The organism is Pseudomonas sp. XWY-1 (genome assembly GCF_002953115.1).
Lineage (GTDB): Bacteria > Pseudomonadota > Gammaproteobacteria > Pseudomonadales > Pseudomonadaceae > Aquipseudomonas > Aquipseudomonas alloputida.
Genome location: NZ_CP026332.1, coordinates 2,962,743 through 3,020,413, shown reverse-complemented (window position 1 = coordinate 3,020,413; position 57,671 = coordinate 2,962,743). Strand labels below are relative to the sequence as shown.

Genomic DNA, 57,671 nt, shown 5'->3' with positions numbered 1-57,671 from the left:
GCTGGACCCGATCGATGGCACCCGCGCCTTCATTACCGGCTTGCCATTGTGGGGCACCTTGATTGCCCTGAATGACGGTACCCGCCCCGTGCTGGGGGTGATGAACCAGCCGTTCACCGGCGAACGTTTCGTGGGTACCCCGGCAGGCGCCTGGCGCAGTGGCACGCCCCTGAAGACGCGTGCCTGCGTTGACCTGTCTGCCGCCACGCTGATGTGCACCACGCCGGACATGTTCGACACCGCCGAGCGCAAGGCGGCATTCGAAGCGGTCGCCGGCAAGGCGCGATTGATGCGGTACGGCGGTGACTGCTATGCCTACTGCATGCTGGCCTCGGGTTTTGTCGACGTGATTGTCGAAGCGAGCCTTCAGCCGTATGACGTACAGGCACTGATGCCGATCATCGAAGGGGCGGGTGGCGTGATCACGGCGTGGGATGGCAGTTCGGCGCAGGATGGCGGGTGCGTGGTGGCCTGTGGTGACCCTGCGCTGCATGCGCAGGTGCTGGAGATGCTGCGCCAGGCACAATGAAATTGCTGGCATGACCGCTGCATGTGACAAGCCACTGCGAGTCATGCAATGGCTTGTTCCTTGCTTCAATGGCGATCAGATCAACAGTTTCATGGCGCAGTAACCGGCATTTTCATCCAGTAGTGCAACGAACTGGAGGCCGTCGGGCCGTAACTGCGCCTCTTCTAATTTAGTCACTTTATCGGGAAATACGTAGCGGCCTCCCGACCCGAAGCTGACGTCCAGTTTTCCGTCGCGGGTGACTCTGTGAACGATGCCACGATCCGACATTGCAGGGCCATCATAGTAAAACAGGTTTCCGGCGATGTAGATGTCACCGGTTTGCCCAATGATCACATTTTGTGTACCAATCCCTTTTATCATCATGCCGAGATCAATTTTTATACTTAGCGTCCCGGTTTCGTTGAAGGTCGTATCCAGCGCCCCTGTGTGCTTATCATAGACTTGGAGCAACAGCTTCACGGGTTCGGTTATTAAAGGTGTGCTCACCGCGATAACGATTCTGTCTTCATCCGCGCCAAGCTGTATGGTGTGGGCACTCAGCCTTATGAACCCGACTTTGTTGAAATCGAGATCCAGTTGCCCATTGCTTTTGTATCTGGCGACAATGCTTTCGCCCGCTTCAGTGCCTACCAGGGCGAATCCGCCGTCCTCGAAGAAATGGCATCCTTCAGGTACGAATAGGCTATCACTGTCAAAAAAATTTTTAATCTGCCATTGGCTCCGACTTCCATCCGGCCCGAGCCCGGCGACTGGCACGCCTGTCTGTGCATCATGCAAAGCAAGCCAGACTGTCTGGTTCGGTTGCGAATCAAGCGAAGAAGCGTACAAGGTTTTGATCGTATTGCCGAACAGTACGCTACGGGTGGCTGGCGCCATTGCGCGACCTCTGTCTTCTCGTTGCAGCTGCTCTGGAGTACTGGCATCGCTGAGACAGTTTGCTTCCGAACGGCGATGTGCAATGGCAGTGCTGGGCGGAGTTGTCGAAGTGGGATGGCCGTCAGGTCGAACCACTATCATGCCTTTTGTGCCGAAGCCGTCAAGGGGGGTGAAGTTGTTTTGAAAGTGCCCGATAGCGGCGTAATAGAGCCGGTCGTCATTTTCCAATATATTACATTGGGAGCAGGTGATGAAGGTCGAATTCCCTTCGGCTGTCGCGGGCGTGAGGAAATAAATTTTTTGTTCATTGGAAAGCGCGGGATCTATAGGGGAGTCTTCGATTTCGACGAATCCGGGCTTGGGTTGCCAAACGCCCTTTGCATCCAGCGTTGTCCAATAGTAGAAGAGCTTGTTATCGATGGCGGTACCGGCGGTCCAGATCATTCGGCCCGCTGAGTCAATTGTCCAGGCATAGGACGAGGGCGTATGTAGGGCGTTGGGTGGTTCCGGTAGCTTGGCGTAACCCTCATCGCCGAACTCGAGATCCAGTTCACCCGCTTTATAAATACGTGTGCTCATGGGATTTCCTCCGTTTGAGCGCAGAGTATCGACTCATTCGGGCAGGCTGGAGTACTGTCAGATTTACCAGGTAACGGGAGTGACCTGCCGGGGCTGCTGAAGCCGGTCTATCGCCAAATGGGCCGGTTAAGGTCAGTGCAACAGTCATTTACGCGTCGTTGGTGCTGGATCGCGCCGCAGGGAGGAAAAGCCGTCGTGGCGTACCCCTGGCTGCATCAACACTGAAACCGAGACTTGCTATCAACGTCAGGTTCATTGTTCCCACCGCAGTGCACTTTTTCCATTTTCCGGGCTCTATGCTTGGCCGGGCCCTATTTATCTCCAATGTGGCCGCCGAATTTCGAACCTGTGCCGATGGCTTTAACCGACTCCAATTTCTTTCCCCGCCTGCTACTGACAGGTGCCCTCGCATGCCTGTGCGCCTGTACGCAGCAGCAGGGCCGTGACATGGTCAACCAGCTCGGCAACGGCAAACCCAGCGAGCTGTTCCAGACCAGCGTCGACCGCCTGGCCACGCTGTCGATGCGCGACAACCTGCAAAGCCTGTACCTGCTGATGAACAAGCTGTACCTGCGCAACCCCAGCCAGTGGAAGATGTCTGGCTACCTGGACGCCGCAACCGCCGAGCGACAGATCCGCATTGCCATCGAACAGCGCCGGCCGCTGCCACAACTGGGCAACCGCCGTGACCTGGCGGCATTGAGCTACGCCCTGAGCCCGGAGTTTCGCGGGGACCGGGTCGGCGCCTTCATCTACGCCATCGGCAGCATGCTGATCACCGCGCATGGGGGGCGTACCGAGTTCTACATGACCGATACCATCGACCCCCTGTTCGTCAACAACGCCGCGCGCAATATCGAAAAGGCAACATGGATGCTCAGCCAGCGGCAAGATGCCAATGGGGTGTTGCTGCTGTTCTCGAACGAGATCTCGGAGGAGGGCAGCAATCTGAGTTTTGCCGTTGAGTTCGGCAAGATCGTCGCGCGGCTGGATTTGCTGGCCGAGTTGCTGGATGAACGTTATCGGCGCATAGGCTTGAATTACGCGCAGAGCCTGTTGCTGATGAACTTCCTGCCGGTGCAGTGAATGACGGTCGTTGCAGGAGCGCCTGGTCCGCCGTCACGTGCAGGCCACGCGAGTACCGGAGGTACTGTTCGATAAACGAACACGCATGACGCCGGACCTGTCCGCTATCCGCCCGGCCAATCCCATCGTTGCATTGCCCAACACCCGCCTTTTTGCTGTAGTGTCCCTGTCCGCCGGCTGTCGCCTGCCACTGCGACGCGCTGCCAGCCCGATAGAATGACCGTGATGACCGCAACCACAGCCCACAAGGCGGTAGGGCGCGGCGACCAGAACAATAACGATACCGAGTGCCTTGCCTATGGAAAGCCGCCTGCTGAGCGAGCGCAGTAGCGTGTTTCACCACGCCGATCCTTACGCTGTGTCCGATTATGTGAACCAGCATGTAGGCCAGCATTGCATCGGTCTGTCCCGTACTACCCACCCCCAGGCCAGCCTCAGCCATCGCAAGTTTGCCGAGCTCGACCTGTGCCGTATCAGCTATGGCGGCAGTGTTCGCGTGACGTCGCCTGCGCTGCAAACCATCTACCACCTGCAAGTCTTGCTCAATGGCAACTGCCTGTGGCGCGGGCACAAGCGCGAGCAGCACCTGGTGCCGGGCGAATTGCTGCTGATCAACCCGGACGACCCGGTTGACCTGACTTACTCGGAAGACTGCGAGAAGTTCATCCTCAAGGTGCCAACCCGGCTGCTGGACTCGATCTGCGATGAACAGCGCTGGCAGCGGCCTGATGGGGGCGTGCGGTTCTTGCGCAATCATTACCGGCTGGATGAGCTGGATGGCTTCGTGAACCTGCTGGCCATGGTTTGTCATGAGGCGGAAGTGAGCGATTCGCTGCCCAGGGTGCAGGGCCATTACAGCCAGATTGTCGCCAGCAAGCTGCTGACCCTGATGAGCACCAATATCCGCCGCGAGAGCCTCAGTGCCCCGCAGGCCGGGCTAGAGCGCATTCTTGATTACATCGAACGCAACCTGAAACTGGAATTGTCGGCTGAAGTGCTGGCGGAGCAGGCTTGCATGAGTTTGCGCTCGTTATATGCCTTGTTTGATCAGCAGTTGGGCACCACGCCCAAGCATTACGTGCGCCAGCGGAAACTGGACCGGGTGCATGCCTGCCTGAGCGACCCTACTTGTGGCGTGCGCAGTGTGACGGAACTGGCCCTGGATTACGGTTTCCTTCATCTGGGGCGGTTTTCCGAGGTTTATCGGCAGCAGTTTGGCGAGTTGCCTTCACAGACATTCAAGCGGCGCGCGTGACGGCGTTTGGCTTGTAGACCTGGCATTTCTGCCAGTTGCGAGCGCTTTGCTCTTAAACCACCATTAGTTCTATGCCGGACGAATGGTGACAGCCATGCAGCAGTCGCAGAAACAAATTTATTTCTACGCTCCCGAAGGACTTTCGCTGGTCAAATATGTTGGCGCAGAAGCTTCGGCTTTGGTGCGCGCAGCAGGCCGGACGCTGGCGCAGCGTGATGATGTCCAGGCAGCGCTTTACGCAGCGGATCTACAAGGCTCGGTTCAGGGATGCATTGGGCGAAATGCAACGAACCGGATGCACTACACGGCGTATGGCTGGGACAGCCAAAATACTGATGCATCAGCGTTGTTGCGATTCACCGGCCAGCGGAAAGACACTCTCACGGGGCACTATTTGCTGGGCGATGGATATCGCGCATTCAGCCCGGTGCTGATGCGGTTCAATGCGCCAGACAGCTTGAGCCCGTTCGGTGATGGGGGGGCAATGCGTATTGTTATTGCAAGGGTGATCCAGTGAACAAAGTGGATCCAAGTGGTCACGTTCCAAGTGGTCCCGTTGTCTATCCGCCCAGTAGCTTCATTGCGGGCGGTTTATTTACCAAGCGATGGGGACTTCGCTCGGCTGCATCATATCAGTGGGGTCAAAAAGCTCCGGCCTTGAAAACCCTCGGTGTGCAGAAGGCAGTGGATGAATTCGACAGTACCCTCCCAGCCAGGATAAAACACGCCAAAAGAAACCAATCGTGGCACCCAAATGACGTACAGCGACTAAAGCGAGCTGCTGGCTGGCTCCAAAGCAGAGCAAATCGTTTTGATCTGGCAGTAAAGCACTTTGAAAAGGAACGTCTCCCGGTGGATACCCAAGCAGCCCGGGAGACATTGCAGGAGGTGTTAAGTATCAAACAATGGGTTGATCGACACCTGATAGCTGCAAAAGGATTTTTAGAAAAGCGCGAGTTGTTTGAAGCATTGCCATTTTCTCAAGCGACCGAAAAAGTACCGAACATCCGTAAATCTGGATAACGTTCTGCACAATCCGGATAGTCCCCCGCCAGCCGTCTCCCTAACCTGACCAGGTCTAAACAATAACAAGGGAGACCCTGGCCATGTCCCTGGGATTCGACTACCTCAATGCCATGCTCGAGGACGACCGTGAAAAGGGCATCTACCGCTGCAAGCGGGAGATGTTCACCGACCCACGGCTGTTCGACCTGGAGATGAAACACATCTTCGAGGGCAACTGGATCTACCTGGCCCACGAAAGCCAGATCCCCGAGAAGAATGACTTCCTCACCCTGACCATGGGGCGCCAGCCGATTTTCATCGCGCGCAACAAGGACGGTGAGCTCAATGCCTTCCTCAACGCCTGCAGCCACCGCGGTGCCATGCTGTGCCGGCACAAGCGCGGAAACCGTTCCAGCTATACCTGCCCGTTCCACGGCTGGACGTTCAACAACAGCGGCAAACTGCTGAAGGTGAAAGACCCCAGCAACGCCGGCTACCCCGACAGCTTCAACTGCGACGGCTCCCACGACCTGACCAAGGTGGCACGCTTCGAGTCGTACCGGGGCTTTTTGTTCGGTAGCCTGAACGCCGACGTGAAGCCGCTGGTCGAGCACCTGGGCGAGTCGGCGAAGATCATCGACATGATCGTCGATCAGTCGCCTGAAGGCCTGGAAGTGCTGCGCGGTGCCAGCTCGTATATCTACGAAGGCAACTGGAAGCTCACCGCCGAAAATGGCGCTGACGGCTACCACGTGAGCTCCGTGCACTGGAACTACGCCGCCACCCAGAACCAGCGCAAGCAGCGCGAGGCGGGTGACGAGATCAAGACCATGAGTGCTGGCGCCTGGGCCAAGCAGGGCGGCGGTTTCTATTCCTTCGACCACGGCCACCTGCTGCTGTGGACCCGCTGGGCCAACCCGGAAGACCGCCCGGCCTATGAGCGCCGCGACCAACTGGCCGCCGATTTCGGCCAGGCACGTGCCGACTGGATGATCGAAAACTCGCGCAACCTGTGCCTGTACCCCAACGTGTACCTGATGGACCAGTTCAGCTCGCAGATCCGCGTTGCCCGGCCGATTTCGGTGAACAAGACCGAAATCACCATCTACTGCATCGCGCCGAAAGGCGAGAGCGCCGATGCCCGCGCCAAGCGTATTCGCCAGTACGAAGACTTCTTCAACGTCAGCGGCATGGCCACCCCGGACGACCTGGAAGAATTCCGCTCGTGCCAGACTGGCTATGGCGGCGGCACCGGCTGGAACGACATGTCTCGCGGCGCGAAACACTGGGTCGAAGGCGCCGATGAGGCGGCCAAGGAGATTGAACTCGAACCCCTGCTGTCGGGCGTGCGCACCGAGGACGAAGGCCTGTTCGTGCTGCAGCACAAGTACTGGCAGGACACCATGATCCAGGCCCTCAAGGATGAACAGCAGCTGATCCCCGTGGAGGCCGTGCAATGAGCCTGTATGACACCGTGCGCGACTTCCTGTACCGCGAAGCGCGCTACCTGGACGATGCCCAGTGGGACCAGTGGCTGGAACTGTACGCCAGCGATGCCAGCTTCTGGATGCCGAGCTGGGACGATGACGACACCCTCACCGAAGACCCACAAAGCGAAATTTCGCTGATCTGGTACGGCAACCGTGGCGGCCTGGAAGACCGTGTGTTCCGCATCAAGACCGAGCGCTCCAGTGCGACCGTGCCCGACACCCGCACCTCGCACAACATCAGCAACATCGAGATCGTCGAGCAGGGCGAGGGCAGCTGCCAGGTGCGCTTCAACTGGCACACCCTGAGCTTCCGCTACAAGACCACCGACAGTTACTTCGGCACCAGCTTCTACACCCTCGACCTGCGCGGCGAGCAGCCGCTGATCAAGGCCAAGAAGGTGGTGCTGAAGAACGACTACGTCCGCCAGGTCATCGACATCTACCACATCTGATACAGGGTTTTTCGAGCATTGCCCGGTGCGTCTCGTGACGCGCCGTGGCCCGGCTCGCCCGCGAGGTGCAACATGAGCTACCAGATCGCACTGAATTTCGAAGACGGGGTTACCCGTTTCATTGAAGCCACCGGTCAGGAAACCGTGGCCGACGCCGCATACCGCCAAGGCATAAACATTCCGCTGGATTGCCGTGATGGCGCTTGCGGGACCTGCAAGTGCAAGGCTGAGTCCGGTCGTTATGACCTTGGCGACAACTTCATCGAAGACGCCTTGAGCGAAGACGAAATCGCCGAAGGCTACGTGCTGACGTGCCAGATGCGTGCCGAAAGCGACTGCGTCATCCGCATCCCGGCTTCGTCGCAGCTGTGCAAGACCGAGCAGGCCACTTTCGAGGCCGCCATCAGCGATGTTCGCCAGCTGTCAGTCAGCACCATTGCCCTGTCGATCAAGGGTGAGGCCCTGAGCCGTCTGGCCTTCCTGCCGGGGCAGTACGTCAACCTGAAGGTGCCGGGCAGCGAGCAGAGCCGGGCCTACTCGTTCAGCTCGCTGCAGAAGGACGGCGAAGTCAGCTTCCTGATCCGCAACGTACCGGGTGGGCTGATGAGCAGCTTCCTGACCAACCTTGCCAAAGCCGGCGACAGCCTGAGCCTGGCCGGGCCGTTGGGCAGCTTCTACCTGCGGCCGATCCAGCGCCCGCTGTTGCTGTTGGCCGGTGGTACCGGGCTGGCACCGTTCACCGCGATGCTGGAGAAAATCGCCGAGCAGGGCAGCGAGCACCCGCTGCACCTGATCTACGGCGTGACCAACGACTTTGACCTAGTCGAACTCGACCGCCTGCAAGCGCTGGCGGCACGTATCCCCAACTTCACCTACAGCGCCTGCGTCGCCAACCCGGACAGCCAGTACCCGCAGAAGGGCTATGTCACCCAGCACATCGAGCCACGCCACCTCAATGACGGCGATGTGGATGTGTACCTGTGCGGCCCGCCACCCATGGTGGAAGCGGTCAGCCAGTACGTGCGTGAGCAGGGCATTACCCCGGCCAACTTCTACTACGAGAAGTTTGCGGCTGCGGCCTGACGCCCCCTGATTCAAAGCAATACGCCGACCCTGTGGGAGCGGGCGAGCCCGCGAAGCAGGCAGCGCGGTGGATGGCGCGGGCTTCGCCCGTGTTCGCGGGCATGCCCGCTCCCACAGTGATCGCGCAGCCTTTCCGGCTTTGAGCAAGACAATTGCTGCCACAGGGTCTCTCGCGAACTGGAGATTTGCATATGAACAACAGATTCCAAGGCAAGGTCGCCCTGGTCACCGGTGCCGCCCAAGGCATCGGCCGGGGCGTGTGCTGGCGGCTGAAGGCTGAAGGCGCGCAAGTGGTGGCGGTAGACCGTTCCGAGCTGGTCCACGAACTGGCTGGCGAGGGCATGCTCACCCTCACCGCCGACCTGGAACAACACGCCGATTGCGCCCGGGTCATGGCCAGTGCGGTGGAAACCCATGGCCGCCTGGACATCCTGGTCAACAACGTGGGCGGCACCATCTGGGCCAAGCCCTTCGAACACTATGAAGTCGAGCAGATCGAGGCCGAGGTGCGCCGCTCGCTGTTCCCCACCCTGTGGTGCTGCCACGCCGCGCTGCCGTACATGCTCGAACGTGGCAGTGGCGCCATCGTCAATGTCTCGTCCATCGCTACCCGCGGCGTCAACCGTGTGCCTTACGGCGCAGCCAAGGGGGGCGTCAACGCGCTCACTGCCTGCCTGGCCTTCGAAACCGCCGGCCGGGGCATCCGCGTCAACGCCACTGCGCCCGGCGGCACCGAAGCGCCGCCCCGGCGCGTACCGCGCAACAGTGCAGAGCAAACCGAGCAGGAAAAGCACTGGTACCAGCAGATCGTCGACCAGACCCTCGACAGCAGCCTGATGCACCGCTACGGCAGCATCGACGAGCAGGTGGGGGCCATTCTGTTCCTCGCGTCCGACGAAGCCTCGTACATCACCGGTGTGACCCTGCCGGTAGGGGGCGGCGACCTCGGCTGAACCGCAACCTCAAGGCAAAAGCTTTCTTCCACAACAAAAACAAGAGCGACAGATGCCATGCGAACCCTTGATGTACACCCGATCATCGACAATGCGCGCTTTACCCCGTTTCACTGGATGGTCATGGCCTGGTGCGGCCTGCTGCTGATTTTCGACGGCTATGACCTGTTCATCTACGGTGTGGTACTGCCGGTCATCATGAAAGAGTGGGGCCTGACCCCGTTGCAGGCTGGTGCATTGGGCAGCTATGCGCTGTTCGGCATGATGTTCGGCGCCCTGGCCTTCGGCAGCCTGGCCGACCGCATCGGGCGCAAGAAGGGCATTGCCATCTGTTTCGCCTTGTTCTCGGGGGCGACCATCCTCAACGGCTTTGCCAGCAGCCCGAGCGAGTTTGGCATCTACCGCTTCATCGCCGGCCTGGGCTGTGGCGGCCTGATGCCCAACGCCGTGGCGCTGATGAACGAATACGCGCCCAAGCGCCTGCGCAGCACGCTGGTGGCGATCATGTTCAGTGGCTATTCGCTGGGCGGCATGCTGTCGGCAGGTGTCGGTATCTTCATGCTGCCGCGTTTTGGCTGGGAGTCGATGTTCTTCGCCGCAGCGGTGCCACTGCTGCTGTTACCGGTGATTCTCTACTACCTGCCTGAATCCATCGGCTTCCTGGTGCGCCAAGGCCGTATCGAGGAAGCACGCACATTGCTCAAACGGCTGGACCCGGACTGCGATGTCCAGGCCGATGATGTGCTTCAGGCGGCCGACCGCAAAGGCAGCGGCGCTTCGGTGCTGGAACTGTTCCGCAATGGCCTGGCGATTCGCACCCTGGCGCTGTGGGTTGCGTTCTTCTGCTGCCTGCTGATGGTCTACGCACTGAGTTCCTGGCTGCCAAAACTGATGGCCAACGCCGGCTACAGCCTGGGCTCAAGCCTGTCATTCCTGCTGGCACTGAACTTTGGCGGCATGGCCGGGGCGATCCTCGGCGGCTGGCTGGGTGACCGCTACAACCTGGTCAAGGTGAAGGTGGCGTTCTTCATTGCCGCCGCACTGTCGATCAGCCTGCTGGGGGTGAACAGCCCGATGCCGGTGCTGTACCTGCTGATCTTCATTGCCGGCGCCACCACCATTGGTACGCAGATTCTGCTGTATGCCGGCGCGGCGCAGATGTACGGCCTGTCGGTGCGCTCCACCGGCCTGGGCTGGGCCTCGGGCATCGGCCGTAATGGCGCCATCGTCGGCCCGCTGCTGGGCGGTGCGCTGATGGGCATCAACCTGCCACTGCAACTCAATTTCATCGCCTTCGCCATTCCTGGCGCCATCGCCGCGCTGGCCATGGCCGTGCACCTGGCCAGTGGTCGGCGCCACGCCCAGGCCCTGGCGGCGCAGGCCTGAACCGAACAGAACAAGACGAGGTAACCCCCATGACCGTGAACATTTCCCATACTGCCGAGGTACAGCAGTTCTTCGAGGAGGCCGCAGGTTTTGGTAATGCGGCCGGCAACCCCCGCCTCAAACGCATCGTGCAGCGCCTGCTGCAGGATACCGCGCGGCTGATCGAAGACCTGGACATCAGCGAAGACGAGTTCTGGCACGCCGTCGACTACCTCAACCGCCTGGGCGGTCGCGGCGAAGCCGGGTTGCTGGTGGCGGGGCTGGGCATCGAACACTTCCTCGACCTGCTGCAGGATGCCAAGGACCAGGAGGCAGGGCGCGTTGGCGGCACCCCACGCACCATCGAAGGCCCGTTGTACGTGGCTGGCGCACCGATTGCCCAAGGTGAAGTGCGCATGGACGACGGCAGCGAGGAGGGCGTGGCCACGGTGATGTTCCTGGAAGGCCAGGTGCTGGACCCGCACGGACACCCGCTGCCGGGTGCCACGGTCGACCTGTGGCATGCCAATACCCGTGGTACCTACTCGTTCTTCGACCGAAGCCAGTCGGCGTACAACCTGCGTCGGCGCATCGTTACCGATGCCCAGGGGCGCTACCGCGCGCGCTCCATCGTGCCATCGGGCTATGGCTGCGACCCGCAGGGGCCAACCCAGGAATGCCTGGACCTGCTGGGCCGTCATGGCCAGCGCCCGGCGCATGTGCACTTCTTTATCTCGGCGCCAGGGTACCGGCATCTGACCACGCAGATAAACCTGTCGGGGGACAAGTACCTGTGGGATGACTTTGCCTATGCCACACGGGATGGGCTGGTCGGGGAGGTGGTGTTCGTCGAAGGGCCGGAGGGTCGGCATGCCGAGCTGAAGTTCGACTTCCAGTTGCAGCAGGCCCAGGGCGGTGCTGATGAGCAGCGAAGCGGGCGGCCGCGGGCTTTGCAGGAGGCCTGATCCACCGAGTGGGCTGTTTCGCGGGCATGCCCGCTCCCACAGGTGAAGCCTGTGCAGTCGTTGTGGGAGCGGGCAAGCCCGCGAAGCAGCCAACACCCAAACAAGAGCCCGCCACAAAGGCCGGCCGCTGGCTTGCGAGAAGCTACATGAATACGCTGATCAAGGACTGCTCTGTGTCGGCCATCGTCGCCGGCAGCATTGCCACGACGATCTCCTACGCCGGCCCGTTGGTGATCATTTTCCACGCCGCCGAAGCGGCCGGCCTGTCGCACCAGCAGTTGTCATCCTGGGTCTGGGCCGTGTCCATGGGCAGTGCGGTGCTCGGTGCGCTGCTCAGCCTGCGCTACCGCGTGCCGGTAGTGATCGCCTGGTCGATCCCGGGGTCGGCGCTGTTGGTCACCGCCTTGCCGCAACTGGGCCTGGCGCAGGCCGTGGGCGCCTACCTGGTGGCCAACCTGGTCCTGCTGCTGATCGGCATCAGCGGGGCCTTCGACCGCATCATCGCGCGCCTGCCGGGTTCTATCGCTGCCGGTATGCAGGCCGGGATCCTGTTCAGCTTTGGCATCGAGGTGTTCCGCGCCTTGCCGGTGCAACCGCTGCTGGTACTGGCGATGTTCGTCACCTACGTGCTGATGCGTCGGGTGCAGCCGCGCTATGCCGTGGCTGCGGTGCTGGGCGTGGGCATGCTGGTGACCGTGGCCAGCGGTACGTTGCGCAGCGAGGCACTGGTGCTGGAACTGGCCTCACCTCAGTGGATCACCCCCCAGTTCAGCCTGGCGGCGGTATTCAGCCTGGCGCTGCCGATGGTGCTGGTGGCGCTGACCGGGCAATTCATGCCGGGTATGGCGGTACTGCGCAACGCTGGCTACCCCACGCCGGCCAGCCCGCTGATCAGCGCCAGTGCCCTGATCGGAGCGCTACTGGCGCCGTTCGGTTGCCACGGGCTGAACCTGGCGGCGGTTACCGCCAGCCTGTGCACCGGCCATGAGGCCCATGAAAACCCGCAACGGCGCTACGTAGCTGCGGTGGCTGGCAGTGCGTTGTACCTGCTACTGGGCATTGCCGGGGCCACCTTGATGTCGCTGTTCGCCGCCTTTCCCGCCGTACTGATCGCGGCCCTGGCCGGTTTGGCCCTGTATGGCGCCATCAGCGAAGCCCTGGTCCGCAGCCTGGCAGAACCGGCCGAGCGCGACGCCGGGCTGTTCACCTTCCTGGTCACCGCTTCGGGGGTGGCTTTTCTGGGCCTGTCGGCAGCGTTCTGGGGGCTGCTGTTCGGCCTGCTGGCGCACGCGCTGCTGAGGCTGCGCCAGCCACGTGCCCGGGAGGTGCTGCGCCGTACTCCATGAACTGCCGTGTTTCCAACGCTTTACCCATAAAAACAAGATCAAGAGAGCTTCGGAATGAACCACACCCCTTGCGTTGCCCTGGGCCTGACATTGCTCAGCCAGCCACTGCTGGCTGCCGAAGGCGGCTTCTTCGAGGACTCGAAGGCCACCCTGAGTGCCCGTAACTACTACTTCAGCCGCGATTTTTCCGACATTGTCGGGGCCAACAAACAGTCCAAGGCCGAGGAGTGGGCCCAGGGTTTCATCCTCGACTTCAAAAGTGGCTACACCCCGGGCCAGGTCGGCTTTGGCGTGGACGCCCTGGGCTTGCTGGGCATCAAGCTGGACAGCAGTCCAGACCGCACCAACACCGGCCTGTTGCCGGTGCACGGTGACGGCCGTGCTGCCGATGAGTACAGCCGCCTGGCGCCGACCTTCAAGGCGCGGATATCAAAAACCGAACTGCGTGCAGGTGAACTGCAACCGAACCTGCCGGTGCTGACCTTCAGTGATATTCGCCTGTTGCCACCCACCTATCAGGGCCTGAGTTTGAGTTCGTCGGAAATCGACGGGCTGACTATGCAGGCCGGGCACTTGAAAAGCACCCACCTGCGCAACGAAGGTGGCGACGGCAAGATGAACGCGATGCTCGGCCATGTGCCGATGCGACAGGCCGAAAGCGACGCGTTCAACTATGTGGGTGGGGATTATGCGTTCAATGCCAACCAGAGCAGCGTCAGCCTTTGGTACGGTCAGTTGGAGGACATCTACCAACAAGGCTTTGTTGGCCTGAAGCACAGCAAACCCGTCGGCGACTGGGTACTCAGCGCCAACCTGGGTTATTTCACCGCGCGTGAGCAAGGCGATGCGCTGCTGGGCAACATCGACAACCAGGCGTTCTTCTCGCTGTTCACTGCCCGGCATGGCGGGCACAGCTTCCATGCCGGCTACCAGGGCATTTATGGCGATAGCCCGTTCCCACGGGTATTCGCCAACATCTCGCCGTTGGGCAACGAGGTGCCGACCTATGAGTTTGCCTACACCGACGAACGTTCGTACCAGGTGCGTTACGACTACAACTTCGCCGCCATGGGCGTGCCGGGCCTGACAGCGACTGTGCGCTACATAACCGGCAACAATGTCGACACCGGGCTGGGTTACGAGGGGCGTGACCGCGAGCGTGACCTGGATATCGGCTATGCGGTGCAGAGCGGGGCACTGAAAGGGTTGGGGATTCGGGTGAGGAACGCCATGGCGCGCTCCAACTACCGCAGTGATATCGACGAGAACCGCCTGACGCTGGTGTACACCTGGCAGCTGTTCTGAGCCATCCAGGAGAATTGCGCATCAGGGGTGTATGGGGGTAGCGTGCGGAAACGACTCTTTCAGGAATCCCCACCTTGGACTCCATCACCCAAGCCGTACTTGGCGCGGCGCTGCAAGGGACCGTGCTCGGGCGCATCCAGGGCCGACGCTCGCTGCTGTATGGTGCAGCACTGGGCACGCTGCCGGACCTGGATGTGATCATTCGCTATGCCGACCCGGTGTCGCAGATGACCTACCACCGTGGTTTTTCCCACTCGCTGTTCGTGTTAACTGGGCTGGCCTTGCTGCTGGCCTGTCTGGTCAACAAATGCTGGCCTGGCAAAGGCTATACCTTGCCAAGGCTGTTCCTCGCATTCTGGCTGGTACTGGTTACCCACCCGTTGCTGGACGCCTTTACGGTCTACGGCACGCAGCTTTTCTGGCCACTGCAAGGCACCCCGCAAAGCTGGGCGGCGGTGTTTATCATCGACCCGGTCTATACCGTGCCACTGCTGCTGGCGGTCATCTATGCCATCGCCAAGGGCGTGACTGCCAGGGCTAAACGCCTATTGACCCTGGCGCTGGTATTCAGTACCGCATACCTAGGGTTTGGCCTTGCCGGGCGCATGGCGGCCGAGCAGCGCTTCGAGGCGGCACTGCACCAGCGCGGTATCGCTACCAACGAGGTCCGCGCCGTGCCGATCGCGTTCAACAGCCTGGTCTGGCGGGTGCTGGCCAAGACTGCGGAAGGGGATTACTACGAAGGCATCAGCAGTGCATTCGACCGGCAACCGCCAGAGATGCAGCGCTTGTCACGTAACCTGCAGCTTGCCCAAGCACTGAGCGATGACCCACTGCACCAGCGGTTGCGCTGGTTCACCGATGACTGGCTGCGATATGACCAGATCGGTGATGCGCTGGTGGTCACCGACCTGCGTATGGGTATTCCAGGCAACTACACCTTCCGTTTCAACATGGCCCACCGTGACAACCAGGGGCGCTGGATTGTCGATGTGCCTTCGATGTTCCAGGGCGCTGGCCCAGGTTCGATGTTCAGTGGTGCAGACCTGGCGTTGATCTGGCGACGCATTATCGAACAGCAACCACCCTTGCCTCTGGCAGTGTGGACCGAACGCTATCTGGGCGTCAGCCCCGTAGAGCGCGAGCGCGAGCGCTAGCGCTTGCGCTCGGCCGGGCTGGATCTGGTCAAATGGACGGCGATGATGACCATGGTCGTCGATCACTTGCGTTTTCTGTTGCCAGAGGCCGATAGCTTGTTCGTGTTGGGGCGGCTGGCGTTTCCGCTGTTCTGCCTGGCGATTGCAGTGAATGTGGGGCGAGCCCGTGCGGGGGCGCTGTATACCCGTGGCAACCTGCGCTACCTGGGGCTGATGCTGATGTTCGCGGTGCTGTCCGAGCCTGCGTATCGTTGGCTGGACAGTGGCTCGCAGACATTCAGCGTGATGCCGACCTTGTTATTGGGGTTGGTGGTAGCCTGGGGTGTGCATCACCCCTTGATATCGGCACGCGTGCTTGGCACCGCCGGCCTGCTGGCGGGTTGGTTGTTGCGTGAGCAACTGATGTATGGGGTGCCGGGGGTGTTGCTGCCGGGCGCCTGGTTGATGGCGCGCAAGCAAGGTGGGGTTGCCGGGTTGTTGCCTTGCCTGTTGGCTGTGGGCGGCAATCTGACCAATAGCTGGTTGCGCGAGCACCTGTTGGCGCCGTTCACGGTGCTGACATTGACTGCTGCAACTCTGGCGATTCCGCTCGGGGTGCTGTTGTTACGGCAAGATGAATGGCGGGTACCCGTGGTGGGACGCTGGGGTTACCTGTTCTATCCGGTGCATTTGCTGGTCATCAAGGTCCTGTCATGAGCCAGGCATCGGGCCGCGGTGAAAAGGGGATCGGGAGCCCGGCGTTGGGCCCCCATTGCCCGCGAAGAGGCCAGTACAGGAAGACGCTCAGCTGCGTGCCAACCGCCCACTCACATAATGCGCGACATCATTGAACCCTGGGGTCGATGCATGCCCCGGCGTCACCAGTGAGTCAATGAACGCCTCGTCCTCTGCGGTGATCTTCACCGCCAGCGCCCCCCCATAGGTCTCCCACTGTTCCTCGGTGCGAGGCCCTACGATTGCGGAACTCACCAGCTGGTTGTTCAATACCCAGGCAATGGCAAACTCGACGATCCCCACACCTTTGGCCTGGACATAGGTCTGGATCTGCCGGGCAATCGCCAGCGACTCCTGGCGCCACTCCACTTCCATGATGCGTTTGTCCTGCCGCCCTGCGCGGCTACCGGCATCCGGCACCGCGCCCGGCACATACTTGCCACTGAGCACGCCCCGGGCCAGCGGGCTGAAGGGTACGACGCCCAGACCATGGGCGGCGGCGGCCGTGAGCTGTTCGGGCTCGGCCTGGCGGTTGACGATGTTGTACAGCGGCTGGCTGACTACCGGCCTGGGCACACCGAGGCGCTCGGCAACATGGCAGACCTCGGCAATGCGCCAGCCACGGAAATTGGACACCCCCCAGTAGCGGATCTTGCCTTGGCGCAACAAGTCGCCAATGGCCTGCACGGTCTCTTCCAGCGGTACCTTGTGGTCTTCGCGGTGCAGGTAGTAGATGTCCAGGTAGTCCATGCCCATGCGGGTCAGCGTGGCATCCACGGCATTGAAGATGTGCTTGCGCGACAACCCGCTGCGGTTAGGCAGGCCGTCGGCCGGGCCGAAGCCGACCTTGCTGGCGACGACCCAGTCATGGCGATGGCGCGCCACGGCTTCACCGACGATTTCTTCCGAGCGCCCGGCGTTGTACACGTCGGCGGTGTCGATGAAGTTGATGCCTTGGTCCCAGGCCTTGTCGATGATGCGCAGGGCATCCTCGGTACTGGTCTGCTCGCCGAACATCATGCTGCCCAGGGTAAGGGCGGAAACCTGCAGGCCACTGTGGCCGAGGGGGCGGTAGATCATGCGCGTGGGTCCTTATGCAGTCGGCTGACCTACCTGTTTTACACACAACCGGGAAGCATTGAAAGGCACCCCCTCAGCCAATGAGCGCCAAAGCCTCCTGCAGGCTCAATGGGCGCTTCAGGCGTTGCGACAGCGTCGCCATGGCATCGGAGTAACCCTTGGCGATAACGGCTTCGACGCGTTCATCCACACACTGCAAGGCAACGAAATCGCCTTTTTCCGGCTCACCGACGAATTCGATGCGGTTCCAGTCCCTGGCATGGCCTAGCACTTCATAGGTACGGCCATGCTGGTAGGTCCAAAAGAACGGTACATCGGCATAACGGCGTTGTTCGCCAAGCATGTTGGCGGCGGCGATCACCCCGTGTTGCTGGGCCAGGCGCCAGTGCTCGATGCGCACCGGGCGCCCCGTGAGCGGGAACGTGGCGATGTCACCTGCGGCCCACAAACCGTCGGCTGCGCGCATTTCTGCGTCGACCCTCACCGATTTGTCTTCGCCAAGCGGCACGCCTTGAAGGAACGCGGTGGCGGGCCTTACCCCGGTGCCGAGCAGCACCAAGGGGGTCTGCAGCCGTTCACCATTGGCCAGTTGCACCGCTTCGACCTTGTCCAGGCCTTCGATCCGCTCGACCTCGGTGGGGCCGTGGAAGGTGATGCCTTTTCGTTCATGCAGCGCGCGAATGCAGCGCCCGATCCGCTCGCCCAACTGTCGGGCCAGAGGGACTTCGTGGCGCGAGACCACGTGCACCTGCAAGCCATACTTGCGCAATGCCGAGGCTGCCTCCAGGCCGATGAAGCCGTCGCCGACGATGACCACTGGTTGGCCAGGCTCGGCGGCATCGAGCAACTGTGCAGCATCTTCCAGTGAGCGGAGGGTGAACACCCCGGGCAGGTCGGCACCGGGAATGTCTGGGCGCAGTGCTTTACCGCCGGTTGCCAGCAGGCAGGCGTCGTAATCGATCTGCTGACCATCGGCGAGGGTGACCTGGCGCTTCTGGCTGTTCAGGGTGCGTACCTTGCCGTACTTGCGCTCCAGCTGGCCCTTGCGCAGGGCGTCGGCTTCGAGCAGCGCGGGAACCTCATCGGGCGGCATCTGCCCGGCAATCACGAATTTGCTCAGAGCTGTGCGATCGTAGGCCGGCTGGCGCTCCTGATCGATCCATACCAGCCGCCCAGCGAAGCCATGAGCCAGCAGGGTGGCGACGGCGGCGCTGCCGGCGGCACCGGCGCCGACCACCACAAAACAGCGGGCATCGCTGTGTCTGGGCGGTTCGGTTGCCGGCAGGGGCTGGTCATCGACCCAGACTTCATCGCCCTTGATCCACGCCTTGTAGCGGCGCAGGTCGGCGAGTGCAGGCGGCTCACAAACCACGCCGTCGTCAACGGCGAACGCAGCTTTGTGCCAAGGGCAGACCAGCAGGCCACCGCAGACTACACCTTCGTCGAGTGGGGCCCCGGCATGGGGGCAGTTGCCTTGATAAGCGTGTACCTGCTCCCCTTGGCGGACGAGGATGAGTTCTTCGCTACCGGCCTGCACGCGCAGGGGGCGGTGTTCGTCGAGCTGGGCCAAGCGGGCCACGGCGTACTGGGTCATGGGGCTTCTCCAAAGGGGCCTTTGGAACCATTTGACGCCTGGGGCGGGAAGGGGATGCGTTGAGCTGACGATCGGTGGAGGGTGTGGCTTGGGTGTGGCTTGGGTGGGCCTCTTTGCAGGCTTGCCCGCGCCCACAGGCTTGAAAACCTGTGGGTGTGGGCAAGCCGGCCAATGCCTCAACTCGCCCGTGCAGTACTCAGCGAACCCGCTCGCGTTACACGCAAGGCCACCAGGCTACCCAATACGATCAACGCCGCGAGCGAATACAGTGCGGCATCGGTTGAGCCGGTCTGGTCCTTGATGAACCCGACCAGGTACGGGCTGAGAAACCCCGCCATCTGGCCTACCGAGTTGATGATCGCCAGACCTGCCACGGCGGCTCCGGCACTGAGCAGCGCAGTCGGCATTGGCCAGAACATCGGCAAACCGGTAAGCGCGCCCATGGTGGCGATCGACAAGCCAAGAATGGCAATGCTCGGGTTGCCGGCGAAGTTCACCGCAATCAGCAGGCCGACGGCGCCCATCAGCATTGGTACCACCAGGTGCCAGCGGCGCTCGTTGCGCAGGTCGGCCGAGCGCCCGCAAAGGATCATGAACACACCCGCCAGCAGGTACGGGATGGCGCTGAGCCAGCCGATCAGCAGCGGGTTGTCGAAGCCCATGCTCTTGATGATCGAGGGTAGCCAGAAGTTGATCGCGTACACGCCGCTCTGGATGCAGAAGTAGACGAAGCCGAAGGTCCAGATCAGCGGGTTGGTCAACACGGCCAGCACGCTGTCGCTGGTGGTGTGCGGTTTGCTTGCGGCATCGGCCTGCAGGTCGGCAGCGATCAGCTGACGTTCAACCGGGCTCAGCCAGGCAGCTTTCTGGTAGCCGTCACTGAGCAGGAACACCGCCAGTACGCCCAAGGCCACGGTCGGCAGGCCCTGGATCAGGAACATCCACTGCCAGCCGGCCAGGCCGTGCTGGCCGGCGGCGAAATGTTCGAGGATCCAGCCGGAGAACGGCCCGCCAAGCAGGCCCGATACCGGGATCGCCGACATGAAAAGGGCCATGATTCGGCCGCGCCGGGCCGCCGGGAACCAGCGCGAGAGGTACAGCACCACACCCGGGAAGAAGCCGGCTTCGGCAGCGCCGGTGAGCAGGCGCAGGGTGTAGAACTCGGCAGGGGTGGTGACGAACAGCAGGCAGGTGGACAGGCTGCCCCAGGCGATCATCATCAGCGCGATCCAGCGCCGTGGGCCGAAGCGGTTGAGGGCCAGGTTGCTTGGCAGGCCACACAGTACGTAGCCGATGAAGAAGATGCCGGCGCCAAGGCCGTACACCGTTTCGCTGAATTTCAGGGCGTCGAGCATCTGCAGCTTGGCAAAGCCGACGTTGACGCGGTCCAGGTAGTTGAACAGGTAGCAGATGAAAATGAACGGAATCAGCCGCAAGGTGATACGCCGGTACAGCGCGTTGCGGGTGGTGTCCGTGCCTTGGTCAGGGGCGGGGCTGTGTGCCATGATCGGGTTCTCTGTTGTTATGGTTTTCGCCGCGTCGCCTGTTCCGGCGCTCGCCCTGACGAGTCTCGGGGACTGCGGCTAGCCTGTCTTTGTGCTTTTGCACAGCGCTTGGCCCAGGCTGCTGTGCCCGAGCCCAAAAGCCAAACACCTAAAGGACCCCGCAATGTTCGAACTCGACCATGACCTGGCGCAGGATATCGTTGACCGGGCAATGGCCATCTTGCCTTGCAACGTCAATGTCATGGACAGCCAGGGGTTGATCCTGGGCAGCGGTGAGCCGGAGCGTATCAACACCCGTCACGAGGGCGCGCAGCTGGTCTTGGCCAATGGCCGGATCGTCGAACTGGATACCGACGCGGCCAAGTGCCTGAAGGGCGTGCAGCCCGGCGTGAACCTGCCATTGATGCTCGATGGGCGGCTGATGGGCGTGTTGGGCCTGACTGGCGACCCGCAGCAGGTGCGCACCTATGGCGAGCTGGTGCGCATGACCGCCGAAATGCTGCTGGCCCAACGCAATTTACAGGCTGACCAGCAATGGCGAAGGCAGCGCTGTGACGACCTGCTGGCGCTACTGCTCGGCGGCAGCGGTAACTCCCCGCGCTTGCTGGACGAAGCCCGTCAGTTGGGCCTGAAACCTCAGCTACCGCGGATACCGTGCCTGTTCGAGATTACTTCCGGGCCACCTGCCGAGGCGCTGGCCGCATGGTTGATGAGCCGTTATCCGGATAGCTGGTGCGTCAGCCCGGCTCGCCAGTCGTTGCTGTGGTGCCGCCCGGCAGGCGTGGCACTGGATGAACTGCGCTTGCTGGAACGCCTGCAACGCCACGGCTGGGACATTGAGCGACTGGCCCTGGGTAGTGCAGCGCAGAGCCTGGAGCAGTTACGCCGTGGTTACCGCCGGGTACGTGACTTGCTGGCCTATGGCCGCGAGGTATTGCCCAGCGAACGATTGCTCAGCCTGCAGCGCTACCGGCTGCCGGCGCTGCTGTGGCGCCACCGTAACGACGACGCGCTGGACGAGCTGCTGGAGCCGTTGCAGCGCATCCGCGCCAAGGACAGCAGTGGCCAGTTACTCACCACCCTGCGCGCCTGGTGTGCACATGACGGCCAGAGCCAGTCCTGTGCCGATGCCCTGGGCATCCACCGCAACAGCCTGCGCTATCGACTGGAGCGAATAGCCGAGCTAAGTGAGGTCGACCCGTTGCGCCTGGAAGGGATGCTCAGCTTGTATCTGGGGTTGCAGCTGTTGCCAGCTGACTGAAGTGTTCCCTTGCCGGCGATTGGGCCAGAACAGGCAAAAAGGCATCTGCCCAAACAACCCGGCCGGCGTTTTGTGCATTTGACTGAGGCCACCTGGCCAGCCACCTGTCAGCATGCCGCTCATCAGGACAGGAGAAACCCCATGAAGATCGTCATTGCCCCCGACTCGTTCAAGGACAGCCTCGACGCTGCCGGTGTCGCCCGCGCCATCGCTGCGGGCCTGAGCGAAGCGTGGCCCGAGGCTGAACTGGTCGAGTGCCCAATGGCCGACGGTGGCGAAGGCACCATGGAGGCGATCCTGGCCGCCAGCCAGGGTGAACTGCGCCGCCAGGCCGTGCGCGGGCCATTGGGGCAGCACGTCGAGGCCGGCTGGGGCTGGTTGCCGCAAAGTCGCACCGCAATCATCGAAATGGCCCAGGCCAGTGGCCTGCAACAGGTGCCAACAGGCCAGCGCGATGCTTGCCGCAGCAGCACCTGGGGTACCGGCGAGCTGATTGCCGCAGCCCTCGACGCCGGCGCTCGGCGCATGGTGCTGGCCATCGGTGGCAGCGCCACCAACGATGCCGGCAGTGGCATGTTGCGAGCGCTTGGCCTGCGCCTGCTGGATGCTGACGGGCAAGCGCTGGAAGAGGGCGGCCTGGCCTTGGCCAAGCTGGCCCATATCGACGCCAGCGGCCTCGACCCGCGCCTGGCCGGGGTGCAGTTTGAAGTCGCAGCGGATGTCGACAACCCCTTGTGTGGCGCCAACGGCGCATCGGCGATCTTCGGCCCGCAGAAAGGTGCCAACCCGCAGCAAGTAGAGGCGCTGGACCACGCGCTGAATCATTTTGCCGACCATTGTGCGCTGCTGTTGGGCGCGGATGTGCGCGATTACCCTGGTTGTGGTGCGGCCGGTGGCATGGGCTTCGCTGCCCGGGCATTCATGGACGCGCAGTTCCGCCCTGGGGTGGAAGTCGTGGCTGAGCTGGCTGGCCTTGACGCCCTGGCACAAGGGGCAGATCTGGTGGTGACGGGCGAGGGGCGTTTCGATGCCCAGACACTGCGCGGCAAGACGCCGATGGGGGTGGCGCGGGTTGCCAAGCGCCATGGCGTGCCGGTGGTGGTACTGGCCGGGACCTTGGGGGAGGGGTATCAGCAGTTGTATGCCCATGGGGTCGATGCTGCATTTGCCCTGGCCAGCGGACCGATGAGCCTGGAGCAGGCGTGTGCAAATGCTGCCGAGCTGTTGCAGGCCAGGGCCTGTGATATCGGTCGGCTGTGGCGCTGCGCGAAGCGAGGCTGAACACCCTGTAGAAATGGCCTTATTGCTGCGTCTCGAACATGGCAATGAAGTTGGCCAGCGCTGGCGAAGCATTCTGGGCGCTCCATTTCATGTACAGCCCAAGCCCTGGGGCGGGCTGGTCACCGATAGGGCGGATCGGGCAAAACCGCACGCGTTCGCGCGGGGTCGAGCGGACGAACGACTCCGGCACCAGGGCCACGCCAAAGCCGCAAGCCACCAGACCCAGCAGGGTGTGGATCTGCGCCGCTTCCTGCACGACCTTGGGGTAGAACCCGGCCGACTCGCACAGCGCAACCAACTGTGCGTGGTAGCCCCCGCCCAGCGCTTGCGGGGTGAACACGAAGTCCTCATCGGCAAACTCGCGCAAGTCGACAGCCTCGTGCCGCGCCTTGGGATGGCTGGCGGGCAGCGCCATGACGATCTGCTCGTCAAGCAGCAAGCGTGCCTCCAGGGTGCCGGCCGGCAGCGGTAGCCTGCGCATGAAGCCGATGTCCGCCTCACCGGCCAGCAAGGCCTTGGCCTGAGAGGCAGATGGCATCTCGCGGATGGTCAGCTGTACGTTTGGATAAGTCTCCCGAAAGCGGCGCAAGCGGTTGAGCAGCGAATCGTAATAAGCGATGGAAATGGCCGTGATGGTCAGTTTGCCGCTGACGCCCGCAGAAACGTTGCGCGCGTACTCGATCCCTTGTTCAAGTTCAGCAAGCGTGCGGTAGGCGGTGTCGAGAAACGCTGCACCCGCTGCGGTCAGGCGCACCCCGCGCTTGTTGCGCAGAAGCAGGCCGAAACCGAGCTTTTCCTCGAGCCGGTTGATCGCCTGGCTCAGCGGTGGTTGCGCCATGTGCAGGCGCTGGGCGGCCTTGTGAAAGTGCAGCTCTTCGGCCACGGCGATGAACTGCCTGAGCAAGCGTGTTTCGATCATCCAGCAATCCTGCAGCGTGGCGACTCGGCGGTGATATCCATGGGATATCAAAGTTGCATGCTTTTAATATTAAGTCATTGATTTTTTTGTTGATATCGTAAGAAAGGAGAATTGAAGGTAGCCAGAAATGCCCGTTACTCACCTGGCCGGTGCGCTGTGCCGTCCCACTGATTGCACCTTGCGCACCAGCAATAGCCAGCACATCGCCACCCGCTTCAACGAACACAGCAGTGTCAGCCACCCTCGGGACCTTGGCCGTGTGCAGGTGGCCGAGCGCTGGAGCCGCATCAAGGAATGCAGTTACGTGCCGGTCAAAGTGGCCAACACGCGCGCGGACCTAGGTGAAAGCCTGGTCTGGGATGAACGCAGCGGCGTGCTGTACTTTGTCGATATCTCTGGCGGGCGCATCAACGGCCTGACACCCGATGGCGAAGTCGAGTGCCTTTACGAGTCTGCCGCGCGCATTGGCGCCCTGGCGCTGACCGACCGGGGTAACCTGATTTTCACCGAGGATGCCAGCGTGGCCCTCTTCGATGTGCCAACACGCAAGGTGAGCCAGCATTCGGCATCGGTCCATCCGCGCTCGACTTACCGCTTCAACGATGGCGCCTGCGACCCACAGGGACGCTTCGTCACTGGCCTGATGGACGAGGCCCTCAGTGGCAATACCGGGGCGCTTTTTCGCTTTGACTGGCAGTTGAGCGACCAGGTGATCCACGATGACATGGGTTTGCCCACCGGCCTTGCCTGGTCGCAGGACGGCCATACGGTGTACTTCGTCGATTCGGCGGCGCGTGCGATCTACCGCGCCGAGTACCTCATCGAAGGCCGGCTGGGCGCTGTCACGCTGTTTGCCGAAACCCCCGCCGAACTGGGGCGGCCGGATGGCCTGGCGCTGGACCGCGACGGCGGGCTGTGGGTGTGCCAGTACCATGGCAGCTGCCTGCTGCGCTACGACCGCCACGGGTACCTGACCGACCAGGTGTTGATGCCAGTACCGTGCCCCACCAGCTGCTGCTTTGGCGGGCCCGGGATGAACACCTTGTACATCAGCACCGCGCGTTACGACATGACGCCAGAAGACCTGCACCATTATCCGGACGCTGGCGACCTGTATGCCATCCGCCCGGAAACGGGCGGCGTCGCCAGGCACAGCTTCAAGGAATAAGCGGTTGCACCTGACTGGCCGGTAGCACGGCCAGATCGCCAAAACGCTGCGCCGAGTCGATGTAGCGCAGCGCCGACTTGGCGTCTTTCCAGCCCACATAGCTCATCAGCGACTTCAGTTCCCAACCATTGGCCGTGGCCCAGGTGGCGAAACCACGCCGTAGCGAGTGGCCGGTATACAGCGCCGCCGGCACCCCGGCACGTTCCAGCATGCGCCGCAGCAGGCCGACCAGGCTGTTGCTGTTGAGCGGGCTGTCGCCAAGGTTGCCCCAGCGGTCGAGTTTGCGGAACACCGGCCCATGGGCAATACCGGCGACTTCAAGCCATTGCAGGTAGGCAGTGACAGGGCACAAGGCCTTGAGGGCAGGGGTGCGGTGCTGGACGCCCAAGGCTTCGCGGTCGCCCTTGCTGCGCGGCAGGAAAAGCGTGATGCCGACACCGGCTTGTGCCTGGATGTGTTCGATGCGCAGGCGTGCCAGCTCATCGCCGCGAAAACCACGCCAGAAACCCAGCAACAGCAAGGCGCTGTCACGGCGGGCCCGGCGCAGGGCTGCCAAGTCATGGTGCTCGCGGGCTTGTCGGGCTTCTTCTTCAAAACACGCTACAGCGGTTTGCAGGTGTTGCAACAACAGCGGGGCAGCCTGCTTGGGCGGCGTCGGGTGCAGGGTGCGGATGCCGCGTAGCACCTGACGCACCAACGGCGCCTTGGTCGGGTCGGGGAAACCTTGGGCGACGTGCCATTGGCTGAGCGCGGCCAGGCGTTGGCGCAGGGTGCTGACTGCATGCTGGTCGGCATGATCGGCCAGGTAGCGGGCGATACTCTCGGCGGTGGCCGGGAGAAAGCCGCCCCAATGGCTCTCGAAGTGCTCGATGGCGGCCTGGTAGCTGCGCCGGGTGTTGTCACGGGTGGCGGCGCGAAGGTAGCGCTCGATATCGGTCATGGTGCGGGTGTCGGTGTGTGATCGGTACACGATAAACCGAAATGCGTTGCCTGTCCTTGCCCAACGCCCTCGGCAAGCCTGCCGTTGCGCTCAGTACACGCATGCCTTGTCCTCGATACCGTTGAAGGGCGGGTAAGCCCACAGCTGTGGCAGCGACAGTGGCCGGCTGAAGTGGTAGCCCTGGGCAATATCGCAGCCGGCAAGCTTCAGGTACACCACCTGTTCACGGGTTTCCACCCCCTCGGCCACCACTTCCAGGCCCAGGCGCTTGGCCAGGATGATGGTGGAGGACACGATCGGGCTGTCGTCATGGCTGTTGGACAGCGCCGCGATCAGCGAACGATCGATCTTCAGCTTGCTCAGGGGCAGTGAATGCAGATGGGCAAAGCCAGCGTAGCCACGGCCAAAATCGTCCAGACTGATACCCAAACCTGCGCCGCGCAACGTATGCAGGTGCGCCACCGCCGTGCCTTCGGGGTCGAGGATTGTGGTTTCGGTAATTTCCAGCTCCAGTTGCTGGGGGGCGATGCCATGATGCTGCAATTTGCTCAGCAGCCGGTCAGCAAAATCGGCTTGACGCAGCTGCAGGGCGGAGACATTGACGGCCAGCCGTGTCTTGCGGCCTTGGGCATTCCAGCTCGACAAGGCTTCACAGGCCAGCCGCAGCACCTCCCAACCCAGTTCGACAATGAAACCACTGCGCTCGGCCAGGCCGATGAAGCGGTCCGGGTACAGCAGGCCGAAATCAGGGTGGTCCCAGCGCACCAGCGCCTCATAGCCCAGCACCTGGTGGGTGTCCAGGCGCATCTGTGGCTGGTAGTGCAGCACGAACTGGCGTTCGGCCAAGGCACTGCCGAACGCCTGTTCAAGGGTAAACGCCTGGATATCGGCCAGATTCAGCGAGGGGTCGAAAAAGCGATACTGCGCGCGCCCTGCCTGCTTGGCCGAGTACATGGCCGCATCGGCACTGCGTATCAGGCTGTCGATGTCCTGGCCATCACGCGGGCAGATGCTCACCCCTACACTGGGGCTGGTGTTGACCTCTTGGCCATCCAGGGCGTAGGTGGCCGACAGTTTTTGCACCAGTTCGTGGACCCAGACGTTGATCTGCTCCTCGCTGCGCTCACCGGCCAGCAACACCACGAATTCGTCGCCGCCAAAGCGCGAAGCCTCGTCGCCGGGCTCCAGCAGGCGCTGGATACGCCCGGCCACAGCCTGTAGCAGCAGGTCACCAATCTTGTGGCCGAGCGAGTCGTTGATCGACTTGAAACGGTCCATGTCGATGAACAGGATCGCCATCAGTCGGCGCTTGCCACGTTGCCGAGTCAGCACCTGGCTGGCCACTTCGACGAACTGGCGGCGGTTGTGCAGGCCACTGAGGTGGTCGGTGGCGGCGGCGTGGCTGCTGCGCCGGTGTTCGTCCTCCAGGCGCACGATCAGCTGCTGATTGACTTGCTGGGCATGTTCCAGCGCGTCGAACGCCTCCTGGCGTTTGCGCAGCAGGCGCAAGGTCCATAGCAGGCTGGCCAGGATCATCAGGGTCATGCTCAGGTTCAACCAGAACTGCCGGGAATAGGCCAGCGTCGAGGGTGCGAGGATTTCTGCCTGGCGCTGGCTGACCACCACGCTGAAGCCTTGCTCAGGTACACGGCGGTACACGCTTTGGTAGGCATCACCCGCTACGTACTGGGTCAGCATGCCCGCTTCGGTGTCTAGCGCCGGCAGCGGGGGCTGCAATAGGTCGCCGGCAGTCACCACGCCGCTGTTGTCGATGCGCAGCCGCTCCAGGCCGTCATCCTGCAGCAGACGCACCAGGCCACTGTTGCCCAGGTCGATAGGCTGGAACAGCACCGCCAGGTAGCCGACGTCCAAGTGCACCAGCAAAATGTTGTCGATTTCCCGACCGGTCGAATTGGTCAACGGCAGCAGGAAGGGCAGGCGCCAAGTGGGCAGGGCAGCGGTTTGGCTGACAGGCTTCATGCTTGGCAGGAAAGGTTTGAAACCGTAGCGGTCAATGTGCCGCTGCAGTTGGTGCAACCAGTCTGCCGGCAACTCGGCGGCCTCATCGGTATGGCTGGCCGCTAGCAGCCGGCCTTGTCGGTCGTACAGACTCAACCGCTTGAACACAGGGTCTGCTGCCAGGCTGAAGTTGCCTTGGCGCCGCGCTTTCATGTCGTCCTGGGTAACACGACCCACCGCCTGGGCGCGGTCGACAAGCTGTCGCAGGTTTTCGCCCACGATGCTGGCCAGGTTCAGGTGCTCGATGGCCTTGGCCGACAGTGCATTCTGTCGGGCGGTGGCTTTCTGGGTGACGTGCAGCCCCCAGAGAAACGCCAGGGTCGCTGCACAGAGCATCAGGATCAGCAGTCGCAGAAGGCTGGTGGAGGAAAGCGAACGGCGAATCACTGCTGATAGTTCCCGACCCTGGGTGATGCTCGGAAAATACGACAATAAGATGACAGCCTGATGACTGGTGGCCAATAGCCTTTAGGGGATTCCCCTATTTGTCACGGGCGTCTGCAGGCGAGCCGTTTCCTCCTCGAGGTAGCTTATCAATGCGCTGACTTCGGCATCGCCCAAGCGCATGTTGGGCATGGCCAGGCGGTTGTATTGTTCGAACAGCAGCATGGCCAAGGGGTCTTTTTCGGCCAGCATCTGGTCGGGCACCTTCAGCCAGCGGACCAGCCAGTTGGCGTCACGCTGACGGGTCACGCCTAGCAGGTCGGGGCCGATGCCTGGCTGGCCTGGCTCGGTGTTGCCCACGGTATGGCAGGACGAGCAACGGGTACGGAATATCTGCTCGCCGCTGCTGGGTGAGCGGATTTGCGGAGCCTGAGCGTAGTCATTGCTCATGGCGCTGGCCTGCTTCCAGTTGTGCAGGCTGTTGCCCAGCCGGTCGGCGAGGATGTACGGGCTTTCGAAAGGCGAGGCTTTCATCCAGCGGCCGGTGGCCTGGTTGCCGATGATGAGGCTCAGGTTGTGGTCTTTGGAGCGGCCGTTTTCCAGGCCATCGATCCACAGCCCCAGGCTGCGGCGTAGTTGCTCGATGTCGTCGGGTTCGCCGGTCAGCAAGGTCCAGCCTGGGCCGATGCCGAACTTTTCGGCATAGCGCTTGAGGGTGGCGGGGGTGTCGTTATAGGGGTCGATGCTGATGGAGTAGAGGAAGATGTCTTTGCCGACCCGGTCACCGAGGATTTTCTGTACCTGGCGCAGGCGCGCGGTTTCCACTGGGCAGGAATCGGAGCAGCCGGTAAAGATGAAGTTGATGGCGACCACCTTGTCCTTGATCAGGTCGTCGAAGAAATGCACTTTTTCGCCATCCTGAGTGAGCAGGGGGATGTTGGGGAAATAGCTGGCCCCCCAGGGAGAAGCCGCTGCTTCGGCCACCGTTCGTTGGGGTTGCAGCGGCCAGAACGGCATGCTGGCGGCGAACAACGCGAGTACCAGCAGGAAACGCCATGAGCCGGGCATGATGCGGTCCTCGTGGGTTGGCTGATGGGGGCCGCATGGCGGCCCCGCTTTGCACTCACTTGTATGTGACTGGCGCTGTCACCGTCTGGCCCAGCGTCGATTTCACCGTGACCGTCGCTGGCGTGGCCGGGCCAAAGCCGGTGGTGGTCACCGCTACCCGCCAACGGGCCCCCGTAGCCGTGGCAGTCAGCGTCGCGTTCCCCAGGCTTACCGGACCACCGGTGGTTGCTGCAGTCACGCTGATGCTGTTGCCCGTGGCCACCGTGGTTGTCCCCTGCACATCCCAGGTGTAACGGTTGCCGCTGCGCAGTTGCACCGTGGCACTGGTGACCTTGAGCTCGTCGGCCGCCGCTGCTGGGGTGACGGCGATGCTGACCGTGGCCGGGGTCACCGACTCGGCCCCTTTGGTATCACGCGCCGTGTAATTGAAGCTGGCCGTGAACGGCGTGGCGACCGTAGCGGGTGGGGTGTACGTCACTGTGCTGCCGTCCGTGCTCACGGTTCCCTGGCCGGAGTCGGGCTGGCTGAGGCCGGTGACCGTGAGCGGTACGTTGCCGTCCGGGTCGCTGTCGTTGGCCAGCACGTTCAGGGTGATCGCCTTGCCTGCAGTCGTTGCGGCACTGTCGTTGGCCACGACAGGTGGTTTGTTGGCCGGGTCGTCATCGTCGTCATGGGTTTTGGTGCGGAACGTTGGCAGGCCTACCGAGGCCACGTAACGCACGCCATCCCATCCTGGCAGCGGGGTGGGCATCACCTGGAACTGCCCCGGGTGTTCAAGGTCCCAGCGCAGCAGCATCGAAGAGTCCTCGTGCTGGGTGTTGTGGCAGTGCTCCATGTAGGTGCCGGCGAACTCGCGGAAGCGGATGGCCATTTCCACCTCTTCGGACGAATCAGGTTCCGACCCGATACGGTACACATCCTTGCGCGCCCATTTTTCCCATTCTGGCGGGGCCTTGCCGTCGCGGCTAAGAATCACGCCTTCCTCGAAGTGCACGTGTACCGGGTGGCTCCAGCCATTGCCGCCGTTGACGATCTTCCACACTTCCAGGGTGCCGTCGCCGCTGAAACCACCGTCGGTGGACTGGTTGGCCAGTTGCGGTGCGGCACTGATACGGCGTGGGTCCATGCTGTAGCCAAAGCCGCCGTCGGTCTTGATGGTCCACGGGGTGGTGTCCGTGCCGTCGGAGCGGCCAAAGATGAACTCGCGGTGGCGGGCATCCTTGAGTTTGGCCTGGTCGGCTGCGGCGTCGCGGTCAATTGGCAGGGGCAGCATTTTCAGGCCTGCAGCCTTGCCTGGCTTGGCCGGCTCATAGGCTACCGGGTCCATGCTCACGTCCTGGCCGGTGTACGGTTGCACCCACAGTTGCAGAAACTTGCCGACAGCCGGATCGCCGTTGTCCCACTGCGGGCCTTTGCTGGTCTGCTTGATTACCGCCTTGTATTTTTCCGACAGCACGTCGGCCAACGGGATAGCTTGCTTCGGACCTTTGCCGGAGTCGTGCTCCATCAGGTTGACGAAGTACAGCTTGTCGCCTGCCTTGATGCCATTCTTGGCGAAGTTGATGATGATGTCGTAGCGCTCGGCAATGGCCTGCACTGGCAAGACGCCGTTGTTGTCCTGCAGGTTGCCGTCACCATTGAGGTCCATCGTGCCGTCGAATGGCACCGCGTGTTCCATGATATTGCCGTCGTTGGCGATCATGTGGAACGGCACCCGCGCATACGACAGGTTGGAGCCGGACGGGCCTTTGAACTCACCACTGGTACCGGCAATCTCCCGCACCACGGCGAACTTGAAGTAGCGCGACACCGAGCCGTTGAGGAGACGGAAACGGTAACTGCGCGCACGCACCTTGAGCCTGGGTTTGTACTGCCAGTTGACCAGAATCTGGTCAGCGAGGAAGCCGTCAGTGTTGAACGGGTTGAACCACAGCTGGCCATTTGCATCCCAGGCTTTGTCGGCAATCATCAGGTTGACGTCATAGTCACGGTTACCCCAAGGCATGGCTGAACCGCTTGGGAAGCGCAGGTTGACACCGTCCTGCAGGGCCTCGTTGCCGCGGTCCAGGGCGCTGTAGTAGTTCATCATCACGGCGTTGCCCTTGTAGACGTTCTGCGCCGTGAAATCCATCATGTGGTCGTGGAACCAGTGGGTACTCATGGTTTCGCGCCAGTCGCCACGAATCTTGATACTGCCGTTCTCGCAGGTTTTCAGGCCCGGAGTGCCATCGTTGACGAACAAGGTTTCACCCGGCGAGCAGGGGAAAGCTGCGCGCGGGTCCTGGGCACGGGTGTTGATGGTGTCGTACCCGGCCAGCTGCACCGGCCAGCGGTAATCGTAATACTGGCCGGGGAAGAAGTACGCGTTGGCAAAGCCGTCACTTTCGGCCGGGGAGTGGCCGTTGTGCTCGTGGGTCGAGATGGTATGCAGGCCAAAGCCACCGTTGGCCGAGGGGTCAATCGGCAGGGCGTTGTAATGGCGCATCAGGATCGGCTGGCCGTAGCGCACCATCAGCAGCTTGGGCGGGAAAGTGCCGTCGAAGGTCCACAGTGATTTGTGATTTTGCAGCGGCATGTTTGGGTGGAAGCGTATGTCGATGCCCTTGGTGGTGCCCAGCGTGGTCGGAATGTCGGAGGTCTGGTAGTACAGGCCTCCTGGGGCAAACTCGCCGACAGCATAGTTGTGCAGTTGCTTGCGGTCGCGCAGGCCGAGGTTGATGCGCGCACCGGCCTGGGCGGTCTTGAACGCTGCCTGCGGGTAAAACTCGTTCCAGCGCTGGTGCGACCAGCCTTTTCCTGGTGGCCGGCCTTCAGCGGGCGAGCCGACCGGCTGGCGGTTGAGGAACATCTCGATCTGCGCCTTCCATGGGTTGCGGTCCAGCACGTTGGCGTACTGGGTCGGGAACGGGTACAGGCCGGGCTGCTTGAGGAACGCTTCCAGTGCGCTGCCACTGGGGCCGCTGCGTGCCACCACGTTGGGGTCTTGCGCGGGGGACGCGCCGAGGGTCGGTACCGGGAAGGTCAGATCGGGCACCGGCGTGGTCGGGTCGAGCTTCTCTGGCCCGAATTCTTCGAACAGTAACAGTTGCTGGGTGAATGGTTGCGCACCGAACAACGGGCTGGGTTTGCCGTTGGTAGGGTACTTGTCCGACGTTTGCAGGGCAGGCGGCAGCACGTTGTCGGTGCGTACCGTGTTGCGGTCGCCATACACGCCATCGGTCAGCTCCAACGAGCCTTCGTTGGCCTCCGGCAAGGTGTTCAGCTCAAGCAAGGCAGCGGTCGGGTCGTCCGGCTGGTCGGTGTAGGCCGACGGGTCGGTCGGCGGTGGCATGCTGTTGTCGTCGAGGGGGGCTGCCATGGCCGTGATCAACCCGAGGCTGATCATCAGCGCAGTGACGGAGGACAGATGGAACGCGCGTCTGGACGCGTGACTCGCAGCAGGTGTTTTCATTGGCTTAAGCCTCTTTTGCGGCCTTAGGGCCTTAAGCCATCAATGGCGTTTTGCCCGTTAAATGGCCATCAGCAACAGCTATGCCAACAGATTTTCCAGTAATGCTTTGACATACAAAACCTTGCAGCGTCTGGCGTGCACTAAAAAATGGAGCGTCAAGAATGGGGACAGATACCCATTAGCGGGTCAGCATTGCCCACAGTTTGGGGAGTGACAGGCGCGGCGCCCTCGGGTATACCTGAGCGCTACCAAGGGGAGCCCGGCAATGGGCTGAGAAACCGCTGAACGCTACAGCGCGGTGACCCTTCGAACCTGATCCGGATCATGCCGGCGAAGGGATGGGGCTTGTAACCTGCCTTTTTGCCGGCCTCACTGCGAGGCCAGTCCATGTCAATTGCCAAGGTCTCGCTGTCACCCTCATCAAGGACAGCAACATGACCGAACGTTTCAGCCAGTCCCTGCGCCGCCAGAGCGAGCCGACCTGGTCGGCGGCCGTTGGCCACCGTTTCGTGACCCGATTGTGCGACGGCAGCCTGCCTGACCCGATCATGGTCGACTACCTGGTTCAGGACCACCGTTTCCTCGACAGCTTCGTGACCCTGCTAGGCGCGGCCATCGCTACCGCTGACACGTTTGAAGCCCGCCTGCGCTTCGGCCGTTTTGCCGGGATGATCTGCAGTGACGAGAACACCTACTTCCTGCGTGCCTTCGAGGCCTTGGGTGTCAGCCCGGCGCAACGCAGTGAACCGGCCGATACCGCGCCTACCGCAGGTTTCAAGGCGATCATGCGCGAAGCGGCAGCCACCCGTTCCTACGCAGCGGCACTGGCGGTGCTGAACGTTGCCGAAGGCCTGTACCTGGACTGGGCGCTCAAGGCGCCGAAACCGATGCCGGACAACTTCGTCCATGCCGAGTGGATTACCCTGCATGACAACCCGGCATTCCAGGCATTCGTCGCTTTCCTGCAGGCCGAACTGGACCGCGTCGGCCCGCAGGAGGCCGCATTGGCAAGTGACTTCTACCAGCGCACCGTGGCGCTGGAGCTGGCTTTCTTCGATGCAGTGTACCCGGAGGGCAAATGAGCATGGATATCTTCGAGCGCCTCAAGACAGCTGCCTCGCCACAATGGAACCGCTACGTAGACCATGACTTCGTGCGTCAGATGGGCGAGGGCACGCTGAGCGAGGAAGCGTTCCGGACCTACCTTGTGCAGGATTACCTGTTCCTGATCCAGTTCGCCCGCGCCTGGGCGCTGGCCGCCTACAAAAGCCGCCGCCCGGCCGACATTCGTGCAGCGCAGGCCGGGCTGTCGGCGATCCTGGATGAAACCGAGCTGCACTTGCGCCTGTGCGCGCGCTGGGGCTTGACCCAGGCAGACATCGAGGCCGCGCCAGAGCATCAGGCCACGGTGGCATACACCCGTTATGTGCTGGACTGCGGCGCAGCCGGCGACCTGCTGGAGCTGCATGTGGCACTGGCACCTTGCGTGATCGGCTATGCCGAAATCGGCCGGACCCTGGCCGGGCGCATTGGCGACTTGAGCAATCACCCCTACCGCGAGTGGATTGGCGAGTATGCCGGGGAGGGCTACCAAGGGGTGGCCGCAGCAGCGCGCAAGCACCTGGACGAACTGGCAGCGCGCAGCATGACCGAGCAGCGGTTCGCCGAACTGGCAGGGATTTTTGGACAGGCCTCCAGCCTGGAGGCTGATTTCTGGCAAATGGGGTTGGACGGGACCGTGTAAACCGCCGTGGGCTGGGTGATTACTACCCAGCCCAGGCCCGCTTTGGTGCATGGGCGCCTCAAAATAAGTCTTCGCGCACACTCCAGATCGTCAGATCGTAGCTTTAATGTGCACAGTGCATATGGATTTCTGGGCGAACAGTCCGATTTCTTCCGGGTGGCGGCGCAGGAAAAAGCGGCCCGCATATTGCTCTTTCTGCTCCCAACTACAAACCCGGAGCCCCCGTGCAATGAGCTCACCCAGCGAATTTCCCCTCAGCGAAGCCCCCCAGTCCGCCCGCAAGGGCCTGCTGCCGATCGCGATGGTCTTGTTCAGCTTCACCTTCTTTACCGGCACGATGTTCGCCGGCGGCAAGCTGGGCATGGCATTCAGTTTTGTCGACATGCTGTGGGTGGCTACCCTCGGCAACAGCCTGCTGGCCTTGTATGCCGCAGCGTTGGCCTTCATTGCCTCGCGCAGCGGGCTGAATACCGTGTTGATGGGGCGCTTCTGTTTCGGTGAAGCGGGGAGCCGGCTCTCGGACTTTCTGCTGGGTTTTGCCGAACTGGGCTGGTATGCCTGGGGTACGGCCACGGTGGCGATCGTGCTGGTCAAGCTGCTGGGGCTGGCGGATGGCTTCGGCATGCCGTTGATGGTGCTGTTCGGGCTGGGTTTCAGCATTACGGCCATTATCGGTTTCAAAGGGCTGGACCTGTTGTCGCGGGTGTCGGTGCCATTGATGTTCGTGCTGCTGTTGGTGTCCATGTACATCGCCACCCGCGATGCCGGTGGCTTTGCCGGCCTGGCTGCAGTAGTACCGCATGAAACCATGACCTTTTCGGCGGCAGTGACCATGGTCTTCGGCACCTTCGCCAGTGGCGCCACCCAAGCCACCAACTGGACACGGCTGGCACGCAGTGGCCGGGTAGCGGTGATCGCCAGCGTGGTGGCATTCCTCCTTGGCAACGGCCTGATGGTGGTGGCCGGGGCGTGGTGCGCGATGGTTTACCAGCAGGCCGATATCGTCGACGTGATGATGCTGCAGGGCCTGTCGTTCGCGGCGGTGGTGATGCTGTGCCTGAACCTGTGGACCATTCAGGGTCCGACCATCTACAACGTGTCAGCCGCCGCCTGCCACTTGTTGCGCAGCGAGCGCCGGCGCACGGCAACGCTGGTGGCGGCCGGGGTTGGCATTGTGCTGGCGATGGGTGGCATGTACGAAATGCTGATCCCGTTCCTGGTGCTGCTGGGGTCGATCATTCCGCCGGTGGGTGGGGTGATCATGGCTGATTTCTGGTACCGCCACCGCGGCAAATACCCGGCACTGGGTACGGCAAACCTGCCACGCTACAACCTCACCGGGCTGTTTGCCTATGCCGTGGGCGCAGTACTGGCCTATGCCTCACCGTGGGTCGCGCCGCTGGTGGGCATCGCCGCCTCGGCAGTGTGCTACATCGTCATTCTGGAGCTGGGCGCACGCCGCCGCGCGCCGGGCCAGGCGGGCGTCGAACCGTGAGCCTGGCGCTGGACGAGATCCTGCATTTGCCCGGTCTGCACGAAATGCAGGTGCGGGCCGGAGCGCGCAACCTGCAGCGGCGGGTACGCTGGCCTTACGTGGCGGAGAACGAGGGTATCGCCGAATGGGTGATGGGCGGTGAACTGGTATTCGTCACCGGCATCAACCACCCGCGCGGCGAAGCCAACCTGCTGAGCCTGGTGGAGGATGGCGACGCCGTGGGCATTGCCGGCATGGTGATTCTCACCGGCGGCAGTTTCATCCAGAGCATCCCGGCGCCCGTTGTCACGCGCGCCGAGCAGCTGGGCTTGCCGCTGATCGAACAGCCCTACGCACTGAAGATGGTGGTGGTCACCCACCTGATCGGCACTGCACTGGTACAGATGAGCCAGGCGCGCCGCTCGCGTAACGACATCCTTGGGCAACTGCTCACAGGCGACTACCCAAGCCTGGCGATTGCCCGGCAGCGGGCAGCACACCTGCAACTGGCGCTGGATAAACCGCGGCGCCTGCTGGCTTTGCGCCTGACGGGCGTGGACGGCTTGTTCGAGCGCCACGGCCTGGCGCACGGCGAGCGTACCTGGCAAGCCACCCGCCAGGCCCTGGAAGACCAGCTCGAAGCCTGGTGCCGCCAGCGGCCAGGCAGTGTGACGGCGCAATTGCCGGGCGATCTGTTCGTGGTGCTGCTGGCCGATACACGCGACTTACCCGAGACGTTGGGTGCGCTGTACCGGCAGTTGCAAGCCGCGACTGATGAACTGGGCCTTTACATGGGCTTGTCGAGCCTCGCTGACGATTGCGCGCACTACCGCCAGGCCCTCAACGAGGCACGCCAGGCGCTGGATGTGGCGCAGCATCTGCGCCCGGCCAACGGCTATTGCAACTTCAGCGAGCTTGGCGTGTTGCGCCTGCTGCAAGGTATTGTCGACCGCTCGCTGGTCGACGATTTCGTCAACCGCACCCTCGGCCCGCTGATCGCCCCTGGGCGCAAACACGCCCATGCTTTGGTGCATACCCTCGACGCCTTGCTCATGGAAAATGGCAACGGGCTCAAGGCCGCACAGCGTCTGGGGCTGCACCGCAACACGATCAATCAGCGCATCCAGCGCATCGAACAACTGAGCGGGCAGTCGCTGGACGACCCGCTTTTTCGCATGAATGCTTCGGTCGCCATGCTGGTATGGCGCATGAGCGAAGCCCACGGCAAGGAGTAACAGCATGAACATCATCAACGCACGCCTGCGCGGCAAGCCTGGCCTGTTCCGCGTCGAACTGAACGGCGAGCGCATTGCCGCCATCGTGCCCCAGACCGACGTCGTGGCGCCTGCTACGGCCAATGACCTGGACGCCGGGCAAAACCTGGTGGTCGCGCCCTTTGTCGAGCCGCACATTCATCTTGATGCCACGCTGACCGCGGGTGAGCCGAAGTGGAACATGAGCGGCACGTTGTTCGAAGGCATTGAGCGCTGGTCGGAGCGCAAGGAAATCACCACTCACGACGACATCAAGACCCGTGCGAAAAAAACCATCGACATGCTGGTGGACCACGGTATCCAGCATGTGCGTACCCATGTCGATGTGACCGACCCGAAACTCACCGCGCTCAAGGCCATGGTCGAGGTACGCGACGAAGTGCGTGAGCTGATCGACCTGCAGATTGTCGCCTTCCCGCAGGAGGGCATCGAGTCGTACGCCAACGGCCGGGCGCTGATGACTGAAGCCGTGGCGATTGGCGCCGACGTCGTCGGCGGCATTCCGCATTTCGAAAATACCCGCGACCAGGGGGTATCGTCGGTGAAGTTCCTGATGGACCTGGCCGAGCGCACCGGCTGCCTGGTGGACGTGCACTGCGACGAGACCGACGACCCGCAATCACGCTTCCTCGAAGTGTTGGCCGAAGAAGCACGGGTACGCGGCATGGGGCCCCGGGTCACGGCCAGCCACACCGTGGCCATGGGCTCGTATGACAATGCGTATTGCTACAAGCTGTTCCGCCTGCTCAAGCTGTCGGGCATCAACTTCGTGTCATGCCCGACCGAGAGCATTCACCTGCAAGGGCGCTTCGACAACTACCCGAAACGTCGTGGCGTGACCCGCGTGGCCGAGATCGACCGCGCCGGCATGAACGTGTGCTTCGGCCAGGACTCCATCGTCGACCCGTGGTACCCACTGGGCAATGGCAATATCCTGCGCATTCTCGAAGCCGGCCTGCACATCTGTCACATGCTTGGGTATGAAGACCTGCAGCGCTGCCTGGACCTGATTACCGACAACAGCGCCCGCACCCTTAACCTGGGCGAGCGCTATGGCATCGAGGTGGGGCGGCCGGCGAACCTGTTGCTGCTGTCGGCGCCGGATGATTACGAGATGGTGCGCAGCCAGGGGCACGCGTTGGTGTCGGTACGCAATGGCAAGGTGCTGATGCAGCGCACGCCAGCGCAGGTGCAACGTTTGCGCTGACGCTGTTGTCGCCTCAGGTGCACAGGGCGGCCAAGGCGTGGCTTGCAACTTGTGCATCCTGCACTGCAACACCGGTCAGGTCCGCCAAGGTAATCTGGCTGTCGTGCTCACGCCCCTTGGCACGGCCAGCCAGCAGCGTACCCAGCTCGATCAGCTGGTTAGCGTCGATGCGGCCACTGCCGAGGGCATGGGCCACTTCGCCGTACTGGCTGCACTGGGCGATGGCGTCGACGATGATGCGGTCCGCCCTTGCCACCAGTGCCGGGTCCAGTTCCTGCTTGCCGGGCGCATCGGCACCGACGGCGGTGATATGCGTACCCGGCTGGACCCAATCGCTGTGCAACAGCGCCTGGCGAGAAGGCGTGGTGCAAACGATCAGGTTTGCCGCGCCCGCAACCTCGGCCGCATCCTGCGTGCTGTGCACTGCGAAGCCCAGCTCGCGGGCAAATGCGGTATAGGCCGCAAGCCCGCGTTCATGCCGGCCCCAGACAATCACCTGGTGGCAATCGGTCACCGCGCGAAGCTGCTCAAGCTGCATCTGCGCCTGCATGCCGGTGCCGAGGATGCCAATGGCCTTGACCTGGGATGGCGCCAGCAGCCGGGCGGCGATACGCCCGGCCAACGCGGTGCGCATGGCAGTCAGCCAGCCTTGGTCCTGCAGCAGTGCCAGCGGCTGACCGGTGTGTGCAGACAACACAAGCATCAAGCCATCATTGCTAGGCAGGCCCTTGGACGGGTTGTCGTAGAAGCCTGTCGAAAGCTTGACGGTGAAGGTCGGGCTGCCTTCGATGTAGGCCGACTTCACGCAACAGTCACCGTTCGCGCCCTTGAATGCGAAGCCCTGCACGGGCGGTACCTGCACCTTGCCTTCGGAGTAGGCGATGAAGCCTTCCTCCAGTTGGCTCACCGCCACCTCGGGGTTGAAGCGGGCGATGATCTGCGCCTTGCTGAAGACCCTCATTGAACGGCCTCGAGGAACTTCTCCAGCAGGATGTTACGGCCACACAGGATCACCGCGACACGCTTGCCCTGATAGCGTTCGGCGAGCTTCTGCATGCCGGCGACCGCAACCGCTGCAGCGCCTTCGATGATCCAGCGCTCACTGCTGGCGATGTCGCGCATGGCGCAGCGGATTTCGTCCTCGCTGACCAGCACGGTATCGGTGAGCAGCGCCTGGCAAAGCGGGAAGGTGATGGCGCCTGGCTCGACGCCGCCGGCCGTGCCATCCGACAGCGTTTCGCAGGCATCCAATTCGATGATTTCACCAGCCTCGAGTGATTGCTGCAGGGTTGGGTCATTCGCCGGCCAGCAGCCGATGATCTCAGTGCCCGGCTTGAGTACGCGCAGGGCGGCGCCGATGCCGGAAATCATCCCGCCACCGCCCACGGCGACGAACACCGCGTCCAGGTCTGGCGCCTGCTCGAACAATTCCATGCCTATGGTGCCCTGGCCGGCAATGACTTGCAGGTCGTTGTAAGGTGACACGAAAGGAACGCCCTGGGCCTTGGCTTGCCTGGCTGCTTCCAGCTCTGCACTCAGCGGGTCGGTGGGCAGGCAGACCACTTCGGCGCCCAGCGCGCGCATTGCCTCTGTTTTGTATGCCGATGCGCCCGTGGTGGTGTAGACCTTCACTGGCACGCCAGCCATCTTGCCGGCCAGGGCCAGGGCCTGCCCATGGTTACCGGAAGAGGCGGCTATCACCCCCTGCTTGCGTGCCTCGGCCGGCAGCAGGCGCATCTTGTTGCTGGCACCGCGAAACTTGAAGGAACCGGTGTGCTGCAGGTGTTCGCATTTGAGCAGCACTTCACAGCCGGTCAGTGCCGACAAACGAGGGCTGTGCAAGAGCGGGGTAATGCTGACGGCCGGGCGGAGCGCCGCATGGGCGTCCTGAATGTTTTGGTGCAATGTATCAAGGAACTGGGCATCAACGGACGGGGTGGCTGGCATGACGGGTCCTTGCAGGCGTATGGATAATTTGTCCACCATAGAATAATATTCCACCAACAGCAAGAGCGTGTGCCTACAGCCAGGCAATACCGCCTATGCCCTGACTTCCTTCAGGTATTTGTACACGGTGGCCCGCCCCATGCTGAGGACGTTGGCAACGTAATCGGCGCCGCTGCGCCCCTCGAATGCACCCTCGGCATGCAAGGCCAGGACAAGGTTGCGTTTGTCTTTCATCTTCAAGGTCTGCAGCGACAGGTTATGCGCTTGCAGCCACGCTTGCAGGAAGGTGTTGATGCGCTCCTGCCAATCGTTGCGGAACAACGCATCCGGTTGCGGCTCCAGCCGACTCATCTGGAAGAACGCATCCAATGCCACACGCGCCTGTTCCAGCACCGACACGTTCAGATTGATGCACATCAGATACTCGGCTTCGCCTTGCGAATTGTGCAGCACAGCACTGATCGAGCGGACCTTCTGACCGTTCCAGTTGAGCTTCTCGTAGGGACCAAGGTTGGTACCCTTCAAAAGGTCCCCCAGTTCTGGACCGAGTGCCGAATCATCGCCGAGCTTGCGATGTGAGAAATTATTGGCGATATGAACGATTGTCTGGCTGCGTATCTCATGAATGACGACTTCCGCGTGGGGGTACAGCAGCAGGGCAATGCTTTCAGCGATTGCCTGGTAATTTTCCAGTGTCATGCATTAGCCAATGGTCTGTTGAAGAATGCCTATGGTGGCCCTGGAGAATACTGGGCACAAGACGGATCTTTGCCGGGTCGGGATCAAGGCCTGGCTGCGAGCCGCTCGCCTCGGCCATTACTGCGTCAGCAGCATCCCAGGTCCCCCAGTGGCATCCGCGGCAGGGGAGCGACCTCGCCTTGGCCTGGCTCCGCCACTTGCTGGTGGAACAGGCCAAGGCGTTGGCTCAGAGCTGAAGATCGCCGCTGTCGCCGATCAGCCCGAGCGCTTCGATGGCCAGCAGCGCGCACCGCTCATCGTTGTCCGAGGTATCGCCACTGACGCCGATGGCGCCAAGCAGGCGGCCTTCTGCATCGCGCAGAAGAACGCCGCCGGCGACCGGAATCACCTCGCCACCGGTGAGGCTGTTGATGGCATCGAAGAACGCCGGCATGGTCTGGGCGCGGCGCGCCAGTTCGCGGCCGCCGAAGCCCAGGCCCAGGCAGCCGCGGGCCTTGCCGGTGGCGATCTGCGGGCGAAGGTAGCTGGCCTGCTCATCGCGCAGCACCGCCAACGGGTGGCCGGCGCTGTCGAGCACTGCTGCGGCCATAGGCTTCAGGTTCAAAGCGCGTGCCTGGTGCAGGGTCGCGACGGCCAGTTGCACTGCCAGTTCGAAGTTGAGCGTTGTCATGCTCACAGGCTCCATTTGCCGAGTTCGGACACGCGGTCGCGGGTGTAGAGGTCGGTCCATTTCAGCGAATTGAAGTCCGACACCTGCTTGGGGTTGTAGGCGGTGCGTTGCAGCCGTACCGGCTCGCCGGCCTTGTACACCGCCTGCAGCCGATCGCGGTCTTGAAGGATGCGGATGTCGTCCAGGGGCGAACCGTCGAGCACCAGCAGATCGGCCTGTTTGCCCGGTTCCAGGGTGCCGAGCGTATCGCCGCGCGGCATCAAGCGTGCGCCGACATGGGTTGCGGCGAATAACGCTTCGGCCGGGGTGAAGTCCAGGTGCCGTACCAGCAGCTCCAGTTCGCGAGCGTGCCATTCGCCATAGGGTGTCACAGCAAAGCCGCTGTCGCTGCCGCAGGCGAAGGGTACGCCGGCGGCCTTGGCACGCTTGAGTACCGGCGCGCCGAGCTCGAGGGTCCGGGCGCAGTAGGCGGCGTAGCCGGTGCTGATCGCGGGGTCATGGGGCTGGCAGAAGTCCACGGTGTTCTGCGGGAAGGTCATGGTCGGAGCGAGCACGCTGCCAGCCTCAAGCAGCGCTTCGATGCAGGCGTCATCCATGTAGAAGGCGTGGAACACCAGGTCGACGCCAGCCTTGGCCGCGTACATCACCGCTTCTCGGCCATAGGCGTGGGTAGCCACCCGGCAGCCGAGGCGATGAGCTTCGTAGACCATCTCACGGGTCTCGTCGGCGGTGAAAGCGGCGATGATTTCGCCGTTGGGGCGACGGTGAGTGCCGTCCATGGCGATCTTGATCAGGTCCACGCCGTCCTTGGCCTGCTTGCGGATCTGGGCAATGGCATCGTCACGGCTGGTGACCAGCGCGGCGGTGAAGTACTCAGGGGCGCCGACGCGGCTTGGGAACCAGTCGTTCAGGCTCTGTCGATTGGTGATCACTCGGCTGCTTGCAGCGATACGAGGGCCTTCGAACAGTCCGGCGTTGACCGTATTGCGCACGGCAATGCTGAGTTGGCCACTGTCGCCAGGGCAGACCATGGACGTCACGCCGGCAGCCAGAACGTGCTGAGCGAAGAACAGCCCCCGCAGGGCGCGAAACTCGTCGCTGGTCCAGATGTCGATGTCTTCCTCGCTCTGGGCATTGCCAAACGCCAGGTGGGTGTGCACGTCCACCAGCCCGGGCATGACGAACTGGCCGTGGGCTTCACGGTCGCCGGGTTGCGGACGGGGTGCCTCGGCGGATGGCCCGACATGGCGGATCACGCCGCCTTCGATGATCAATGTCTGTCGTTGGCGGGTGTGCAGGCCAGTGCCGTCGAACAGGGTGGAGCAGTGCAGGTGCAGGGCACTCATTGGTGAGCTCTCTCATCTAGAGGGGTGGTGCAAGGCTCGGCCGTGGTGACTGCCCGGCACCAACAGATGCTATTGATGGCCAAGTATCGATGGCATCGATACCTGGCGCTCTCTGGCGCAGAAACGAGAACGGCGCCAGGGCCGGCAGCGCCGATCAGGCCGTGTGGCCGCCAAGGGTTTCGGCGATCCAGTCGGCGATGTAGTGCCCGGCATTGATGCTGTTGTCGAAGCTCGAGTGCTGCACGCCGCCTTCACGGTCAGTGAAAATCTTCAGTTCGCGTTTCGGGCTGTTGACCAGTTGCTCGTAGGTGCGGTGTGCCCATTTGAGCGGGATCTGCGAGTCTTTCTCGCCGTGGGTAACCAGGAAAGGTACGTGGATGCGGTCGAGTACACCGTCGAGGTGTACGTTTTCGGCGATGCGCATGAAGTCGTCCAGGTCCTTCGCCCCCCAGACCCATTGCACATGCGCCCAGTAGTGTGGCACCGGGAAGTTGCCTTCCTTCTCCAGGCGACGCTTCTGCACGTCGCGCCAGTCGTGGTTGGCGCCCCACACCACGCCGCAAGCAAAGCGCGGTTCGAACGCCACTGCGCGCGGACAGTAGTAGCCGCCCAGGGAAACGCCTTCCAGGCCGATGCGCTTGGCATCGACATCAGCGCGGGTTTCCAGCCAGTCCACTATGCGGCTGGCCCAGTGTTCGCTGTCATGGCGTGCCGTCATGCCGTGGAGGCGAAGCGCTTCGCCGGTGCCAGGCTGGTCGACAATCAGCGACGACACGCCTCGCCTGGCCAGCCAGGCAGGCAGGCCGACGCGGTATTTCATTTCCTTGGTCGAATCCAGCCCGTTGACTTGCACCAGCAGCGGTGCCGGGCCACTCACGCCTTCTGCGCGCACCAGCAGTCCCGAGAGGTGCTTGCCTTCATACGGGATCTCTACGCGCTCACAGTTCTCCTTGGCCAGATCGATGCCACGGGCGAAGGTGTCGAGGAAGCGCTGATACAAGGCTGCACGACCCGGCGCGCCGTGGGCCTGCAAGCGTTCGCAGGTGAGGTAATAGGTGGCCGCGCGGTTGTATTTTTCGCCGGCGGACAAGCGTCGGCCGGCGGTTTCGTCCTCTTCGGCCAAGCCGCACAGCTTGTCGGCCATGGTCGACCATATTTCCCGGAAGGCCTGGGTGCCGGCGGCGTCGGGCTGTTTGGCGGCTTCCTGCAGCGGTGCGCACATTTCCTCGATTTCACCCATGCGGGCACCCATTTCGATGGCCAGATCCACCGAGAGGTTCCAGACGTAATTGGTGGGGAAGTAACGGAACATTCTTGTTGTCCTTCTGCGGTCGTGGAGTCCGGCGCCCACTTGAGCGACAGGCAGGCAGGGCGCGGTTTGAAGGCAAGGTACGCAGGCAGGGCAGGGTGGGGCCAATCGTGATCAGGGATGCGAGGTATCGCGAAACGCGATGCCCCAGCACCGTTGCGGTGTCTGGGGCGATGGCCGCCGCTCAGGCGGTGGCGCGCAGAGCATCTGGCTGCGTGCTGGCGCACTGAATGACATCGCTGATGCGCTCGCGAAGCCATCTGTGCATGGGGTCGCCGTCCATGCTGCGGTGCCACAGCATGAATTCACGCATAACCGGGATCTTCACTGGCGGTGGCAACAGGCGCAGCGGCAGGTAGCCGGCATAGAGTTCGGCCAGTCGGCGGTGCATGGTGGCGACCCGCACGGTGCCCACCAACAACTGGGGCAGGGTGTTGAAGTCGTTGGTGATGACTTCCAGCCGCCGATTGAAGCCGTACTGGTTCATGAACCAGTCCTCGATGCTCAAGTGGCGGTTGCGGCCAAAGCCCACCGAAATGTGGCCCATCTGCATGTACTGCTCAAGTGTCAGATGCTCGCCCACCTCGGGGTTGTCGCGCCACACCACGCAGACATGATCTTCCTCGAACAGCAGCTGCGCCGGATGGCCCTCGATGAGATAGCGCTCGGGCACGATCATCATGTCGACCTCGCCGCGCATCAGCAATTCGGCGCTACTGTCGCCTGGGCCGATCATCTCGAAGGTAATGTGCGGCGCCTCCTGATGGATTTTCTGGATGACCTGAGCGAATACCACACTGATCAGGTAGTCCGAGGCCACCAGGCGGAAGTGTCGCTTGCTGGCGGCCGGATCGAACACCGGCTTGGCCGTTATCGAGGCGCGAATGGTCAGCAGCACCTCGCGTACCGGCTTGGCCAGTTCCAGAGCATAGGGAGTGGGCTGCATCTTGCGGCCGACCTGCACCAGCAACTCATCCTCGAAAAACGTTCGCAAACGCCCCAGCACGCCACTGGTGGCCGATTGAGTCATGTGCAGGCGCTCGGCGGCGCGTGTGATGTTTTGCTCCTCGAGCAGGATGTCCAGAGCAACCAGCAGGTTCAAGTCCAGGTGGTGAAAGCGCATGGTGATAGCTCTCGGTTCTTGTAGTTATTTTCGCGATACCTTCCCGCTGCATTGCCGATACGTCAAGACCTTCAAGCCACGATACCGAGCCAACGCCACAGCACATGGGCTATGGCCCAGGTATCGCGATTGCCGATGCCTCGCATTCTGACTCGCGATTGGTCACGCCACCCCGCCACCGAGCAACCTGCACGCCAGTCGTACGGCCGATGTGCCGCCGCGACCCACTACCGGTGACCTGCCTCGCCGAACAACAATTTCAATGGAGTGGTAGCCATGAATATTCTTGGTCTCGACGCGCTGGTGTTTGGCGTCGACGATATCCAGGCCTGTGCCGATTGCCTGCGTGACTACGGCCTCGATGCCGTTCAACTGGACGGCGACGGTGGCCGTTTCGAGGCGCTGGACGGCACCTCGATCATTATCCGCCGCGGCGACGACCCTGGCCTGCCGGCGGCGCTCGGGCCGACCCCATCGCTGCGCGAGACCGTTTACGGCGTCGCGTCGAGCACCGATCTGGCGGCCATCGCCGACGAGCTGGGCCGTGATCGCGAAGTGCGGCGCGACGCCAGCGGCGCGTTGCACACCTTCGACGACCTGGGCTTTGCCATTGCCTTCCAGGTGACCTGCCGTCGCCCCTTCGACGCGCCGGCCGACCTTACCAACGCCCCCGGTAGCGCACCGCAGCGCCCGATCAACCAGCTGGGCATTGCCCCGGACATGCCGGCATTGCCGCGCACCTTGTCCCACGTGGTGTACTTCGTACCCGATGCGGCCAAGGGCGAAGCGTTCTACCGCGATCGCCTGGGCTTCGTCACCACCGACAGCTTCATCGGCGTCGGCCCGTTCATGCGCACCGCCGCCATGGACGATCACCACTGCCTGTTCATGATCCAGACCCCACCGCACATGCAGGGTTGCGAGCACTTCACCTTCCATATGGGCAGCGGCACCGAGGTCCTGCTGGCCGGTACGCGTTTCCAGCAGCAGGGCTGGACCAGCTTCTGGGGCCCGGGCCGACACCTGCTGGGTTCCAACTGGTTCTGGTACTTCAACAGCCCGCTGGGCTGCCACATCGAGTACGACGCCGACATGGACAAGCACGATGACGCATGGGCGGCGCGTCAGGCGCCGATGTCGGCCGACAACTCGCAGCTGTTCCTGTTCGCCTCGCGGGAGAAATGGGCACCCAGCGGCCCACCTGCGAAGCAGGGTTGAAACATGGCGTGGGTGGAGCTGTGCCGGCTCGATGAGCTGGGCGAGGGTCAAGCGCGCGGTTTCGACCCACAGGGCAGGGGCGCGGACAGCCTGTTCGCCCTTCGGTACCTGGGCCAGGTACGCGTCTACCGCAACCTGTGCCCGCATTTGATGGTGCCCATGGAGTACCGCAAGAACCGCTTTTTGAGCGCCGATGGCCAGTGGATCGTCTGCTACGCCCACGGTGCGCGCTTCACGCCCGAAGACGGCACTTGCGTTCACGGCCCCTGCCGAGGCGAAGCCTTGGAGGCACTCGATCACAAGGAAGCGGACGGCTGGCTGCTATTGCCGCTGGAGCAGCTCGATCGCTGACCTATCGCGCCGCGCGATAGGTCGCATCCCGCGACGCGATTGGTCATGGACCGGCGCAGGCGGGAAGCTGTGCATAGGCACAGGAAACGGCCGCCCCGCATGACGGGGCGCACAACAAGAACAAAACGTGAGACATGCCATGAATACTGTGAACAACGTGTTGATCGTGGGCGGCGGAATTGGCGGGCTGTGTGCCGCCATCGCCTTGCGCCGCAAGGGCATCGCCGTCGATCTGGTCGAGCTGAAAACCGAGTGGACCGTCTACGGCGTTGGCATCATTCAACAGAGCAATGTGGTGCGCGAGATGCACCGGCTGGGCCTGCTCGAAGCCTACCTTGATGCCGCCTACGCCTTCGAGGACGTGGCCATCTATACCACCGAAGGGCAGCAACTGGCGCGCATCCCTGGCCAGCGCCTGGCCGGTCCGCAGTATCCGGCCAATGTGGGTATCTCGCGCCGCGCCCTGCACAAGGTGTTGAGCGAAACTGCCATCGAACTGGGCACCCAGGTGCGCCTGGGCACCTCGGTGGAAAGTTTCGAGCAAGACGACAGCGCAGTGGACGTGCTGTTCACCGATGGCAGCCAGGGGCGCTACGGTCTGATGGTCGGCGCCGACGGGTTGTTCTCGAAAGTCCGCAGCGTGCTGTTCGGTGATCGTTATCAGCCGCGTTTCACCGGGCAGTCGGTGTGGCGCTACAACTTCCCGCGTGCGGCAGGTATCGACCACCTTGCCAACTACCAAGGGCCCTCTGGCAACGCGGGTCTGGTGCCGCTGGCCGATGACCTGATGTACCTCTTCACCACCTCCCACGAGCCGGGCAACCCCTGGATGGAACCGGCCGCTTTGGCTGATGGCCTTCGCCAGCGCCTGGCCGGTTTCGGCGGGCTGATCGGCGAATTGCGCGAGCAGATCGTCGACAACGCCGGGGTCGTTTACAAGCCGCTTGAAGCGGTGTTTGTCGACGAACCCTGGTACTGCGGTCGAGTGCTGCTGATCGGGGATGCCGCCCATGCCACCACGCCACACCTGGGGCAGGGTGCAGGCATGGCCATTGAGGACGCCGTGGTGCTCGCCGAGGAGCTCACCGCGGGTGGCAGCCTCGACGTGCAATTGCAGCGTTTCATGGGCCGGCGTTTCGAGCGCTGCAAGTTCATCAGCGAAATGTCCCTGCTGGCAGGTGTGAAGGAGATCCAGCGCGATCCTTCCTTCGACCGCATCGGCCTGGTCAAGCGCATGCTGGAGGTCACTGCGCAGCCGATCTGACTCCCCGTACCCGGCACGCCCTGCCTTGTCGGCGCGCCGGCCCTATGCCAACACCGACGCACAATAAAAAGAAAGAGGAAACCCCGATGTTGACTCGCAAAGGTGCATTCACACGGCCGTTACCGGCGCTCAAGCCCCTCAGCCTGGCGCTTGTCGCGCTGGCCGCAAGCCAGGCGCAGGCCTTCGAATTCGATACCGGCAACCCCGACCTGCGGGTGCGCTGGGACAATACGCTGAAATACAGCGCCGCCTGGCGTACACAGGACGCGAGCAGCAAGCTCACCGAAGGGCAGACCGCGCTGAACCTGGACGACGGTGACCGCAACTTCGACAAGGGCCTGATCTCCAACCGCCTCGACCTGCTGTCGGAACTGGACATTACCTACGACAACGTCGGCGCACGGGTCAGCGGCGCGGCCTGGTACGACGATGTCTACAACCAAGGGACTGACAACAACGACCCTGGCCGTGCCAACAGCTATTCGGTCGACTACGACGCGTTCACCGACGACACGCGCAAGCTGCATGGACGCAAGGGCGAGCTGCTCGACGCCTTTATCTTCGGCAAGACCGAGATCGGCGACATGCCGCTGTCCGGCCGTCTGGGTCAATACGCCATGCAGTGGGGCGAGAGCCTGTTCTTTGGCATGAACGGCATTGCTGGCGGCATGGCTCCGGTGGACGTGGTCAAGGGGCTGTCGGTACCCAACACGCAGTTCAAGGAACTGATCCGTCCGGTACAGCAGATTTCCGGACAACTCCAACTGACGCCGGATGTGTCGGTGGGGGCCTACTACCAGTTCGAGTGGGAGGCCAACCGCCTGCCGGCAGCGGGTAGCTATTTCTCCACAGACGACTTCTTTGGCGATGGCGCCGAGCGCATGTTCGTCGGCGCGCCGGTGTTCCCCGGTGGCCAACCTCTGGCGTTCTTCCACGGCAACGACAAGCAAGCCAAGGACTCAGGGCAGGGCGGCATGCAGGTGCGCTGGCGCACCGAGACGGTCGACTGGGGCCTGTACGCCATCCGTTTCCACGACAAGTCACCGCAACTCAACGTACGCCCTAACTTCGCCAACCTCGACCCGGTCAGCGGCAAGGCCGGCGAGTTCTACTGGGTGTATCCCGAGGGTATCGAGGCGTTCGGTGCGAGCTTCTCCACCACCGTTGGCAACTTCAACCTCGCCGGTGAGTTGTCAACGCGCTGGAACCAGCCGTTGGCCTCGACCAACCAGCATGCGTTGGCCGTGGGCGAGGCGATCGACAATGACGATAACCCGGTTTACGCCACCGGCCGCACGCTGCACGCCAACGTCTCCTGGCTTGCCAGCCTGGAGCCGAACTTCATCGCTGCCGAGTCGAGCTTCCTCGGCGAAATCGCCTGGAACCGGGTGATGAGCGTGAGCAAGAACGCCGATGCCGTTGACCCTAACGCCGACCGTGACGCCACCAGCCTGCGCCTGGTGTTCGAACCGATGTACCGGCAGATCTTACCGGGGCTCGACCTGTCGGTGCCGATCGGCGCGAGCTACACCAACGGCGCGTCGATGGCGCTGGGCACCGGTTTTGGCACCGATCATGGCGGTGACCTGAACATCGGCCTGAAAGGCAACTACCTCAACACCTGGAGTTTGGGCCTGACCTACACGCACTACTACGGCCCGGAGAACACCTTCCTCGACGCCGATAACCACTACACCTTCGAACAGTCGCTCAAAGACCGCGACTTCATCGCCTTCACTGTCAGCCGCACCTTCTGACCGAGGACCACCCGATGAAACACAATAATAAAGTCGTTTCCCTGCTCACTGCCCTGAGTGCCTCGCTGCTATTGGCCCACGGCGCCGTTGCCGCAGTGCCCGCCGAGCAGGCGGCCATGCTCAAGACCAGCCTGACCCCGCTCGGTGGCGAGCGGGCCGGCAATGCGGATGGCAGCATTCCTGCCTGGACCGGTGGCTACATCCAGGCCGACCCGGCCTATAAGGAAGGCGGCAAGCGTGGCGATCCGTTCGCCAGCGACAAGCGGCTGTTGAGCATCACCGCGCAGAACATGGCGCAGTATGTCGACAAGCTGACGCCGGGCATCCAGGCGATGCTGAAGAAGTACCCGGACAGCTATCGTCTCGACGTCTACCCGACGCGCCGCAGCGCTGCCGCTCCGCAGTCGGTGTACGACGCTACCTTCGCCAACGCCACCAGCGGCAAGCTGGTGGACGGCCCCGCCGGCCCCATGCCCGAAGGCGCATCCGGCGGCATCCCGTTCCCGATCCCGGCCAATGGCGTGGAAGCCATGTGGAACCACCTGCTGCGTTGGCGGGGTGCTTCCTGGCACGCCAGCTTCAATCAGTACCTGACCACCGCCGACGGCAAGCACGTGCTCACCAATGACTCGCGGGCCGATTTGCAGATGCCCTGGTACCTGCCCGGTGGCAGTGGCGACAAGGGTGTGTTCTGGTCCATCCGCATGACCAACGACGGCCCGCCCCTGCGTGCCGGGGAGGCCATTACCGGCCTTGAGAACCTCAACGCCGACAAAGCTGCGGTCTGGACCTACCTGCCTGGTCAGCGCCGTGTGCGTCGCCTGCCCAACGCCTGCTGCGACACGCCGACACCGGCCACCGCCGGCGTCATGAGCTTCGATGAGCTGTACGTGTTCAACGGTCGTCTCGACCGCTTCGACTGGAAGCTGGTGGGCAAGAAGGAGATGTACATCCCCTACAACGCCAACAAGGTGTTCACCGCCAGCAACGCCGAGGCGCTGCTGGCCCCCCATCACCTGAACCCCGACTCCATCCGCTGGGAGCTGCACCGTGTGTGGGTGGTGGAGGCGACGCTGAAGAATGGCCAGCGCCATGTGATGCCGCGTAGCACCTACTACCTCGACGAAGACACCTGGGCTGCCGTGCTGGGCGAGCGCTATGACGCCCGCAACCAGTTGGCCAAGGTGGTCTGGACCTCGCCGGTGGTGCTGCCTGACCTGCCGGGCGTGGTGACCTTGACCAACGGCTTCTACGACCTGCTCTCCGGTGCCTGGTTCGCCGGTGACCTGTTCGCAGGCAAGAACGAACAGTACCGCATCGTGCCGCCCTACAAGGACTCGGTGTTCACCGCCGACGCCATGGCCGGCGAGGGTGTGCGCTGAGCAGGCGCGCTGCGCAGGTGCTGTACCGACTCTAAGAACAAAAGGTTGCGTGCGATGAACAAGATGCTCTACGGCTGGCTGCTGGCAGCCTGTTGCGGGCTGCCGCCGGCGTTCGCCGGTGACAGCGTGGATGTGCTCGCGCAGCCCGCGCTGCACGGCCCCCAGGCCCTGCGTGCGGTGTTGCAGGATGTGGCCCGGGCCGATGCACGCCTGGTCGCGGTGGGTGAACGTGGCGTGGTACTGCTGTCCGATGACAATGGTGCCAACTGGCGCCAGGCCACTGCCGTACCGGTGAGTGTCAGCCTGACCGCCGTGCAGTTCATCGACGCCCGCAACGGCTGGGCGGTCGGCCATGCCGGCGTGGTCTTGCACAGCCAGGACGGTGGTGAGCACTGGAGCGTGCAGCTCGACGGCAAGCGCGCCGCCGCCCTGGAGGTGCAGGCAGCCGAGGCTGCCTCAGACGAGCTTCGCCTGGCGGCGGCGCAACGGCTGCTGGCCGACGGCGCGGACAAGCCGTTGTTGGCACTGAGTTTCACCGATGCCCGCAACGGCCTGGTCGTGGGTGCCTACGGGGTGGCCATGCGCACCGCCGACGGCGGGCGCAGCTGGCAGTCGGAGATCGGCCGACTGCCGAACGGGCGTGGACTGCACCTGTATGCCCTGGCGCGCCAAGGCAACCAGTTGTTCATCGCCGGCGAGCAGGGCCTGCTGCTTCGCTCGCGTGATGGCGGTGAGCATTTCGAGGCGCTGCACGGACCCTACGATGGCAGCTACTTCGCCGCCACCGTGTTGCCCGATGGCCGTCTGCTGCTCGGCGGCCTGCGCGGTTCGCTGTTCGCCTCTGACGACGGTGGCGACAGTTTCCAGGCGCTAGCCAACCCGATTCCGGCATCGATCAACGGCCTGCGTGTCGCCGGTGGCCAGTTGTTGCTCGCCAACCAGGCAGGGATGCTCCTGCGCAGCGGCCTCGGCGCCTTTGTCGCCCAGCCCGTGGCGGTCTCCGATGGCCTGCCACTGACCGCCGCTACCACCGCCGCCGATGGCTCCATCGTCGCCGTCGGCATGGCCGGTGCGCGCCGCCTGGAATCTTCCTCTCTTTCCACCACGACGGACTGAACCATGCACGTCATGAATTCATCTGCGCCTTCCAGCGGCCATCTCGACGACTTCGACAGCGCGTCCGGCTCGCTGCTGGAACGTGCGCTCTTCAACCACCGTGTGCTGGTGTTGCTGCTGTGCCTGGCGGCGACCTTGCTGCTCGGCTGGCAAGCCTCGCGCCTGACCCTCAATGCCAGCTTCGAGAAGATGATCCCGCGCGATCATCCGTTCATCCACAACTACCTGGAGCACCGCCAGGAGCTCGCCGGCCTGGGCAACGCGGTGCGCATCGCCGTGGCCAATCCGCGCGGTAGCATCTACGACAAGGACTACCTGCACAGCCTGCAGCAGCTCAACGACGCGGTATACCTGCTGCCTGGCGTCGACCGTGCGGCGATGAAGTCGCTGTGGACGCCGTCCACCCGCTGGACCGGAGTCACCGAGGAGGGCCTGGAAGGTGGCCCGGTGGTGCCCGACGGCTACGATGGCGCTGCCGCTAGCCTGGAAGCGCTCAAGCGCAACGTGGAACGCTCCAACGAGATTGGTCAACTGGTGGCCTTCGACCAGCGTTCGAGCATTGTCTACGTGCCGCTGCTGGAGAACACCCCGGACGGCCAGGCCCTCGACTACACGGCCTTCGCCCATGAGCTGGAAACCCTGCGCGAGCGCTTCCAGGCGCAGGGGGTGGAGATCCACATCACCGGTTTCGCCAAGGTCGTCGGCGACCTCATGGACGGCCTGCGGCAGATCCTGCTGTTCTTTGCCGCCGCCATTGCCATCACCGCCGCCGTGCTGTACTGGTACACCCGCTGTGTGCGCAGCACCGCGCTGGTGGTGGTGTGTTCGCTGGTGGCAGTGATCTGGCAGCTCGGCCTGCTGCCGCTGCTGGGTTACGAGCTCGACCCGTATTCGGTGCTGGTACCGTTCCTGGTGTTCGCCATTGGCATGAGCCATGGCGCCCAGAAGATGAACGGCATCATGCAGGACATCGGCCGCGGTATGCATCGCCTTGTGGCAGCGCGGTTCACCTTCCGCCGGTTATTTCTGGCCGGGCTCACCGCGCTGCTCTGCGATGCGGTCGGTTTTGCCGTGCTCATGATCATTCAGATACAGGTGATCCAGGACCTGGCCGTCATCGCCAGCCTGGGCGTGGCGGTGCTGATCTTCACCAACCTGATTCTGCTGCCGGTGCTGCTTTCCTACGTGGGCGTCAGTGCCCGTGCGGCGCGGCGCAGCCTGCGCGCCGAAGAGGCCGAGGCCAGCGGGGCGGGCAAGCATGCGGTGTGGCGCTTCCTCGACCTGTTCACCCGCCGGCGCTGGGCGGCGGCGTGCATCGCCGTCGCTGCGCTGATGGCTGCCGGGGGCTACGCCGTGAGCCTGCACCTGAAGGTCGGCGACCTCGACGCCGGCGCTCCCGAGCTGCGCGCCGATTCGCGCTACAACCGCGACAATGCCTTCGTCACCCGGCACTACGGCGCCAGCAGCGATGTGTTCGCGGTGATGGTGCGCACCGCCCCCGGTGGCTGTTCGGCCTACGGCACCTTGAAACACGTGGATGACCTTGACTGGCAACTGCGTGGCCTGCAGGGCGTGGACTCGACAAACTCGTTGGCGCTGCTCAACCGCCGGGTGCTGGTCGGCCTCTCCGAAGGCAGCCCGAAGTGGTATGACCTGGTCAACAACCAGGCGACCCTGAACATGGTTACCGCCGGTGCCCCGCGCGGGCTGTACAACGACGACTGCAGCCTGCTGACGCTCTATGCCTACCTGACCGATCACAAGGCCGACACCCTGGCGCGGGTGGTCGACAGCGTCCAGGCGTTTGCCCAGGCCAACGACAGCGAGCAGGCCAGCTTCCTCATGGCTGCCGGCAGTGCAGGCATCGAGGCTGCCACCAACCAGGTGGTCAAGCAGGCCAACCGCGACATGCTCTGGTGGGTCTACGGCGCGGTGATCGTGCTCTGCCTGGTGACCTTCCGCTCCTGGCGCGCGGTGCTCTGCGCGGTGCTGCCGCTGGTACTCACCTCGATCCTCTGCGAAGCGCTGATGGTGGCGCTGGGTATTGGCGTGAAGGTGGCGACCCTGCCGGTGATCGCCCTTGGGGTCGGCATCGGCGTGGACTACGCGCTGTATGTGATGAGCATCGTGCTGGCCCAGCTGCGCCAAGGCGCGAGCCTGTCCCAGGCGTATTACCGCGCGCTGCTGTTCACCGGCAAGGTGGTCATGCTCACTGGTATCACCCTGGCCATCGGCGTTGGTACCTGGATCTTCTCGCCGATCAAGTTCCAGGCCGACATGGGCGTGCTGCTGGCATTCATGTTCGTCTGGAACATGGTCGGTGCATTGATCCTGCTGCCGGCGTTGGCCTACTTCCTGTTGCCGCACCGCAAGGCCTGTACCGAGCAGCTGGCATTGCCGGCGCATGAACACACAAGACGCGAGCGCAGCAGCGGGATGCTGGAGCAGGGCGCCAGTTTTCGCCCGCTGGAGGAGGTGAGCCATGGCCGCTGAACGCACTGCCGGAAGCGCCCAGGCTGCCTTGTTGCTGTTCGGCAGTTGCCTGCCCGTCCTGGGGGCGGTGCTCATCGCACCGGTGCTACCCCGCATGCACGCGCATTTTGCCGAGACGCCGGGCGTGGCCGTGCTGGTGCCGGTGGCCCTGACGTTGCCGGCACTGGTCATAGCCTTGTTGGCGCCGCTGGCCGGGGTGTTGGCAGACCGAGTGGGGCGGCGAGCACTGCTGCTGGCGAGCATGTTGCTCTACAGCCTGTGCGGTTTGTTGCCGTTATGGCTGGATTCGCTGGTGCTGATTGTCGCCAGCCGCGCCGGCATCGGCTTGGCCGAAGCCGGCATCATGACCTGTTGCACCACGCTGATGGGGGACTACTTCGACGGCCAGCGCCGGGCGCGGTTGTTCGCTTTGCAGATGGTGGTCACCTCATTGGCGGCGGCGTTGTTCATGGGCGTGGGCGGTGCGCTGGGGGAAAGCGACTGGCGGACACCGTTCACCCTCTATGCGGTGGGTGCGCTGTGCCTGCCCTTGATGGCCCTGCTGTTGTGGGAGCCGCGTGCCTGCCAGGCCGCCAGCGAAGCCACCGTCGATTCGCGTTTTCCATGGGCGGCCCTGACGCCGTTATACCTGCTCACCGTGCTGGCTGGCGTTAGCCTGTTCATCGTCCCGGTACAGGCCGGTTACGTGCTGCAGTTACTGCACATAGATGCGCCCCGTCAGGTCGGCCTGGCCATGGGCGCCAACCAGCTCGGCGTGTTGGCCGGCGCACTGGCTTTTCGCTTACTGGCGCGCTTGCCGGCTGGGCGGTTGCTGGCCTTGGGCTTTACCACGGCGGGGCTCGGTGGCGGCCTGATGGCGCTGGCGAGCAGCCATGCGCCAGTGGTGCTGGCGGTGCTGATCAACGGCCTGGGTGTTGGGCTGTTGCTGCCGACGCTGATCACCCTGGTGATGCAGCTGGTTGGCTTCGATCAGCGCGGCCGTGCCACGGGTGGGTTCACTTCGGCGATTTTCGCGGGTGAGTTCGTCAGTCCATTGATCGTCCTGGCATTGACCGCTGGTGTGGCTACGCAACTGCCGCATGCACTGCTGCTGGTCGCCATCGGACAACTGCTGCTGGCGCCTGTGTGCCTGTCCTTGATGCGCCACCGGCGTGCGGTGACGGTGGCAGATGCACGATGAACGAAATTTTCCTTGGCGGGCGAGCCAATGCCAGTCGCTCTCTGCGCAGCGCCATGTGGCTGACCAGCACGCAGCTACCGGCCATGGCTAAAGGCGCAGCGTTCATCAGCGAACAGAATCTTATTGTCGACGGTGGCTCGACCATCGGCGACGGCAATTGAAAGGAGACAGCATGCAATCGCTTCCTGCATTCAAACGTGTAGTCACCGGCCACGATGCCGAGGGCCAGGCGGTCGTCGCCAGTTGCGGCCCGACACCGAACAACTTCCCACTCAAGGCGGTGCCTGGCACCCTGTTCTACGAAGTCTGGAACAGTGTCGGCGGCCCGGCGACCCTGGACAACGGCGATGATCCGACAGCGCAGCCGCTGCAATTGAGCCCTGGCCCGCTGGGCAGCGTGATTCGCGTGGTGGACATACCGCCCGACAGCGTGCAGAACCAGGTCAGTGCCGAAGATGCAGCCGCTGCCTTCGCCGAGATCGGCGAGGCGAGTGCCGGCACGGGCAAAGCCGATTCGAAGCACAAGCTGATGCACCGCACCGAAACCCTGGACTACGGCATCGTTACCGAGGGCGAGGTCTGGCTGGTGCTGGACGATGGCGAAGTCCACCTCAAACGGGGCGACATCGTGGTCCAGCGCGGTACCAACCATGCCTGGAGCAACCGCAGCGAACAGATGGCCCGGATGGTCTTCATCCTGCTCGATGGGCGTTATGCCGAGACGCTCAAGGAGCTGCTGCCATGAAGCTCGCCACGTTCGACGACGGCAGCCGTGATGGTCGCCTGCTGGTGGTGGCCCGTGACCTCGGGCATGCGGTCGATGCCAGCGACATCGCCACCAGCTTGCAGGTCGCACTGGAAAACTGGCCCCTGGTCGAAGCCCGCTTGCAGGCGCTGTATCAGCAGCTCAACGACAATGCGGTTGCGGGTGCCTTCGCGCTCGACCTCGCTCGACTGGCTGCGCCCCTGCCGCGTGCCAGCCAGTGGCTGGATGGCTCGTGCTTCCTCAGCCATGGCGCGTTGATGCAGAAGGCCTTCAACCTGGACCCGATCGAAGGCGTCGAGCACACCCCACTGATTTACCAGGGTGCCAGCGATGACTTTCTCGGGCCACTCGCGGACATACCCTTGCCCAGCGAGGCCCACGGCATCGACTTCGAGGGCGAGTTCGCGGTGTTGCTCGACGACGTACCCATGGGATGCCCGGCGGAGCAGGCCTTGCAGCATGTTCGCCTGATCCTGCAACTCAACGATGTCAGCCTGCGGGCCCTGGCACCGCGGGAA

Annotated in this window: 48 protein-coding genes, 1 pseudogene and 1 riboswitch (2 of these 50 cut by a window edge); of the genes and pseudogenes, 33 read left to right on the top strand and 16 right to left on the bottom strand. The window is 63.0% G+C overall.

Annotation, left to right across the window (positions count from 1 at the left end; genetic code table 11):
• Positions 1-529 carry the 3' portion of a histidinol-phosphatase gene (gene hisN / locus PRJ_RS14015; RefSeq protein ID WP_104961735.1) on the top strand. Its footprint begins 263 nt before the window's first position, so only the last 529 of its 792 coding nucleotides appear in the window; the start codon falls outside the window, past its left edge; its stop codon occupies positions 527-529.
• Positions 530-604: 75 nt separating this feature from the next.
• Here the strand turns inward: hisN and PRJ_RS14010 are convergent, their stop codons facing one another.
• Entirely contained in the window at positions 605-1,987 is a 1,383-nt protein-coding gene (locus tag PRJ_RS14010; RefSeq protein ID WP_104961734.1) for a hypothetical protein, read from the bottom strand.
• A gap of 324 nt (positions 1,988-2,311) precedes the next feature.
• On the opposite strand from PRJ_RS14010, the gene PRJ_RS14005 reads away from it, so the two are divergent.
• The 13 genes and pseudogenes from PRJ_RS14005 (at position 2,312) to PRJ_RS13945 (ending at position 16,145) form a co-directional block, all read left to right on the top strand.
• Positions 2,312-3,073, top strand: a complete 762-nt coding sequence (locus tag PRJ_RS14005; protein ID WP_102885367.1) for a hypothetical protein — start codon at positions 2,312-2,314, stop codon at positions 3,071-3,073.
• Between the two features lie 298 nt (positions 3,074-3,371).
• Positions 3,372-4,328: a benABC operon transcriptional activator BenR gene (gene benR, locus PRJ_RS14000; protein WP_104961733.1), complete on the top strand. Its 957-nt coding sequence runs from the start codon at positions 3,372-3,374 to the stop codon at positions 4,326-4,328.
• A 295-nt stretch (positions 4,329-4,623) separates the two neighbouring features.
• Positions 4,624-5,351, top strand: a pseudogene (locus tag PRJ_RS13995) (RHS repeat-associated core domain-containing protein).
• A gap of 83 nt (positions 5,352-5,434) precedes the next feature.
• A complete protein-coding gene (benA, locus tag PRJ_RS13990; protein WP_004374325.1) occupies positions 5,435-6,793 on the top strand; it encodes a benzoate 1,2-dioxygenase large subunit in 1,359 nt (452 codons plus the stop codon).
• Entirely contained in the window at positions 6,790-7,275 is a 486-nt protein-coding gene (gene benB, locus PRJ_RS13985) for a benzoate 1,2-dioxygenase small subunit (protein WP_004576276.1), read from the top strand. The genes benA and benB overlap by 4 nt, the downstream gene beginning before the upstream one ends.
• 72 nt (positions 7,276-7,347) lie before the next feature.
• Positions 7,348-8,358, top strand: a complete 1,011-nt coding sequence (gene benC / locus PRJ_RS13980; protein WP_104961732.1) for a benzoate 1,2-dioxygenase electron transfer component BenC — start codon at positions 7,348-7,350, stop codon at positions 8,356-8,358.
• A gap of 191 nt (positions 8,359-8,549) precedes the next feature.
• Positions 8,550-9,311 (top strand): 1,6-dihydroxycyclohexa-2,4-diene-1-carboxylate dehydrogenase, encoded by a 762-nt coding sequence (locus PRJ_RS13975; RefSeq protein WP_104961731.1) that lies wholly within the window; start codon positions 8,550-8,552, stop codon positions 9,309-9,311.
• Between the two features lie 57 nt (positions 9,312-9,368).
• Entirely contained in the window at positions 9,369-10,697 is a 1,329-nt protein-coding gene (locus PRJ_RS13970) for an aromatic acid/H+ symport family MFS transporter (RefSeq protein ID WP_104961730.1), read from the top strand.
• A 29-nt stretch (positions 10,698-10,726) separates the two neighbouring features.
• The gene (catA, locus tag PRJ_RS13965; protein ID WP_104961729.1) at positions 10,727-11,641 is read left to right on the top strand and encodes a catechol 1,2-dioxygenase; all 915 of its coding nucleotides are present in this window, start codon (positions 10,727-10,729) and stop codon (positions 11,639-11,641) included.
• Positions 11,642-11,787: 146 nt separating this feature from the next.
• Complete coding sequence (locus PRJ_RS13960) at positions 11,788-12,987, top strand: benzoate/H(+) symporter BenE family transporter (RefSeq protein ID WP_104961728.1); 1,200 nt, start codon at positions 11,788-11,790, stop codon at positions 12,985-12,987.
• 54 nt (positions 12,988-13,041) lie between these two features.
• Positions 13,042-14,292 (top strand): OprD family porin, encoded by a 1,251-nt coding sequence (locus tag PRJ_RS13955; protein ID WP_104961727.1) that lies wholly within the window; start codon positions 13,042-13,044, stop codon positions 14,290-14,292.
• Between the two features lie 74 nt (positions 14,293-14,366).
• A complete protein-coding gene (locus PRJ_RS13950) occupies positions 14,367-15,449 on the top strand; it encodes a metal-dependent hydrolase (RefSeq protein ID WP_104961726.1) in 1,083 nt (360 codons plus the stop codon).
• Between the two features lie 3 nt (positions 15,450-15,452).
• Positions 15,453-16,145, top strand: coding sequence for a TraX family protein (locus PRJ_RS13945; protein ID WP_104961725.1), 693 nt, complete (start codon positions 15,453-15,455; stop codon positions 16,143-16,145).
• 87 nt (positions 16,146-16,232) lie between these two features.
• Here the strand turns inward: PRJ_RS13945 and PRJ_RS13940 are convergent, their stop codons facing one another.
• From PRJ_RS13940 to PRJ_RS13930, 3 genes are all read right to left on the bottom strand, one after another.
• Complete coding sequence (locus tag PRJ_RS13940; RefSeq protein ID WP_104961724.1) at positions 16,233-17,243, bottom strand: aldo/keto reductase; 1,011 nt, start codon at positions 17,241-17,243, stop codon at positions 16,233-16,235.
• A 73-nt stretch (positions 17,244-17,316) separates the two neighbouring features.
• Positions 17,317-18,837: an FAD-dependent oxidoreductase gene (locus PRJ_RS13935; RefSeq protein ID WP_104961723.1), complete on the bottom strand. Its 1,521-nt coding sequence runs from the start codon at positions 18,835-18,837 to the stop codon at positions 17,317-17,319.
• A 176-nt stretch (positions 18,838-19,013) separates the two neighbouring features.
• Positions 19,014-20,342, bottom strand: a complete 1,329-nt coding sequence (locus PRJ_RS13930) for an MFS transporter (RefSeq protein WP_104961722.1) — start codon at positions 20,340-20,342, stop codon at positions 19,014-19,016.
• Positions 20,343-20,505: 163 nt separating this feature from the next.
• On the opposite strand from PRJ_RS13930, the gene PRJ_RS13925 reads away from it, so the two are divergent.
• Both PRJ_RS13925 and PRJ_RS13920 read left to right on the top strand, forming a co-directional pair.
• Positions 20,506-21,603: a sugar diacid recognition domain-containing protein gene (locus PRJ_RS13925; protein ID WP_104961721.1), complete on the top strand. Its 1,098-nt coding sequence runs from the start codon at positions 20,506-20,508 to the stop codon at positions 21,601-21,603.
• 141 nt (positions 21,604-21,744) lie between these two features.
• Positions 21,745-22,884, top strand: a complete 1,140-nt coding sequence (locus PRJ_RS13920; protein ID WP_104961720.1) for a glycerate kinase — start codon at positions 21,745-21,747, stop codon at positions 22,882-22,884.
• Positions 22,885-22,903: 19 nt separating this feature from the next.
• Here the strand turns inward: PRJ_RS13920 and PRJ_RS13915 are convergent, their stop codons facing one another.
• Entirely contained in the window at positions 22,904-23,803 is a 900-nt protein-coding gene (locus PRJ_RS13915; RefSeq protein ID WP_104961719.1) for a LysR substrate-binding domain-containing protein, read from the bottom strand.
• A 127-nt stretch (positions 23,804-23,930) separates the two neighbouring features.
• Between PRJ_RS13915 and PRJ_RS13910 the strand changes: the two genes are divergently transcribed.
• A complete protein-coding gene (locus PRJ_RS13910) occupies positions 23,931-24,971 on the top strand; it encodes an SMP-30/gluconolactonase/LRE family protein (protein ID WP_104961718.1) in 1,041 nt (346 codons plus the stop codon).
• Here PRJ_RS13910 and PRJ_RS13905 read toward each other — a convergent pair.
• The 4 genes from PRJ_RS13905 to PRJ_RS13890 all read right to left on the bottom strand — a co-directional run bounded on the left by PRJ_RS13905 (position 24,961) and on the right by PRJ_RS13890 (position 32,833).
• The gene (locus PRJ_RS13905; protein ID WP_158682563.1) at positions 24,961-25,911 is read right to left on the bottom strand and encodes a site-specific integrase; all 951 of its coding nucleotides are present in this window, start codon (positions 25,909-25,911) and stop codon (positions 24,961-24,963) included. The genes PRJ_RS13910 and PRJ_RS13905 overlap by 11 nt on opposite strands.
• A 90-nt stretch (positions 25,912-26,001) precedes the next feature.
• Positions 26,002-28,317, bottom strand: coding sequence for a bifunctional diguanylate cyclase/phosphodiesterase (locus PRJ_RS13900; RefSeq protein WP_104961716.1), 2,316 nt, complete (start codon positions 28,315-28,317; stop codon positions 26,002-26,004).
• Between the two features lie 81 nt (positions 28,318-28,398).
• A complete protein-coding gene (locus PRJ_RS13895) occupies positions 28,399-29,382 on the bottom strand; it encodes an SCO family protein (RefSeq protein WP_104961715.1) in 984 nt (327 codons plus the stop codon).
• 55 nt (positions 29,383-29,437) lie between these two features.
• Entirely contained in the window at positions 29,438-32,833 is a 3,396-nt protein-coding gene (locus PRJ_RS13890; protein ID WP_104961714.1) for an Ig-like domain-containing protein, read from the bottom strand.
• Positions 32,834-33,074: 241 nt separating this feature from the next.
• Positions 33,075-33,189: riboswitch (TPP riboswitch) on the top strand.
• A gap of 78 nt (positions 33,190-33,267) precedes the next feature.
• Between PRJ_RS13890 and PRJ_RS13885 the strand changes: the two genes are divergently transcribed.
• The 5 genes from PRJ_RS13885 to codA all read left to right on the top strand — a co-directional run bounded on the left by PRJ_RS13885 (position 33,268) and on the right by codA (position 38,532).
• Positions 33,268-33,915 (top strand): TenA family protein, encoded by a 648-nt coding sequence (locus tag PRJ_RS13885; RefSeq protein WP_004374380.1) that lies wholly within the window; start codon positions 33,268-33,270, stop codon positions 33,913-33,915.
• Positions 33,912-34,577: a thiaminase II gene (gene tenA, locus PRJ_RS13880; RefSeq protein WP_104961713.1), complete on the top strand. Its 666-nt coding sequence runs from the start codon at positions 33,912-33,914 to the stop codon at positions 34,575-34,577. The genes PRJ_RS13885 and tenA overlap by 4 nt, the downstream gene beginning before the upstream one ends.
• Before the next feature lie 229 nt (positions 34,578-34,806).
• Positions 34,807-36,072, top strand: coding sequence for a cytosine permease (codB, locus tag PRJ_RS13875; protein WP_104961712.1), 1,266 nt, complete (start codon positions 34,807-34,809; stop codon positions 36,070-36,072).
• Positions 36,069-37,286: a PucR family transcriptional regulator gene (locus PRJ_RS13870; protein ID WP_104961711.1), complete on the top strand. Its 1,218-nt coding sequence runs from the start codon at positions 36,069-36,071 to the stop codon at positions 37,284-37,286. The genes codB and PRJ_RS13870 overlap by 4 nt, the downstream gene beginning before the upstream one ends.
• 4 nt (positions 37,287-37,290) lie before the next feature.
• Positions 37,291-38,532: a cytosine deaminase gene (gene codA / locus PRJ_RS13865; protein WP_104961710.1), complete on the top strand. Its 1,242-nt coding sequence runs from the start codon at positions 37,291-37,293 to the stop codon at positions 38,530-38,532.
• A gap of 13 nt (positions 38,533-38,545) precedes the next feature.
• Here the strand turns inward: codA and PRJ_RS13860 are convergent, their stop codons facing one another.
• From PRJ_RS13860 to PRJ_RS13830, 7 genes are all read right to left on the bottom strand, one after another.
• The gene (locus PRJ_RS13860; RefSeq protein ID WP_104961709.1) at positions 38,546-39,493 is read right to left on the bottom strand and encodes an ornithine cyclodeaminase family protein; all 948 of its coding nucleotides are present in this window, start codon (positions 39,491-39,493) and stop codon (positions 38,546-38,548) included.
• Positions 39,490-40,479, bottom strand: coding sequence for a threonine/serine dehydratase (locus PRJ_RS13855; protein WP_104961708.1), 990 nt, complete (start codon positions 40,477-40,479; stop codon positions 39,490-39,492). The genes PRJ_RS13860 and PRJ_RS13855 overlap by 4 nt, the downstream gene beginning before the upstream one ends.
• A 93-nt stretch (positions 40,480-40,572) precedes the next feature.
• The gene (locus PRJ_RS13850; protein WP_104961707.1) at positions 40,573-41,178 is read right to left on the bottom strand and encodes a transcriptional regulator; all 606 of its coding nucleotides are present in this window, start codon (positions 41,176-41,178) and stop codon (positions 40,573-40,575) included.
• A gap of 226 nt (positions 41,179-41,404) precedes the next feature.
• Positions 41,405-41,848: a heme-binding protein gene (locus PRJ_RS13845; RefSeq protein WP_104961706.1), complete on the bottom strand. Its 444-nt coding sequence runs from the start codon at positions 41,846-41,848 to the stop codon at positions 41,405-41,407.
• Positions 41,849-41,850: 2 nt separating this feature from the next.
• The gene (locus tag PRJ_RS13840) at positions 41,851-43,194 is read right to left on the bottom strand and encodes an amidohydrolase family protein (RefSeq protein ID WP_104961705.1); all 1,344 of its coding nucleotides are present in this window, start codon (positions 43,192-43,194) and stop codon (positions 41,851-41,853) included.
• A gap of 154 nt (positions 43,195-43,348) precedes the next feature.
• A complete protein-coding gene (locus PRJ_RS13835; protein WP_014861071.1) occupies positions 43,349-44,506 on the bottom strand; it encodes a S9 family peptidase in 1,158 nt (385 codons plus the stop codon).
• 181 nt (positions 44,507-44,687) lie between these two features.
• Positions 44,688-45,626: a LysR family transcriptional regulator gene (locus PRJ_RS13830; protein ID WP_019438626.1), complete on the bottom strand. Its 939-nt coding sequence runs from the start codon at positions 45,624-45,626 to the stop codon at positions 44,688-44,690.
• 276 nt (positions 45,627-45,902) lie between these two features.
• On the opposite strand from PRJ_RS13830, the gene PRJ_RS13825 reads away from it, so the two are divergent.
• The 11 genes from PRJ_RS13825 to PRJ_RS13780 form a co-directional block, all read left to right on the top strand.
• Positions 45,903-46,844: a VOC family protein gene (locus PRJ_RS13825; protein ID WP_020191686.1), complete on the top strand. Its 942-nt coding sequence runs from the start codon at positions 45,903-45,905 to the stop codon at positions 46,842-46,844.
• Positions 46,845-46,847: 3 nt separating this feature from the next.
• Positions 46,848-47,195 (top strand): Rieske 2Fe-2S domain-containing protein, encoded by a 348-nt coding sequence (locus PRJ_RS13820; RefSeq protein WP_019438624.1) that lies wholly within the window; start codon positions 46,848-46,850, stop codon positions 47,193-47,195.
• 139 nt (positions 47,196-47,334) lie between these two features.
• Positions 47,335-48,459 carry an FAD-dependent oxidoreductase gene (locus PRJ_RS13815; protein WP_104961704.1) on the top strand — a complete coding sequence of 375 codons (1,125 nt, stop codon included), beginning with the start codon at positions 47,335-47,337 and terminating at the stop codon, positions 48,457-48,459.
• A gap of 86 nt (positions 48,460-48,545) precedes the next feature.
• Positions 48,546-50,216, top strand: a complete 1,671-nt coding sequence (locus PRJ_RS13810; RefSeq protein ID WP_104961703.1) for a DUF1302 domain-containing protein — start codon at positions 48,546-48,548, stop codon at positions 50,214-50,216.
• A 14-nt stretch (positions 50,217-50,230) separates the two neighbouring features.
• A complete protein-coding gene (locus PRJ_RS13805; protein ID WP_104961702.1) occupies positions 50,231-51,598 on the top strand; it encodes a DUF1329 domain-containing protein in 1,368 nt (455 codons plus the stop codon).
• 54 nt (positions 51,599-51,652) lie between these two features.
• Positions 51,653-52,714 carry a YCF48-related protein gene (locus PRJ_RS13800; protein WP_104961701.1) on the top strand — a complete coding sequence of 354 codons (1,062 nt, stop codon included), beginning with the start codon at positions 51,653-51,655 and terminating at the stop codon, positions 52,712-52,714.
• Between the two features lie 3 nt (positions 52,715-52,717).
• Positions 52,718-55,207, top strand: a complete 2,490-nt coding sequence (locus tag PRJ_RS13795) for an RND family transporter (protein WP_104961700.1) — start codon at positions 52,718-52,720, stop codon at positions 55,205-55,207.
• On the top strand, positions 55,197-56,387 hold the full coding sequence (locus tag PRJ_RS13790) for an MFS transporter (RefSeq protein ID WP_104961699.1): 1,191 nt from the start codon (positions 55,197-55,199) through the stop codon (positions 56,385-56,387). Before PRJ_RS13795 ends, PRJ_RS13790 begins: the two co-directional genes overlap by 11 nt.
• A complete protein-coding gene (locus PRJ_RS30070; RefSeq protein WP_177429896.1) occupies positions 56,384-56,548 on the top strand; it encodes a hypothetical protein in 165 nt (54 codons plus the stop codon). Before PRJ_RS13790 ends, PRJ_RS30070 begins: the two co-directional genes overlap by 4 nt.
• Before the next feature lie 11 nt (positions 56,549-56,559).
• Positions 56,560-57,132 (top strand): cupin domain-containing protein, encoded by a 573-nt coding sequence (locus tag PRJ_RS13785; RefSeq protein ID WP_104961698.1) that lies wholly within the window; start codon positions 56,560-56,562, stop codon positions 57,130-57,132.
• A protein-coding gene (locus PRJ_RS13780) for a fumarylacetoacetate hydrolase family protein (protein ID WP_104961697.1) crosses the window boundary here: on the top strand, positions 57,129-57,671 show its 5' portion. Its footprint extends 450 nt past the window's final position; only the first 543 of its 993 coding nucleotides appear in the window; it begins with the start codon at positions 57,129-57,131; its stop codon lies off the right edge, out of view. Before PRJ_RS13785 ends, PRJ_RS13780 begins: the two co-directional genes overlap by 4 nt.

Excerpts from the sequence above, each read along its gene's own strand:
- PRJ_RS14010 (WP_104961734.1), bottom strand. The coding sequence starts at position 1,987 with ATGAGCACACGTATTTATAAAGCGGGTGAACTGGATCTCGAGTTCGGC.
- PRJ_RS14005 (WP_102885367.1), top strand. The coding sequence starts at position 2,312 with ATGTGGCCGCCGAATTTCGAACCTGTGCCGATGGCTTTAACCGACTCC.
- benR (WP_104961733.1), top strand. The coding sequence starts at position 3,372 with ATGGAAAGCCGCCTGCTGAGCGAGCGCAGTAGCGTGTTTCACCACGCC.
- benA (WP_004374325.1), top strand. The coding sequence starts at position 5,435 with ATGTCCCTGGGATTCGACTACCTCAATGCCATGCTCGAGGACGACCGT.
- benB (WP_004576276.1), top strand. The coding sequence starts at position 6,790 with ATGAGCCTGTATGACACCGTGCGCGACTTCCTGTACCGCGAAGCGCGC.
- benC (WP_104961732.1), top strand. The coding sequence starts at position 7,348 with ATGAGCTACCAGATCGCACTGAATTTCGAAGACGGGGTTACCCGTTTC.
- PRJ_RS13975 (WP_104961731.1), top strand. The coding sequence starts at position 8,550 with ATGAACAACAGATTCCAAGGCAAGGTCGCCCTGGTCACCGGTGCCGCC.
- PRJ_RS13970 (WP_104961730.1), top strand. The coding sequence starts at position 9,369 with ATGCGAACCCTTGATGTACACCCGATCATCGACAATGCGCGCTTTACC.
- catA (WP_104961729.1), top strand. The coding sequence starts at position 10,727 with ATGACCGTGAACATTTCCCATACTGCCGAGGTACAGCAGTTCTTCGAG.
- PRJ_RS13960 (WP_104961728.1), top strand. The coding sequence starts at position 11,788 with ATGAATACGCTGATCAAGGACTGCTCTGTGTCGGCCATCGTCGCCGGC.
- PRJ_RS13955 (WP_104961727.1), top strand. The coding sequence starts at position 13,042 with ATGAACCACACCCCTTGCGTTGCCCTGGGCCTGACATTGCTCAGCCAG.
- PRJ_RS13940 (WP_104961724.1), bottom strand. The coding sequence starts at position 17,243 with ATGATCTACCGCCCCCTCGGCCACAGTGGCCTGCAGGTTTCCGCCCTT.
- PRJ_RS13935 (WP_104961723.1), bottom strand. The coding sequence starts at position 18,837 with ATGACCCAGTACGCCGTGGCCCGCTTGGCCCAGCTCGACGAACACCGC.
- PRJ_RS13930 (WP_104961722.1), bottom strand. The coding sequence starts at position 20,342 with ATGGCACACAGCCCCGCCCCTGACCAAGGCACGGACACCACCCGCAAC.
- PRJ_RS13925 (WP_104961721.1), top strand. The coding sequence starts at position 20,506 with ATGTTCGAACTCGACCATGACCTGGCGCAGGATATCGTTGACCGGGCA.
- PRJ_RS13920 (WP_104961720.1), top strand. The coding sequence starts at position 21,745 with ATGAAGATCGTCATTGCCCCCGACTCGTTCAAGGACAGCCTCGACGCT.
- PRJ_RS13915 (WP_104961719.1), bottom strand. The coding sequence starts at position 23,803 with ATGATCGAAACACGCTTGCTCAGGCAGTTCATCGCCGTGGCCGAAGAG.
- PRJ_RS13910 (WP_104961718.1), top strand. The coding sequence starts at position 23,931 with ATGCCCGTTACTCACCTGGCCGGTGCGCTGTGCCGTCCCACTGATTGC.
- PRJ_RS13905 (WP_158682563.1), bottom strand. The coding sequence starts at position 25,911 with ATGACCGATATCGAGCGCTACCTTCGCGCCGCCACCCGTGACAACACC.
- PRJ_RS13895 (WP_104961715.1), bottom strand. The coding sequence starts at position 29,382 with ATGCCCGGCTCATGGCGTTTCCTGCTGGTACTCGCGTTGTTCGCCGCC.
- PRJ_RS13890 (WP_104961714.1), bottom strand. The coding sequence starts at position 32,833 with ATGAAAACACCTGCTGCGAGTCACGCGTCCAGACGCGCGTTCCATCTG.
- PRJ_RS13885 (WP_004374380.1), top strand. The coding sequence starts at position 33,268 with ATGACCGAACGTTTCAGCCAGTCCCTGCGCCGCCAGAGCGAGCCGACC.
- tenA (WP_104961713.1), top strand. The coding sequence starts at position 33,912 with ATGAGCATGGATATCTTCGAGCGCCTCAAGACAGCTGCCTCGCCACAA.
- codB (WP_104961712.1), top strand. The coding sequence starts at position 34,807 with ATGAGCTCACCCAGCGAATTTCCCCTCAGCGAAGCCCCCCAGTCCGCC.
- codA (WP_104961710.1), top strand. The coding sequence starts at position 37,291 with ATGAACATCATCAACGCACGCCTGCGCGGCAAGCCTGGCCTGTTCCGC.
- PRJ_RS13860 (WP_104961709.1), bottom strand. The coding sequence starts at position 39,493 with ATGAGGGTCTTCAGCAAGGCGCAGATCATCGCCCGCTTCAACCCCGAG.
- PRJ_RS13855 (WP_104961708.1), bottom strand. The coding sequence starts at position 40,479 with ATGCCAGCCACCCCGTCCGTTGATGCCCAGTTCCTTGATACATTGCAC.
- PRJ_RS13850 (WP_104961707.1), bottom strand. The coding sequence starts at position 41,178 with ATGACACTGGAAAATTACCAGGCAATCGCTGAAAGCATTGCCCTGCTG.
- PRJ_RS13845 (WP_104961706.1), bottom strand. The coding sequence starts at position 41,848 with ATGACAACGCTCAACTTCGAACTGGCAGTGCAACTGGCCGTCGCGACC.
- PRJ_RS13840 (WP_104961705.1), bottom strand. The coding sequence starts at position 43,194 with ATGAGTGCCCTGCACCTGCACTGCTCCACCCTGTTCGACGGCACTGGC.
- PRJ_RS13835 (WP_014861071.1), bottom strand. The coding sequence starts at position 44,506 with ATGTTCCGTTACTTCCCCACCAATTACGTCTGGAACCTCTCGGTGGAT.
- PRJ_RS13830 (WP_019438626.1), bottom strand. The coding sequence starts at position 45,626 with ATGCGCTTTCACCACCTGGACTTGAACCTGCTGGTTGCTCTGGACATC.
- PRJ_RS13825 (WP_020191686.1), top strand. The coding sequence starts at position 45,903 with ATGAATATTCTTGGTCTCGACGCGCTGGTGTTTGGCGTCGACGATATC.
- PRJ_RS13820 (WP_019438624.1), top strand. The coding sequence starts at position 46,848 with ATGGCGTGGGTGGAGCTGTGCCGGCTCGATGAGCTGGGCGAGGGTCAA.
- PRJ_RS13815 (WP_104961704.1), top strand. The coding sequence starts at position 47,335 with ATGAATACTGTGAACAACGTGTTGATCGTGGGCGGCGGAATTGGCGGG.
- PRJ_RS13810 (WP_104961703.1), top strand. The coding sequence starts at position 48,546 with ATGTTGACTCGCAAAGGTGCATTCACACGGCCGTTACCGGCGCTCAAG.
- PRJ_RS13805 (WP_104961702.1), top strand. The coding sequence starts at position 50,231 with ATGAAACACAATAATAAAGTCGTTTCCCTGCTCACTGCCCTGAGTGCC.
- PRJ_RS13800 (WP_104961701.1), top strand. The coding sequence starts at position 51,653 with ATGAACAAGATGCTCTACGGCTGGCTGCTGGCAGCCTGTTGCGGGCTG.
- PRJ_RS13795 (WP_104961700.1), top strand. The coding sequence starts at position 52,718 with ATGCACGTCATGAATTCATCTGCGCCTTCCAGCGGCCATCTCGACGAC.
- PRJ_RS13790 (WP_104961699.1), top strand. The coding sequence starts at position 55,197 with ATGGCCGCTGAACGCACTGCCGGAAGCGCCCAGGCTGCCTTGTTGCTG.
- PRJ_RS30070 (WP_177429896.1), top strand. The coding sequence starts at position 56,384 with ATGAACGAAATTTTCCTTGGCGGGCGAGCCAATGCCAGTCGCTCTCTG.
- PRJ_RS13785 (WP_104961698.1), top strand. The coding sequence starts at position 56,560 with ATGCAATCGCTTCCTGCATTCAAACGTGTAGTCACCGGCCACGATGCC.